The 57,475-nt window shown below is 68.5% G+C and carries 54 protein-coding genes and 1 pseudogene (2 of these 55 only partly in view); 41 read left to right on the forward strand and 14 right to left on the reverse strand.

The genetic code is table 11. From position 1 onward, the window contains the following. The 3 genes in view from LDL49_RS08985 to LDL49_RS08995 are tightly spaced (each overlapping or abutting the next) and all read right to left on the reverse strand, a layout consistent with a single transcriptional unit that may run on beyond the window. A protein-coding gene (locus LDL49_RS08985) for an ABC transporter substrate-binding protein (protein ID WP_225290478.1) crosses the window boundary here: on the reverse strand, positions 1–445 show its 5' portion. Its footprint begins 524 nt before the window's first position; the window shows 445 of its 969 coding nt (coding positions 1–445); the start codon lies at positions 443–445; its stop codon lies beyond the left edge, outside the window. Then, positions 442–2,355 (reverse strand): ABC transporter permease, encoded by a 1,914-nt coding sequence (locus LDL49_RS08990; protein ID WP_225290479.1) that lies wholly within the window; start codon positions 2,353–2,355, stop codon positions 442–444. Before LDL49_RS08990 ends, LDL49_RS08985 begins: the two co-directional genes overlap by 4 nt. Further along, a complete protein-coding gene (locus LDL49_RS08995) occupies positions 2,352–3,413 on the reverse strand; it encodes a quaternary amine ABC transporter ATP-binding protein (RefSeq protein ID WP_225290480.1) in 1,062 nt (353 codons plus the stop codon). Before LDL49_RS08995 ends, LDL49_RS08990 begins: the two co-directional genes overlap by 4 nt. A 347-nt stretch (positions 3,414–3,760) precedes the next feature. On the opposite strand from LDL49_RS08995, the gene LDL49_RS09000 reads away from it, so the two are divergent. The 4 genes from LDL49_RS09000 (at position 3,761) to LDL49_RS09015 (ending at position 7,636) form a co-directional block, all read left to right on the forward strand. Then, entirely contained in the window at positions 3,761–6,274 is a 2,514-nt protein-coding gene (locus LDL49_RS09000) for a sensor histidine kinase (protein WP_225290482.1), read from the forward strand. Beyond that, positions 6,274–6,696 carry a roadblock/LC7 domain-containing protein gene (locus tag LDL49_RS09005; protein WP_225290600.1) on the forward strand — a complete coding sequence of 141 codons (423 nt, stop codon included), beginning with the start codon at positions 6,274–6,276 and terminating at the stop codon, positions 6,694–6,696. The genes LDL49_RS09000 and LDL49_RS09005 overlap by 1 nt, the downstream gene beginning before the upstream one ends. A gap of 66 nt (positions 6,697–6,762) precedes the next feature. Then, positions 6,763–7,077 (forward strand): DUF742 domain-containing protein, encoded by a 315-nt coding sequence (locus LDL49_RS09010; protein WP_263654832.1) that lies wholly within the window; start codon positions 6,763–6,765, stop codon positions 7,075–7,077. Continuing rightward, a complete protein-coding gene (locus LDL49_RS09015) occupies positions 7,058–7,636 on the forward strand; it encodes a GTP-binding protein (RefSeq protein WP_225290484.1) in 579 nt (192 codons plus the stop codon). The genes LDL49_RS09010 and LDL49_RS09015 overlap by 20 nt, the downstream gene beginning before the upstream one ends. Before the next feature lie 90 nt (positions 7,637–7,726). On the opposite strand, the gene LDL49_RS09020 is transcribed toward LDL49_RS09015, so the two are convergent. Further along, positions 7,727–8,719: an SIS domain-containing protein gene (locus LDL49_RS09020; protein ID WP_225290485.1), complete on the reverse strand. Its 993-nt coding sequence runs from the start codon at positions 8,717–8,719 to the stop codon at positions 7,727–7,729. Then, on the reverse strand, positions 8,716–9,879 hold the full coding sequence (locus LDL49_RS09025; RefSeq protein ID WP_225290486.1) for a hypothetical protein: 1,164 nt from the start codon (positions 9,877–9,879) through the stop codon (positions 8,716–8,718). The genes LDL49_RS09020 and LDL49_RS09025 overlap by 4 nt, the downstream gene beginning before the upstream one ends. A 169-nt stretch (positions 9,880–10,048) precedes the next feature. On the opposite strand from LDL49_RS09025, the gene LDL49_RS09030 reads away from it, so the two are divergent. The 4 genes from LDL49_RS09030 to LDL49_RS09045 are packed head-to-tail and all read left to right on the forward strand — an operon-like array spanning position 10,049 to position 13,878. Continuing rightward, positions 10,049–11,167 carry a polyamine ABC transporter substrate-binding protein gene (locus tag LDL49_RS09030; protein ID WP_225290487.1) on the forward strand — a complete coding sequence of 373 codons (1,119 nt, stop codon included), beginning with the start codon at positions 10,049–10,051 and terminating at the stop codon, positions 11,165–11,167. Between the two features lie 24 nt (positions 11,168–11,191). Continuing rightward, positions 11,192–12,058 (forward strand): ABC transporter permease, encoded by an 867-nt coding sequence (locus LDL49_RS09035; protein ID WP_225290488.1) that lies wholly within the window; start codon positions 11,192–11,194, stop codon positions 12,056–12,058. Continuing rightward, complete coding sequence (locus LDL49_RS09040) at positions 12,051–12,830, forward strand: ABC transporter permease (RefSeq protein WP_225290489.1); 780 nt, start codon at positions 12,051–12,053, stop codon at positions 12,828–12,830. The genes LDL49_RS09035 and LDL49_RS09040 overlap by 8 nt, the downstream gene beginning before the upstream one ends. Beyond that, a complete protein-coding gene (locus tag LDL49_RS09045) occupies positions 12,817–13,878 on the forward strand; it encodes an ABC transporter ATP-binding protein (protein WP_225290490.1) in 1,062 nt (353 codons plus the stop codon). The genes LDL49_RS09040 and LDL49_RS09045 overlap by 14 nt, the downstream gene beginning before the upstream one ends. Here the strand turns inward: LDL49_RS09045 and LDL49_RS09050 are convergent. Beyond that, positions 13,872–14,477 (reverse strand): TetR/AcrR family transcriptional regulator, encoded by a 606-nt coding sequence (locus tag LDL49_RS09050; RefSeq protein WP_225290491.1) that lies wholly within the window; start codon positions 14,475–14,477, stop codon positions 13,872–13,874. The genes LDL49_RS09045 and LDL49_RS09050 overlap by 7 nt on opposite strands. A 119-nt stretch (positions 14,478–14,596) precedes the next feature. Between LDL49_RS09050 and LDL49_RS09055 the strand changes: the two genes are divergently transcribed. The 6 genes from LDL49_RS09055 to LDL49_RS09080 all read left to right on the forward strand — a co-directional run bounded on the left by LDL49_RS09055 (position 14,597) and on the right by LDL49_RS09080 (position 22,203). Then, a complete protein-coding gene (locus LDL49_RS09055) occupies positions 14,597–15,952 on the forward strand; it encodes a glycosyltransferase (protein ID WP_225290492.1) in 1,356 nt (451 codons plus the stop codon). Continuing rightward, positions 15,945–17,342: an aminobutyraldehyde dehydrogenase gene (locus LDL49_RS09060; protein WP_225290493.1), complete on the forward strand. Its 1,398-nt coding sequence runs from the start codon at positions 15,945–15,947 to the stop codon at positions 17,340–17,342. Before LDL49_RS09055 ends, LDL49_RS09060 begins: the two co-directional genes overlap by 8 nt. A gap of 173 nt (positions 17,343–17,515) precedes the next feature. Next, a complete protein-coding gene (locus LDL49_RS09065; protein ID WP_225290494.1) occupies positions 17,516–20,797 on the forward strand; it encodes a sensor histidine kinase in 3,282 nt (1,093 codons plus the stop codon). Next, a complete protein-coding gene (locus LDL49_RS09070) occupies positions 20,794–21,216 on the forward strand; it encodes a roadblock/LC7 domain-containing protein (protein ID WP_246650111.1) in 423 nt (140 codons plus the stop codon). Before LDL49_RS09065 ends, LDL49_RS09070 begins: the two co-directional genes overlap by 4 nt. 26 nt (positions 21,217–21,242) lie before the next feature. Next, positions 21,243–21,644, forward strand: a complete 402-nt coding sequence (locus LDL49_RS09075) for a DUF742 domain-containing protein (protein ID WP_225290601.1) — start codon at positions 21,243–21,245, stop codon at positions 21,642–21,644. Beyond that, entirely contained in the window at positions 21,625–22,203 is a 579-nt protein-coding gene (locus LDL49_RS09080) for a GTP-binding protein (protein ID WP_225290495.1), read from the forward strand. Before LDL49_RS09075 ends, LDL49_RS09080 begins: the two co-directional genes overlap by 20 nt. A 141-nt stretch (positions 22,204–22,344) precedes the next feature. On the opposite strand, the gene LDL49_RS09085 is transcribed toward LDL49_RS09080, so the two are convergent. From LDL49_RS09085 to LDL49_RS09105, 5 genes are read right to left on the reverse strand one after another with little or no spacing between them, the layout of a single operon-like run. Then, positions 22,345–23,112 carry an ABC transporter ATP-binding protein gene (locus LDL49_RS09085; RefSeq protein ID WP_225290496.1) on the reverse strand — a complete coding sequence of 256 codons (768 nt, stop codon included), beginning with the start codon at positions 23,110–23,112 and terminating at the stop codon, positions 22,345–22,347. Positions 23,113–23,123: 11 nt separating this feature from the next. Further along, positions 23,124–24,581 (reverse strand): dihydroorotase, encoded by a 1,458-nt coding sequence (locus LDL49_RS09090; RefSeq protein WP_225290497.1) that lies wholly within the window; start codon positions 24,579–24,581, stop codon positions 23,124–23,126. 9 nt (positions 24,582–24,590) lie between these two features. Next, positions 24,591–25,367 (reverse strand): ABC transporter permease, encoded by a 777-nt coding sequence (locus tag LDL49_RS09095; RefSeq protein WP_225290498.1) that lies wholly within the window; start codon positions 25,365–25,367, stop codon positions 24,591–24,593. Continuing rightward, positions 25,364–26,173: an ABC transporter permease gene (locus LDL49_RS09100; protein ID WP_225290499.1), complete on the reverse strand. Its 810-nt coding sequence runs from the start codon at positions 26,171–26,173 to the stop codon at positions 25,364–25,366. The genes LDL49_RS09095 and LDL49_RS09100 overlap by 4 nt, the downstream gene beginning before the upstream one ends. Further along, positions 26,170–27,117, reverse strand: a complete 948-nt coding sequence (locus tag LDL49_RS09105; protein ID WP_225290500.1) for an ABC transporter substrate-binding protein — start codon at positions 27,115–27,117, stop codon at positions 26,170–26,172. Before LDL49_RS09105 ends, LDL49_RS09100 begins: the two co-directional genes overlap by 4 nt. A 562-nt stretch (positions 27,118–27,679) precedes the next feature. Between LDL49_RS09105 and LDL49_RS09110 the strand changes: the two genes are divergently transcribed. The 14 genes from LDL49_RS09110 (at position 27,680) to LDL49_RS09175 (ending at position 39,084) form a co-directional block, all read left to right on the forward strand. Then, the gene (locus LDL49_RS09110) at positions 27,680–30,445 is read left to right on the forward strand and encodes a sensor histidine kinase (RefSeq protein ID WP_225290501.1); all 2,766 of its coding nucleotides are present in this window, start codon (positions 27,680–27,682) and stop codon (positions 30,443–30,445) included. Continuing rightward, positions 30,442–30,864 (forward strand): roadblock/LC7 domain-containing protein, encoded by a 423-nt coding sequence (locus LDL49_RS09115; RefSeq protein ID WP_214641568.1) that lies wholly within the window; start codon positions 30,442–30,444, stop codon positions 30,862–30,864. Before LDL49_RS09110 ends, LDL49_RS09115 begins: the two co-directional genes overlap by 4 nt. A gap of 65 nt (positions 30,865–30,929) precedes the next feature. Then, positions 30,930–31,277 carry a DUF742 domain-containing protein gene (locus tag LDL49_RS09120; protein ID WP_214641717.1) on the forward strand — a complete coding sequence of 116 codons (348 nt, stop codon included), beginning with the start codon at positions 30,930–30,932 and terminating at the stop codon, positions 31,275–31,277. Next, positions 31,258–31,848, forward strand: coding sequence for a GTP-binding protein (locus LDL49_RS09125; RefSeq protein WP_214641567.1), 591 nt, complete (start codon positions 31,258–31,260; stop codon positions 31,846–31,848). Before LDL49_RS09120 ends, LDL49_RS09125 begins: the two co-directional genes overlap by 20 nt. Before the next feature lie 149 nt (positions 31,849–31,997). Continuing rightward, positions 31,998–33,548, forward strand: a complete 1,551-nt coding sequence (gene ffh, locus LDL49_RS09130) for a signal recognition particle protein (protein ID WP_225290502.1) — start codon at positions 31,998–32,000, stop codon at positions 33,546–33,548. A gap of 220 nt (positions 33,549–33,768) precedes the next feature. After that, entirely contained in the window at positions 33,769–34,239 is a 471-nt protein-coding gene (gene rpsP, locus LDL49_RS09135) for a 30S ribosomal protein S16 (RefSeq protein WP_225290503.1), read from the forward strand. Between the two features lies 1 nt (position 34,240). Continuing rightward, on the forward strand, positions 34,241–34,486 hold the full coding sequence (locus tag LDL49_RS09140) for an RNA-binding protein (protein ID WP_020546537.1): 246 nt from the start codon (positions 34,241–34,243) through the stop codon (positions 34,484–34,486). Between the two features lie 114 nt (positions 34,487–34,600). Further along, entirely contained in the window at positions 34,601–35,101 is a 501-nt protein-coding gene (rimM, locus tag LDL49_RS09145; protein ID WP_225290504.1) for a ribosome maturation factor RimM, read from the forward strand. Then, on the forward strand, positions 35,101–35,907 hold the full coding sequence (gene trmD / locus LDL49_RS09150; RefSeq protein WP_225290505.1) for a tRNA (guanosine(37)-N1)-methyltransferase TrmD: 807 nt from the start codon (positions 35,101–35,103) through the stop codon (positions 35,905–35,907). Before rimM ends, trmD begins: the two co-directional genes overlap by 1 nt. Positions 35,908–36,044: 137 nt before the next feature. After that, positions 36,045–36,407, forward strand: a complete 363-nt coding sequence (rplS, locus tag LDL49_RS09155; RefSeq protein WP_214641562.1) for a 50S ribosomal protein L19 — start codon at positions 36,045–36,047, stop codon at positions 36,405–36,407. 141 nt (positions 36,408–36,548) lie between these two features. After that, the gene (gene lepB, locus LDL49_RS09160; protein ID WP_225290506.1) at positions 36,549–37,409 is read left to right on the forward strand and encodes a signal peptidase I; all 861 of its coding nucleotides are present in this window, start codon (positions 36,549–36,551) and stop codon (positions 37,407–37,409) included. After that, positions 37,409–37,999: a signal peptidase I gene (lepB, locus tag LDL49_RS09165; protein WP_225290507.1), complete on the forward strand. Its 591-nt coding sequence runs from the start codon at positions 37,409–37,411 to the stop codon at positions 37,997–37,999. Before lepB (LDL49_RS09160) ends, lepB (LDL49_RS09165) begins: the two co-directional genes overlap by 1 nt. A gap of 53 nt (positions 38,000–38,052) precedes the next feature. Beyond that, on the forward strand, positions 38,053–38,721 hold the full coding sequence (locus LDL49_RS09170) for a ribonuclease HII (RefSeq protein WP_225290508.1): 669 nt from the start codon (positions 38,053–38,055) through the stop codon (positions 38,719–38,721). 39 nt (positions 38,722–38,760) lie between these two features. After that, a complete protein-coding gene (locus LDL49_RS09175; RefSeq protein WP_026215037.1) occupies positions 38,761–39,084 on the forward strand; it encodes a DUF2469 domain-containing protein in 324 nt (107 codons plus the stop codon). Between the two features lie 632 nt (positions 39,085–39,716). On the opposite strand, the gene LDL49_RS09180 is transcribed toward LDL49_RS09175, so the two are convergent. Continuing rightward, positions 39,717–40,370, reverse strand: a complete 654-nt coding sequence (locus tag LDL49_RS09180; RefSeq protein WP_225290602.1) for a maleylpyruvate isomerase N-terminal domain-containing protein — start codon at positions 40,368–40,370, stop codon at positions 39,717–39,719. A 554-nt stretch (positions 40,371–40,924) separates the two neighbouring features. On the opposite strand from LDL49_RS09180, the pseudogene LDL49_RS09185 reads away from it, so the two are divergent. The 9 genes and pseudogenes from LDL49_RS09185 to LDL49_RS09225 all read left to right on the forward strand — a co-directional run. Then, positions 40,925–41,052 (forward strand): annotated as a pseudogene (locus tag LDL49_RS09185) (IS5/IS1182 family transposase); the annotation flags it as partial. A 370-nt stretch (positions 41,053–41,422) separates the two neighbouring features. Beyond that, complete coding sequence (locus LDL49_RS09190; protein ID WP_225290509.1) at positions 41,423–41,776, forward strand: YraN family protein; 354 nt, start codon at positions 41,423–41,425, stop codon at positions 41,774–41,776. Position 41,777: 1 nt separating this feature from the next. Further along, the gene (locus tag LDL49_RS09195) at positions 41,778–43,313 is read left to right on the forward strand and encodes a YifB family Mg chelatase-like AAA ATPase (RefSeq protein WP_225290510.1); all 1,536 of its coding nucleotides are present in this window, start codon (positions 41,778–41,780) and stop codon (positions 43,311–43,313) included. Positions 43,314–43,455: 142 nt separating this feature from the next. After that, positions 43,456–44,982, forward strand: coding sequence for a DNA-processing protein DprA (gene dprA / locus LDL49_RS09200; RefSeq protein ID WP_225290511.1), 1,527 nt, complete (start codon positions 43,456–43,458; stop codon positions 44,980–44,982). 293 nt (positions 44,983–45,275) lie between these two features. Next, positions 45,276–45,569: a hypothetical protein gene (locus tag LDL49_RS09205; RefSeq protein ID WP_225290512.1), complete on the forward strand. Its 294-nt coding sequence runs from the start codon at positions 45,276–45,278 to the stop codon at positions 45,567–45,569. A 77-nt stretch (positions 45,570–45,646) separates the two neighbouring features. Then, complete coding sequence (locus LDL49_RS09210) at positions 45,647–47,209, forward strand: cellulase family glycosylhydrolase (RefSeq protein ID WP_225290513.1); 1,563 nt, start codon at positions 45,647–45,649, stop codon at positions 47,207–47,209. A gap of 532 nt (positions 47,210–47,741) precedes the next feature. Next, positions 47,742–47,927, forward strand: coding sequence for a hypothetical protein (locus tag LDL49_RS09215; protein WP_225290514.1), 186 nt, complete (start codon positions 47,742–47,744; stop codon positions 47,925–47,927). A 766-nt stretch (positions 47,928–48,693) separates the two neighbouring features. Next, positions 48,694–49,560, forward strand: coding sequence for a tyrosine recombinase XerC (locus tag LDL49_RS09220; protein WP_308016098.1), 867 nt, complete (start codon positions 48,694–48,696; stop codon positions 49,558–49,560). 305 nt (positions 49,561–49,865) lie between these two features. Then, complete coding sequence (locus LDL49_RS09225; RefSeq protein WP_225290515.1) at positions 49,866–50,354, forward strand: hypothetical protein; 489 nt, start codon at positions 49,866–49,868, stop codon at positions 50,352–50,354. A gap of 444 nt (positions 50,355–50,798) precedes the next feature. On the opposite strand, the gene LDL49_RS59105 is transcribed toward LDL49_RS09225, so the two are convergent. Next, entirely contained in the window at positions 50,799–52,244 is a 1,446-nt protein-coding gene (locus LDL49_RS59105) for a murein hydrolase activator EnvC family protein (RefSeq protein ID WP_372470347.1), read from the reverse strand. Position 52,245: 1 nt separating this feature from the next. Between LDL49_RS59105 and LDL49_RS09235 the strand changes: the two genes are divergently transcribed. Continuing rightward, positions 52,246–52,719, forward strand: coding sequence for a GNAT family N-acetyltransferase (locus LDL49_RS09235; RefSeq protein ID WP_372470351.1), 474 nt, complete (start codon positions 52,246–52,248; stop codon positions 52,717–52,719). A gap of 314 nt (positions 52,720–53,033) precedes the next feature. Here LDL49_RS09235 and LDL49_RS09240 read toward each other — a convergent pair whose 3' ends face one another. Further along, positions 53,034–54,986 carry an MFS transporter gene (locus LDL49_RS09240; RefSeq protein ID WP_225290519.1) on the reverse strand — a complete coding sequence of 651 codons (1,953 nt, stop codon included), beginning with the start codon at positions 54,984–54,986 and terminating at the stop codon, positions 53,034–53,036. Positions 54,987–55,054: 68 nt separating this feature from the next. On the opposite strand from LDL49_RS09240, the gene LDL49_RS09245 reads away from it, so the two are divergent. The 3 genes from LDL49_RS09245 to tsf all read left to right on the forward strand — a co-directional run. Continuing rightward, the gene (locus LDL49_RS09245; RefSeq protein WP_225290520.1) at positions 55,055–55,663 is read left to right on the forward strand and encodes an ArsR/SmtB family transcription factor; all 609 of its coding nucleotides are present in this window, start codon (positions 55,055–55,057) and stop codon (positions 55,661–55,663) included. A gap of 220 nt (positions 55,664–55,883) precedes the next feature. Continuing rightward, positions 55,884–56,846 (forward strand): 30S ribosomal protein S2, encoded by a 963-nt coding sequence (gene rpsB / locus LDL49_RS09250; RefSeq protein WP_225290521.1) that lies wholly within the window; start codon positions 55,884–55,886, stop codon positions 56,844–56,846. A gap of 318 nt (positions 56,847–57,164) precedes the next feature. After that, positions 57,165–57,475, forward strand: the beginning of a protein-coding gene (gene tsf, locus LDL49_RS09255) for a translation elongation factor Ts (RefSeq protein ID WP_225290522.1). 523 nt of this gene lie beyond the right edge of the window; the window shows 311 of its 834 coding nt (coding positions 1–311); it begins with the start codon at positions 57,165–57,167; its stop codon lies off the right edge, out of view.

The raw sequence follows: 57,475 nt of genomic DNA on the forward strand, positions 1-57,475 counted from the left end.
GGTTCTTCCAGTCGGTGATGTCCGGGTACTTGTCGGCCATCCACTTGGGCACGTACCAGCCGATGACGCCCTTGTTGCCGGTCGAACCGGCCGACAGCGCGACCTTCTTCTCCTCGATGAACTTCTTCGCCAGATCCGGGTGACCCCAGTTCTCGATGATGACGTCCACGTCGCCGGTCTCGAAGCCCTCCCAAGCGAGCTGTTCCTTGATCTCCGGGAGCTGGACGTCGTAGTGGAGCTCGTTCTTCAGCAGATACGCCACGACGTTGGCGCTGGCCTCGTAGCCCACCCACGGGTTGATCGCTATCTTGACGGTTCCGGCGCTCGAGGCGCTGCCCTGGGCCTTCGGCGCGGCGGAGCTGGAAGGCTCTTCGACCTTGGCGCCGCCGCATCCCGCAGCCGCGAGCCCGAGCGCGAGAAGGCCTGCGAGCAGGCGAATCTTCATGTGGTCTTCCTTCTTTGGGGGGAAGGGCGCCTGTCGGCACCCTGCGTGATGCGGTCGAGCATGACCCCGAGCAGGACCGTCGCGATGCCGGCGACGAACCCCATCCCGAAGTCGGTCCGCTGGGAGAAGCCCACGACCACGTCGTAGCCGAGGGCGCCGGCCCCGACCAGGCCGCCCACGACGACCATGGCCAGCGTCATCACGATGCCCTGGTTGGCGGCCAGCAGGATCGCCCTGCGGGCCATCGGCAGCTGCACCTTCCACAGGAGCTGGCCCGAGGTGGACCCGGCGGCCGCGGCCGCCTCCACCACGGTCGCGGGCACCGCCCTGATGCCGTCCTCGACCAGGCGGACGACCGGGGGCACCGCGTAGATGACCGAGGCGAAGATCGCGGTGAACCGGGTCGTCTCGAACAGGGCGAGCGCGGGCAGCAGGTAGACGAAGGCCGGCATGGTCTGCGCGGCGTCGAGTATCGGGCGCTGCACGGCCGAGTACCGGGACGACCGCGCGGCCGCCACGCCCAGCAGCAGGCCGATGACCAGGGTGACGAGCACCGCGACCGCGACGGTGGTGAGCGTCTGCATGGCGTGCTCCCAGATGCCGAGCAGCGCGATCGCCAGCAGGCAGCCGAGTGCCGTGAGCGCCGGTCGTACCCCGCTCACGCACCAGGCCAGGAGCAGCGCGGCGGCGGCGATCAGCCACCACGGCGCCGAGGTGAGCAGGTCTTCCAGCGGGTTGAGCAGGAGACTCGTGGTGACGTCCTTGACGAACGTGGTGACGCCGTACCAGCTGGTCTCGGCCCAGTGCACCGCGTCGTTGACCTGGACGACGAAGTTGACCGTCCAGCCCTCGGGCCACTCGGCGGGCAGCAGCGGCGTCAGCGCCAGCCCGGCGGCGGCCAGCACGGCGGCGGGGATAAGGCGAGCCCCGCCGATTCGGTGGTGCGGGTTTTTTCTGGCGAGCGCGACCAGCATGCGGTCCAGCACCACCGCCATGATGACGATCGCGATCCCGGCCGGGAGCATGATGCCGACCTGGGCGCGCGACAGGCCCCGGATGATGTCGCCGCCCAGGCCCGGCGCCGAGATGAGGTTCGCGATGACGACCATCGACAGCGCCATCATGATGGTCTGGTTGACCGCCAGCGCCATCGTCGACCTGGCCAGCGGCAGGTAGACCTTGAACAGGGTCTGGCGGCCCGTGGCGCCCAGCGACGACGACGCCTCGACGGCGGTGGGGGAGACCTGCTCGATGGCCAGCGCGGTGATGCGGATGGCCGGCGGGATCGAGTAGATCATCGTCGCGATGGCCCCGGCGGGCGCGCCGATGTGGAAGAACAGCACCAGCGGCGCCAGGTAGGCGAACGTCGGCATGATCTGCATGACGTCGAGAACCGGCATGATCGCCCGGCGCACCCGTGGCGAGAGCCCCGCCCAGACGCCCAGCGGGATCCCGATCGCCAGCGACAGCAGCACCGAGGCCGCGACCAGGGCCAGCGTGTCGACGCTCGACTGCCAGAGCCCGAGCACGCCGAACGAGCCGACCCCGGCGAGCGCCAGCAGCGCGATCCGCCACCCGCCCGCGAGCCAGGCCAGCGCGCCCATCACGCCGATGAGCCCGGGCCAGCCGAGCGCGTACAGCCCGACCTGGAAGGCCGTGTAGACCGAGCCGACGAAGATCCGGATGTAGTTCAGGAAGTACAGGAACAGCGGATTGGAGTTGCGGTGGTCGTCGATCCACTCGCGCAGGTCGGTGAGCGCCAGGAACTGCGGCGCCGACTTGTCGTGCGGGAGCGTTCCCGTGCCCCGGAAGACGAGGTAGGCGACCGCGAACAGCACCGCGATCCCCGCCGGCACCGCCCACCTGGGCACCCGCAGCCTGGAGGGGGTCGTGACGGCCGTGGTGCTCATGCGCTCGCCTGTACGGCGGTCGCCGCGTCCTGCCCCGCGAGGAAGGTGAGCATGTCCACCCGGTCAACGACGCCGGCCAGCTCGTCACCGTCGACGACCCGGATGGGCCGGGAGGAGGACGACATGGCGCCGATCGCGTCCTTGATGATGGTGCGCGCGGGCAGGACCGGGCCGTCGAGGGGCTCGCCGGGCTCGGGCGGGCGGCAGATCCAGCGCAGCGTGAGTACGTGGCTCCTGGGGATGTCGCGGACGAAGTCGGCCACGTAGTCGTCGGCCGGCGCGCCCACCAGCTCCTCCGGCGTGCCGAGCTGCACGATCGACCCGGCCCGCATGATCGCGATGCGTTCGCCCAGCTTGAGCGCCTCGGACAGGTCGTGGGTGATGAACACCATCGTCTTGCCGACCTCGCGGTGCAGGCGGATCACCTCGGCCTGCATGTCGCGGCGGATCAGCGGGTCGAGCGCGCTGAACGGCTCGTCGAAGAGCATCACCCGAGGGTCGACGGCGAGCGCGCGGGCCAGGCCGACCCGCTGCTGCATGCCGCCGGAGAGCTGGTCGGGGTAGGCGTCGGCGTGCCCGTCGAGGCCGACGAGGGAGAGGATCTCCCCGGCCCGCGCGTGCCGGGCGGCCTTGGCGATGCCCTGGACCTCCAGGCCGTAGGCGACGTTGTCGATCACTCGCCGGTGGGGGAGCAGGCCGAAGTGCTGGAACACCATGCTGACCCGGTGGCGGCGGATCTCGCGCAAGCGGGCGGGGGTGGCGCGGCCGATGTCCTCGCCGTCGATCCTGACCTCGCCCGCGCTCGGCTCGATGAGCCTGGTGAGGCAGCGGACCAGGGTGGATTTGCCGCTTCCCGAAAGGCCCATGACGACGAACACCTCGCCGGGCCGTACTTCGAAACTGACGTCTCTGACTGCGGCGGTGCAACCGGTCTTCTCTCTCAGCGCGGTGGGTTCGAGATACCTGTCATCGCACTCCAGGACCCTTTCCGCCTTTGGGCCGAAGATCTTCCACAGCCCGCCGACTTCGATGGCCGCACTGTCGGGAGAAACCGCCACACTCGCCTCCTCGCTTTGACGGGGCTCAACCTATGTCTTGGATAACGCAAATCTCAACGCTGTGACCTTTAGGAGACATTCGTGCTTCTCCGGTGTTATAGCCATGGAACGGTGCAAACGCCCACAAGCGGACACTTGTTCTGTTATTGGAATATTTCTCGGCCAATGGTCGGTATAAATGGGGCTCCAGGTTCTCGCCTCATGTGCCACACAACTCAACTTTTGTGGCCTTATGTTCGCTTGGCCGAGCTGGTAGGTATGTGTTCCAATTACCGGCACTTGCTGATTTTCCCCAGGGGCCTCAGGCGCCCTTCATATACGCCGATTCGGGCGAGAGGTTGCGTTCGGTGAGTACTCAGTTGGGTGAACGGCAGGCGGACGAGGCGAACTGGCGTCTGCGCAACTGGCGCGTCCGGGCGCGGCTGGTCGCCCTCATCGCCATCCCGACCGCCGCCGCCGTCCTGCTCGGCGGCTTCCAGGTGTTCGCCTCGATAGGGGCCGCCGGTGACTACACCCGTACCAACCGGCTGGCGCAGCTGTCCCAGCAGGTCGGCGCGCTCACCCACCTGGTCGCCGGCGAGCGCGCCAGGACCTCGTGGTTCATCGCCAGGGGCCGGCCCGTGACGGGGCTGGCCGCCGTGCGCAACCAGATGGACCAGGTGGACGAGTCCACCAATGAGGTACGGGCCAGCGCCGAGCAGCTGGTGGGCGACGTCACCGGCCGTACCGCCGACCAGATCGAGAACATGCTGAGCCGCCTGAAGGACCTGGCCGGCCTGCGCGAGCAGGCGCTCGAAGCCGAGCTGCTGCCCGGTGCCTGCGTCGAGCTCTACACCACGGTGATCAACGAGCTGCTGTCGGTGCACAACGAGCTGATCAAGGGCAGCCAGGACGACGAGCTGTTCCGGCAGACCCGCATGCTCGACTCGCTGGCCCAGGCCAAGGAGAGCGTCTCGCTCCAGCAGGCGTTGGTCACCACCGGCCTGGTCGAGGGGAGCCTCGACCAGGAACAGCTCAAGCGCTTCCTCGGCGAGCTGTCGCGCGAGCGCAACGAGCGCAAGAGCTTCGGCGACGAGGCCACCGCCGAGGAGCGCCGCTTCTTCGACGAGACCGTCAACGGCAGGCCCGCCGACCGCATGCTGTTCCTGCGCGAGCTGGTGCTGATCCGGGCCACGGCCGGCCTGCCGCTGCGCGGGCTCGACCAGGCCGGCCGCGGAGACGACGCCAAGGAGTGGTACGACGCGGGCAACGTCGTCGTCGACTCCTTCCGCAAGGTCGAGCAGCGCCAGGCCGCCGGCATCCTGACCCGCAGCGAGGCGCTGAGCGCGGCCGAGCGGCAGCGCGCCCTCGTCATCGCCTGCGCCGTGCTCGCGCTGCTCGTCGCCGTCCTGCTGATCACCACAGGGGTGGCCAGATCGCTGGTCCGCCCGCTGCGCCGGCTGCGCGGCGAGGCGCTGGAGATCGCCGGCCGGCGGCTGCCGGAGTTCGTCCAGCACCTGCGCGAGTCGCGCGACGGCGCGCTCAACGCCGAGGTGCCGCCGATCGGCATCTTCTCCAAGGACGAGGTGGGCGAGGTCGCGCGGGCCTTCGACGAGGTGCACCGCGAGGCCGTACGGCTGGCCGGCGACGAGGCGCGGCTGCGCTCGAACGTCAACGCGATGTTCGTCAACCTGTCGCGGCGCAGCCAGACCCTGGTCGAGCGGCAGCTGACGCTGATCGAGCGGCTGGAGCGCGGCGAGCGCGACGACACCCGGCTCGGCGACCTGTTCCTGCTCGACCACCTGGCCACCCGCATGCGCCGCAACAGCGAGAACCTGCTGGTCCTGGCCGGCCAGGAGGCGGCGCGCAAGTGGAGCGAGGCCGTCGAGCTGATGGACGTCGTCCGCGCCTCGCTCGGCGAGGTCGAGAGCTACGACCGGGTCAGCGTCCAGGTGCAGTCGGCGGCCGCCATCGCCGGCCAGGCGGTCAGCGACGTCGTGCACCTGCTCGCCGAGCTGGTCGAGAACGCGGTCTCGTTCTCCCCGCGCGACACCAAGGTCATCATCTCCAGCAGCCACATCGACGGCGGCGGGCTGATGGTCTCGGTCACCGACCACGGCATCGGCATGAGCCCGGAGGAGCTGGCCCAGGCCAACTGGCGGCTGGCCAACCCGCCGGTGGTCGACGTCTCGGTCTCCCGGCGGATGGGCCTGTTCGTGGTCGGCCGGCTCGCGCTGCGGCACAGCATCAGGGTGCAGCTGCGCCCCCAGGACACCGGCGGCCTGACCGCCATGGTGCTGATCCCCGAGATGCTGCTCACCTCGGTCCCCGGGCCGGTGGCGCCCCCGGAGCCGCCGTTCATCCAGGTGCCGATGCAGGCCACACCGGCGATGCCCGGTCTCGGCCACCCGTCGTACGACCCCGCGTTCGACCAGCCGCTCGATTCGGCGTCGTGGTTCAGCTCACAGCACACGCACTCGGTGGAGGTGCCGATGCCCGACCTGGCCTCCCCACGGTCGCGGGCGGAGAACGAGTTCCCGTCGAGCTACCCCTCCGTCGAGTCTTTCGAGTCCTTCGAGTCGAGCTGGTTCACCAAGGCGACGCCGATGTCGACGTCGGGCCAGCGCGACCCCGCCTGGACCTCGCCGGCCGACAGCGGATGGCAGGCGGCGGGAGCGATCGGCGAACCCGCCCAGAGCGGGACGACCACCTCCGGATTGCCCAAGCGGACGCCGAAGGCCAACCTCGTGCCCGGCTCCGCCGCGCCCCCGCCGACGGCCGTGCAGGCGCCTCCGGTCTCGCCCGACCGGTTGCGCAGCAGGCTCGCCAGCTACCAGCAGGGCGTGCGCAAGGGCCGCGAAGAGTTAGAGGAGGAATCATGATGAAGAACCTGAGCCAGGCGGCCAGAGACCTGAACTGGCTGGTCAGCGGGTTCGTGGAGCAGGTGCCCGGCGTCGCCCACACCGTGGTGGTCTCCGCCGACGGGCTGCCGGTGGCCATCTCGCGGGGATTCCCCCAGGACCGCGCCGACCAGCTCGCGGCCATCGCGGCGGGGCTGATCAGCCTCACCCAGGGCGCCGCGCGCGTCTTCGAAGGCGGCGGAGTCACCCAGACCCTCATCGAAATGGACCGCGGACTGCTCCTGGCGATGGCCATCAGCGACGGTTCGTGCCTGGCGGTGCTGGCTGCACCCGATTGCGACATGGGCCTGGTGGCCTACCAGATGACGATTCTGGTCGAGCGCGCGGGGCAAGTGCTCACGCCCGCCGTCCGCGCGGAACTCTCGGCCGCGCGTACCTGGTGATGGGAGTGGACGTTGGCAGCGTGGCATGACCGCGAACCGGAGCCCGAGCGCAGCTCGTTGGTCCGGATGTACGCCGTCACGGGCGGCCGGACCGCCCCACGCGGTGCCCTGGCCATGGAGGCGCTCGTCTCCTCGTCGACGTCGATGCGGCTCGGTATGGCGTACACCCGGGAATACCGGGCGATCAGCGAGCTGTGCCGGCAGATCCGCTCGGTGGCCGAGGTGTCGGCCCTGCTGCGGATCCCGCTCGGCGTGGCGCGGGTGCTGATCGCCGATATGGAGGCGGAAGGGCTGGTGCGCGTCTACCAGCCGCAGCTCGAGGCGGGCATCCCTGACAAGGGCCTGCTCGAAAGGGTGCTCAGTGGACTTCGCAGGCTCTAGCGGGCTCACCTCGACGAAGATCGTCGTCGCGGGTGGGTTCGGCGTGGGCAAGACCACCTTCGTCGGCGCGGTGTCGGAGATCATGCCGCTGACGACGGAGGCGGTGATGACGGACGCCTCGGCGGGCATCGACGACCTCGCGCACACGCCGGGCAAGACGACCACCACCGTGGCCATGGACTTCGGGCGCGTGTCGCTCGACCGTGATCTGATCCTCTACCTGTTCGGGACGCCCGGGCAGCACCGGTTCTGGTTCATGTGGGACGACCTCGTGCGGGGGGCGATCGGGGCCGTGGTCCTGGTGGACTCCCGGCGGCTGGCCGACAGCTTCCCCGCGATCGACTACTTCGAGGACGCCGGGTTGCCGTTCGTCGTCGGGCTCAACGGGTGGGACGGGCGGTTCGCGCACGTGGAGAGCGAGGTCAGGGAGGCGCTCACGCTCTCGCCGCACATCCCGATCGTGCGCACCGACGCGCGGGTGCGCGAGGCGGTCAAGGACTCGCTCATCACGCTGGTCGAGCACGCGCTGGCCGCCCGCGCCGCGCATGGTGCGCGCTGACGGCCTTTGGTGCGCGCTGACGGCCTCTGGTACGCGCTGATGGCCTCCTCCGAAGACGGCCCGGCCTCGCCCGCGCTTCTGGGCGCGCCCTCAGGACACGGCCGACCACCAGTGGGCGGCGACCAGCTCCGCCACCAGCGTCTCCGTGAGCAGCGCCACGTCGGCGTCGCCGTCGTGCGTGTAGCGGATGGCGGCCGTGGCGTCCCTGAGATCCCCGTCGAGGAGATCGCCGCCGACGAGATCCCCGCCGACCGTCACGACCGTCGAGCCGCGCTGCCGCACCCAGTCCATGGCCTGGTCCTCGTAGCCGGAGCCGCGGAAGAGCAGCGCGCGGTAGTCGAGGGTCTTGGTGAGGTAGACGTCCACGTGGGCCCAGTCGCCCGTCTCACAGGCGTCGGCCGGCCGGCGCGGACCCTCGCGGAACATCAGCGCCGACTGCTCCGCCGACGACAGGCGCTCCACGGGCGCGATGGTGTAGACGCCGTCCGGGCCGTCCAGCAGCTCCAGCGTCAGGGGCAGCCACTCCTCCCTGCGGTCGAGGAGGTCGGCCGACGCCTCGGCGCCGCGTCGTACGAGGCCGGCCAGGTCGCGCCCGTCGCCCGTGAGGTGGGCTTCCAGCGCGAGCAGCAGGGCGAGCGTGTGCTGGAACGTACGGCAGGACACCCCGCCCCGCTCCTCGCCCGCGTGCATGGGGACGACCAGGTCGGCCGCCTGCGCGAGAGCCGAGCCGGGATGGTTGGTGAGCGCCGCGACGAACGACGGGCCGCCCGCGTAGCGGGCCACCGCGTCGAGCGTCTCGCGGCTGGTACCCGTCGCCGAGATGGGCACCACGAGCGTCTCCGGCCCCGCGGGGTACGACGCGGCGGCGGAGGCGTAGTCGGCGTAGGCGTCGATGCCCGCCGCGCGCAGGCGGAGCGCGGCCACCCCGGCGGCGTAGCGGGAGCTGCCCATGCCGAGGAACAGCACCCGCCGGACATCGGCCGGCAGCCCCTCGAACAGGCCGCCCGCCGCCAGCGCGTCCGCGAGGGTGGCGAGGGCCGCGGGCTTGGCCTCCAGGTCGGCCAGATAGAGCTCGGAATTCACGGGGTCTCCTCGGAAGTATCTGCCTGGCCCGGCTCAGGGTTCAGGGGGTAGCGGGCGCGCAGGACGCCCATCGGGGCGTAGCGCCAGCGGGGCAGGTGGCGGGCGGCGTAGACCAGCTCCCGGCACTCCTGCTCGATCTCGAACGGGCGGAGCAGCGAGTCGTCCAGGAGGTCCGGCCGCCCGCGCTCGGCCAGCCGGTTCCGGTAGGCGGCCAGCAGGATCTCGCGGGCCTCGCCGGCCCAGTCGAGTGCCTGGCGCGGTGGGGTGCCACGGCGCTTGATCGCCACCTGGGCGACGTGCTCCAGGCTGGTGGCGAGCTGGGCGAGGTCCCTGGCGGCCGGTTGGTACGGCGCGGCCTCCGTGACGGTGGGGTTGCCGTCGAAGTCGATCACGGCGTAACCGTCGCGCCACCGCAGGATCTGGCCGACGTGCAGATCTCCGTGAATGCGGATCAGCGGCGTGGTGATCGGCCTGGTCAGCGGGGCCAGCTCGGCTCTGAGGGCGCCGGCCCGGCCGGCCAGCCACGCGCCGTCTTCGCCGTCCGTCAGGGCGAGGGCCTCGGCGAGCGCCTGCTCGGCTCTTTCCGCGGGACCGAAACTCGGTGTAACGGCTGGGGGAGTGGGCGCGATGGAGGGAGGTGGGAAAGTGGAGAGCGCCAGGTGGAGGTCGGCGGCCAGGCGGCCGAGGGCTTCAGCGAAGGCGGTGCGGCCCGACGCGGCCTCGTCGGCGCACCACTCCCAACCGTCCCTGGCCTCCGGCAGGTAGCCCGTGACCAGCGCGAGCAGCGTCTCGCCCGCCCCGTCCACCCGGGTCAGAGCGGTGTACGGCGGAGCCGTGTCCCGGAATCCGGCCCCGGCCAGATGGGCGAGCAGGTCGGGAGCGGGATGCGGCAGCGCCGCCGGCGGCGTCAGCCACTTGACGACCACCCGATCGGCCACGACCACCGAGTAGTTCGTCTGGTCGACGTGCGCGCCGAAATCCCGTTCGACCGGCACCCCGGTGTCGAGATCCCCAGCCTCGTACGAGAGGCTGGGCAGCGCGGAGAAGCGGCGGACCGCGAACGGCGGCGGCACGTCACCCCCGCCCCCCAGCGCCGTCACGAGCGCGGCGGAGACGCCGCGATCCCGTGATGTGAGGGGCTTCTCACCGAGAGAGAGCAACCGCCTCCAAATTGAATTCATGTTCAACAGGAATACCAAACATCCAGGTAACAGTGTCCGCAAAAGTCTTGCTCATGTTGATTTCTGCTGCAACACTCCTCGTCTGGTCTGCCGTGCCCGGTTGGTCGCGCGACCCCTCATCCACCGGAACCTTGAAGGAGTAGCGGCCGTGTTCCGAACCCGGTTCACCCGTCGTCTTCCGGCCGCCATAGCGGTGGCCGGCCTCGCGCTCGCCGCCGCGGCGTGCGGCGGTGAGTCGACCAACGCAGGTGCGGCGCCGGCGGCGACAGCCGACCAGCTCAACCCGAACGCCGACCTGTCGAAGCAGTCGGTCAACGTGACGGTGTGGGACGGGTACACGCCCAAGGAGCTGCCGCAGAAGGTCAAGGACAAGCTCAAGTTCCCGCTGAAGATCGGGATCCACGACACCAACGAGACCGCCATGACCAAGTTGACCGCCGGTGGCGACACCGGCATCGACGTGGCGTTCGTGTCCGGACAGTACGCCCAGGCGCTCAACGAGCAGGGCCTGCTGGAGCCGATCCACCCCGAGCTGATCCCGAACCTGTCGAACCTCTACCCCGAGGCCACCCAGCTGTCCTACGACAAGGGCAACAAGTACTCGGTGCCCTACACCTGGGGTACGACCGGCATCTGCTACCGCAGCGACCTGGTGAAGACGCCGCCGACGAGCTGGAAGGACCTCCTGCAGCCGCCGTCCTGGGCCGACAAGAAGGTCACCATGATGACCACCGAGCGCTGGCTGGCCCTGCCCGCGCTCAAGGCGCTCGGCTACTCGGTCAACACCGACAAGGACGCCGAGATCGCCAAGGCCAAGGAGCTCCTGGTCGCGGCCAAGCCGCACTTGCTCGGCTACGACGACACGACCTTCGGCGACAAGCTGAAGTCCGGCGAAGCGGTGATGGTCGAGGCGTGGGACGGCTGGTGCCCGACCACGGACGAGAAGCAGAACATCAAGTTCGCGGTGCCGAAGGAGGGCAGCGACCTCTGGGTGGACACCATGGTGATCATGAAGTCCTCCAAGAACAAGGAGGCGGCGCACGCCCTGATCAACTACATCCTCGACCCCGAGATCCACAGCTGGGCCGCCGTGAACATCAACTACAAGGTGCCCAACAAGGCCGCCATGGACAAGGTGGACATCGCCAAGGGCTCGCTGCTCGACATCAAGCCGGCCGAGCTGCTCAACGGCGAATCGCTCATCGACCTGGGCCAGGCGTCGGTGAAGTACACGCGCCTGGCGACCGAGATCAAGGCGCAGTCGTAGCCGCGGGATGAAGTCAGAACACGCATGAAGTCAGAAGCTCAAGCCCGGCCGGTGTCCCCTTCGAGGGGACGCCGGCTGGGTGCGTTCGTTTTCCTGTCACCCGGCCTGACGTACCTGGTCGTGCTCCTGCTGGTGCCGCTGGTGCTGGTGCTGAGCTACACGCTCTTCCAGCGCGGCCGGTTCGGCGGGGTCGTCTACGAGGTCACCGGCGAGAACTTCAGCCGCCTGATCGATCCCCTCTACCTCAGCGTGGTGGGCACGTCCCTGAAGATCGCGGGGCTCACGACGCTGCTCGCGCTGCTGCTCGGCTACCCGACGGCTTATTTGATCGCGCAGCTGCCGCGCAAGTGGAAGACGGTCGCGCTGGTCGCCGTCGTGCTGCCGTTCTGGACGAATTTCATCATCCGCGTCTACGCCTGGATCATTCTGCTCAACGGTCCCGGCCTGCTGAACTCGGGGTTGAAGGCGCTCGGGCTGGGGCCGTACGAGCTGCTCTACAACCAGGGCGCCATCATCCTCGGGCTGCTCTACTCCTACCTGCCGCTGATGGTGCTGCCGCTCTACGCGGCGATCGAGCGGCTCGACCCGCAACTTCGCGAGGCGTCGGCGAACCTGGGCGCCTCGGCGTTCAGCACCTTCCGCAAGGTGACGCTGCCGCTGACGGTGCCGGGCGTGCTGACCGGGTGCCTGTTCGTGTTCGTGCCCAGCTTCGGCAACTTCGTCATCCCCGAGATGCTCGGCGGCGGCAAGTCGGTCATGGTGGGCAACCTGATCCGCACCGAGTTCCTGCAGGCGCGCGACTGGCCCTTCGGCTCCGCGCTGACGCTGGCCCTCGTGGCGGTCCTGGTGGTGCTGCTGATCGCGCAGTCGTGGGTGGCCCGTCGTGCGTAGGTCGAAGTGGTTGCACGTTCCGTTCTGGGCGACGTACGTCTTCCTGTATGCGCCGATCGTCGTGCTCGTCGTGATGTCGTTCAACTCCGGCAGGTCGGCCTACACCTATGAGGGCTTCAGCCTCAAGTGGTACGGCGAGCTGGCCCAGGACGAGCGCATCAGGGACGGCGTGGTCAACACGCTCATCGTGGCCGCGGGCTCGACCGTCGTCGCGACCGTGCTCGGCACGCTGCTGGCCGTCGGCCTGGCCAGGTACACCCGCTCGAAGACGCTCGACGCGCTCGCCCTGATGCCCGCCGTGCTGCCCGACCTGGTGCTGGCCATCGGGCTGCTGGTCTTCTACGGGATGATCCAGCTCACGCTGGGGCTCTACTCGGTGATCCTCGCGCACGGCGTCTTCTCGATGGCGTTCGTCGCCGCGGTGGTGCGTACCAGGCTGTCGAACGCCGACACCTCGCTGGAGGAGGCCTCGCGCGACCTCGGGGCCGGCCCGGTCGTCACGTTCATGAAGGTGACGCTGCCGCAGCTCACGCCGGGCATCATCGCGGGCGCGCTGCTGGCCTTCACGCTGTCGCTGGACGAGTTCGTGATCGCCTTCTTCACGATCGGCAACAACGAGCAGACGCTGCCGATCGTCATCTATTCGATGATCCGTTTCGGGGTGACCCCGAAGATCAACGCGCTGGCCGCGATCCTGCTCCTGGTGAGCTTCACCGCGGTGATCGTGGGCCAGCGCATGACCAAGATCGGGGAATCACGTGCTGAAGATTGACGGGATCACCCGGCGGTTCGGTGAGGTCACCGCGCTCGACGGGGTCTCCTTGGAGATCCGCCAGGGTGAGTTCTTCGCCCTGCTGGGCCCCTCCGGCTGCGGCAAGACCACGCTGCTGCGCATCCTGGCCGGGTTCGAGACGCCCGACGGCGGCACGGTGACGCTGGACGGCGAGGACCTGCTCGGCAAGCAGCCGAACCGGCGGCCGATCAGCCTGATGTTCCAGTCGTACGCGCTGTTCCCGCACATGACCGTGGCCAAGAACGTGGCCTACGGCCTGGAGCGCGAGAAGCTGCCGCGCCAGGAGATCAAGCAGCGCGTCGCCGAGGTGCTGGAGACCGTCGGCCTGTCGGAGCTCGGCGGCCGCAAGCCCGCCCAGCTCTCCGGCGGCCAGCGCCAGCGCGTCGCGCTCGCCCGCTCCATCGTCAAGCGCCCGCGCCTGCTCCTGCTCGACGAGCCGCTCTCCGCGCTGGACAAGAAGGTCCGCGCCGACATGCAGCTGGAGCTCAAGCGGCTGCAGCACGAGGTCGGCATCACCTTCGTGGTCGTCACCCACGACCAGGAGGAGGCCATGTCGCTGGCCGACCGCATCGCGGTCTTCGAGCGCGGCGGCGTGCGCCAGGTGGACCAGCCCGTCGAGCTCTACGAGCGGCCCCGCACCCCCTTCGTCGCCGACTTCGTCGGCGCCAACAACCTGTTCGAGGGTACGGCCGGCGAGGCAGAGGCTCTCAGGACCGACGACTTCGGCCTGCTGCCCGGCACCCCGCTGGAGGAGCTGGCAGCCGGCGCCAAGGCGCTCCTGGGCGTCCGCCCCGAGAAGATCGAGCTACGCGAGGAGACGGCCGAGCACGGCCTCCAGGGCACCGTGCTCGACGTCAGCTTCTACGGCGGCGTCTCCCACATCTCGGTCGACCTGCCCGGCCGCGCCAAGCCGGTCCTGGTGGCCGTGCAGGGCGCCAGCGCCGTGCGCCAGGGCGCCAAGGTCAAGCTGCACTGGCGGCACGATGACGCCGTCATCATCCCGGCGGGCCAGGGAACGGCTCAATGAGCCAGGCCGTGGCCCGTCGCCGTGCGCGCGTAGGAGAGGATCAGCTCGGCCGCCTCCTGTGGACCTATCACCGGGTGCCGGGCGGTGATCCGGTAGCCGTAGGCGTCCTCCAGGGCCACCAGGTTGCGCGAGATCGTCAGCGAGTCGGAGCTCAGCGTGAAGACGCCCAGCGCGGCCCCCGTGTCCAGGATCGACTGGTACATCGACACCTGCCGGTCGTAGAGCGAGGTGAGCAGCACGCCGTAGACCCGGCTGCGCCCCGCCGCCCCGCCCAGCTCGTTGAGCAGCCGGACGTCGGGGTCGAGCGGACCGGTCGGCAGCCCCGACCTGATCGTCATGACCAGCTTCTCCGCCGGGTCGGTGAGCGCCGCGAGCTGGCGCATCCGCTGCTCGTAGAACCGCTCCATCCCGGCGTGCTGCGCCTCGACCAGCAGCTCGCTGAGGTCGGGATAGTGATACAGCACGGCGCCCGAGGTAAGCCCCGCCTCCTCGGCCACGTGCGAGAGCTGGACGCGGTCGATGCCGTGACGGATGATGGCCCGCCGGGCCGCCTCGATCAGGTCGATGCGCCGGTCGCTACGGCTCTTTCGCTGGGTCACACTCACCGCCTTGTTCGTCTGCCGTTCAGGAAGCCGTGACCATAGTGCCTTGAAGTTGACCGGCCCGCTAGATGAGTATTTGAATTCCCCTTCAAATTGATGCCACCTCGGAGCGCGTGATGTCCCTCACCATCCTGTTCATGCCGGAAAGCGCCTACGGGCCCACGAACAACAGCATCGGCATCGGCGACATTCTCCGTCGCCGCGGTCACCGCGTCGTCTTCGCCGCCGAGGCCTCGTGGAAGGGCAAGCTCGAAGCGCTCGGCTTCGAGGAGGACCTCGTCGACCTGGCGCCTCCGGCCGAGGGCGACGAGGAGCAGGACGCGGGGCAGTTCTGGAAGGACTTCATCCGCGAGACCGCCCCGGAATACCGCAAGAGCACGCTGGAGCAGCTCGAAACGGTGACCAAGCCCATCTGGGACTCCCTCATCGACGGCGTCAAGTACTGCGAGCCGCAGCTCAAGGCGATCATCGAGCGGGTCCAGCCGGACGTCATCGTCGAGGACAACGTCATCACTTTCCCCGCGCTGCTCACGGCCGGCAAGAAGTTCGTCCGCATCGTGTCCTGCAACCCGCTGGAGGTGCGCGGCGACGACGTCGCCCCGGTGTTCTCGGGTCTGCCCGCCGACCACCGCGGGGAGTGGGACGCCTTCCGCGCCGAGTACGACCGAACGCATCGCGAGATCTGGAGCGCCTTCAACGCGTGGTGCGTCGAGCAGGGCACCGAGCCGCTGCCCGACCTCGACTTCATCCATGAGGGCGACCTGAACCTCTACGTGTTCCCGGAGATCCTCGACTACACCGACGCCCGCCCGCTCGGCCCCACCTGGCACCGCCTCGACTCCTCGGTGCGCGAGACCGATGGGGACTTCGAGCTGCCCTTCCAGCGCACCGAGCGCAGGAGCTCGCGACGAGAGAGCGACGGAGGAGCCAACGAGGAGCGAAGCGGGCGCGACCATAAGCACGCCGGCGCGCTGGTCTACTTCTCGCTCGGCTCGCTCGGCTCCTCCGACGTGGAGCTGATGCAGCGGGTGGTCGACGTGCTGGCCACCACCCCGCACCAGTTCATCGTCTCCAAGGGCCCGCTGCACGAGGAGATCAAGCTGGCCGACAACATGTGGGGCGCCGAGTTCCTGCCGCAGACGAAGATCATCCCGCTCTGCGACCTGGTCATCACCCACGGCGGCAACAACACCACCACCGAGGCGCTGCACTTCGGCAAGCCGATGATCCTGCTGCCGCTGTTCTGGGACCAGTACGACAACGCCCAGCGCGTGGACGAGCTCGGCTACGGCGTGCGGCTGTCGACCTACGCCTTCACCGACGAGGAGCTGACGGGCGCCCTCGACCGCCTGCTCGGCGACGAGCAGCTGCGCGCCCGGCTGGCCGCCGAGGGTGAGCGGATCCGCGGCCTCGACGGGCTGCGCAAGGCCGCGGACCTCATCGAGGAGCTGGGGCAGCGGTCCGATGCGTGAGCTGATCAACCCCGCGACGGGGCTCGTCTTCGACAAGATCGCCGACACTCCCGTCGAAGACGTGACGCGGGCCGTGGGGACGGCGCGCGCCGCCTTCGAGGAGTGGTCGCAGGCCACCCCGGCCGAACGGGCCCGGGTGCTGCTGCGGCTGGCCGACCTGGTCGAGGCCGACGCCGAGGAGCTGACCCGGCTGGAGGTCGAGGAGACGGGCAAGCCCGCTGCGGTCTTCAGGGACGGCGAGCTGCCGTTCGCGGCCGACAACCTGCGCTTCTTCGCCGGGGCCGCGCGCTCGCTCGACGGGTCGGGCGCCGGGGTGTTCAGCCGCGGCTACACCTCGGTCATGCTGCGCCGCCCGGTCGGCGTAGTGGGCTCGATCGCGCCGTGGAACTTCCCGTTCGTGATGGCCGTGTGGAAGCTCGGCCCGGCCGTCGCCGCGGGCAACGCGGTGGTCATCAAGCCCGCCCCGCAGACGCCCCGCACCACGCTGCGCCTGGCCGAGCTGTTCGCCCAGGCGGGCGCGCCGGCCGGTCTGGTGCGAGTGGTCACCGGCGACGCCGAGGTGGGGGAGGCGCTGGTCACCGATCCGGGCGTGGACATGGTCAGCGTCACCGGCTCGACGGAGACCGGCCGAGCCGTCATGAGCGGCGCTGCCAAGACGCTCAAGCGGGTGCACCTGGAACTCGGCGGCAAGGCGCCTGCGCTGGTCTTCGAGGACGCCGACCTTGAGGAGACGGCCCGCGGCGTGGCCATGGGCGCCACGTACAACACCGGCCAGGACTGCACCGCCGCCACCCGCGTCTACGTGGCCCGGCCGGTGTACGACGACGCGGTGGAGGCCATCAGGCAGACACTCGCCGGCATCACCGTGGGCGACCCGTGGGACCCCGCCACCGACGTCGGCCCGCTGATCTCGGCGGCCCACCGCGACCGGGTGCACGGCTTCGTCTCCGGCTCCGGCGGGCGCGTCGTGCACGGGGGCGCGCCGGTCGACGGACCCGGCTTCTATTACCTTCCGACACTTGTTAACGAAGTGTCACAGAACAGCGATATCGTCCAGGGAGAGCTATTCGGTCCCGTCCTCGTGGTCCTGCCGTTCGACACCGAGGACGAGGCGGTCATGCTGGCCAACGACACGCGCTACGGTCTGGCCTCGTCCGTGTGGTCACGCGACGTCGCCAGGGCGATGCGGGTCTCGCACCGCCTCGACGTGGGTGTGACCTGGATCAACGACCACCTGCCGATAGCCAGCGAGGCCCCGCATGGCGGGGTCAAGGGCAGTGGGTTCGGCAAGGACATGAGCCAGGAGGCGGTGCAGGAGTATTCGGTGACCCGTCACCTGATGGTCAAGCACGCGGCGCCGGTGGAGCGAGACTCCTTCCGGCCCGCCTGAAAACGCGCGCGGCGAAATGCGACCTTGTGGGCACGTTTGGTCGCATTTGATGGGATATGTACGGTTGGCCGTCTGGTACGGGTTGTGTTCCAATTACCCAGCCCGCAGAAATCCCATGCGCCCCAAGCGTGTCAGATTTTCGAGCACGTAACGGCGAGAGGTTGCGAGAGTCAGTGAGGACGGATAACCCCAGGCACACCAGGTCCGGGGAGTACACAGGCGGACGGTTCCGGCTGGCGAACTGGCGCGTGCGCTCCAGGCTGGTGGCGCTGATCCTCATCCCCACGATCGTGGGTGTGCTCCTCGCCGGCGTCCAGCTCGCGAACGCCATCGGCACCAGCGCCGAGTACCGCCGGCTGACCCAGGTCGCCGAGCTGGTCCAGCGCGCCTCCGCGCTGTCGCACGAGGTCGCCAAGGAACGCACGCTCACCGCGTGGTACATGGCCGACCGCCGGCGTCCCATCCGCCTGAGCCAGCTCAAGACCCAGCGCGAGGCGACCGACGCGGCCAAGCAGCGCGTGCTCGCCGCCACCACCTCCATCGACGCCACCCACACCACCCGCGTCATCGAGGAGGTCGACGAGATCCGCCGGTGGCTGACCGGCCTCGACGGCCTGCGCAGGTCGATCGCGGGCGAGGCGAGCGTGCCGCCCCGAGCCGCCATCCGTACCTATTCCTCCCTGATCGAGGTCCTCGAGCGACTCCAGGCCGACCTGGGCGACGGCATCAGCGACGACGCCCTCCAGGGCGACGTGGCCGCGCTGACCGCTCTGGACGAGACCAGGGAGCAGGTGCTGCGCCAGCAGGGCATCCTCGTCGTGGCGCTGATCGAGCGTCGGCTGGACTATGACGACCTGTCCGACTTCCTCGGCTCCTGGAACAGCCAGCAGCAGGAGCTGGCCGCCTTCGAGCAGGAAGCCGCCCCTCAGGACCTCCAGGCGTACAAGAAGGGCGTGCGCGGCCCGCAGATCGACCGCGCGGACGCGATGCGCCAGCGGGCACTGGCCCAGCTGCGCGAGTACAAGACCATCAGGGACCTGGACATCACGACTCGCCGTGACCTCCAGCTCTGGTACGAGAGCACCTCGCTGTCCGCCAACGCCATGCGCAAGGTCGAGGACGGCCTGACCACCAGGATCGTGGCCACCACCCGCGACCTGAGCGACACCGAGCAGCGCAACGCCATCATCTCCGGCGCGACCATCCTGGTCCTGCTGCTCCTCGTCCTGGTGATCACCACCCGGGTGGCCGGTTCGCTGGTCCGCCCGCTGCGCCGGCTGCGCGCCGAGGCGCTCCAGGTGGCCACCACCCGGCTGCCCGAGACGGTCCGCCTGCTGCGCGAGTCCGGGGACAGCGCCGAGGTGCCCGACGTGCCCTCCGTCGGCGTCAACACCCGCGACGAGATCGGGGAAGTGGCCCGGGCCTTCGACGAGGTCCACCGCGAGGCGATCAGGCTGGCCGGCGACGAGGCCAAGCTGCGCGCCAACGTCAACTCGATGTTCGTCAACCTCTCCCGGCGCAGCCAGACGCTCGTCGAGCGGCAGCTGCAGCTCATCGAGGGCCTGGAGCAGGGCGAGGAGGACGAGAACCGGCTGGCGAACCTGTTCCGGCTGGACCACCTCGCCACCCGCATGCGCCGCAACAGCGAGAACCTCCTGGTCCTCGCCGGCCAGGAGGCCGCCCGCAAGTGGAGCGAGCCGGTGCCGCTGGTCGACATCGCCCGCGCCTCGCTGTCCGAGGTCGAGAACTACGAACGGGTCCAGATCCAGATCCCGTCCGGCATCGAGGTCGCCGGCCCCGCCGTCACCGACGCCGTCCACCTGCTCGCCGAGCTGATCGAGAACGCCATCTCCTTCTCCCCGCGCGAGAGCAAGGTCCAGGTCACCAGCTCGCCCATCGAGGGCGGCATCCAGGTGACGATCACCGACCTGGGCATCGGTATGTCGGCCGACGAGCTGGCCGAGGCCAACTGGCGGCTGGCCAACCCGCCGGTGGTGGACGTGGCCGTCTCGCGCCGCATGGGCCTGTTCGTGGTCGGCCGCCTGGCACTGCGCCACGGCATCAGGGTCCAGCTCGGGATGCGGGAGGCGGGCGGCCTGGCCGCGCTCGTCATGCTGCCCGACATGCTCCTCGGCGCCGCCGGTTCGGTGCCCCAGCAGCGCGGCCAGTACGAAGCCTTCACCACCTTCGACCCCAGCCAGCTGGAGCCGTCCTCGACGAACGGCTCGGGCGTCTACGCCGCGCCGCAGGCCACGGTCGACACTCCCGACATCCGTGACGACGCGCCGGTCGACACGCAGTGGCCGGGCACGCTGCCCGTGCCGGGCGGCGGCGGCAACTGGCCGCCGTTCGGCGAGGAGCAGCCGCCGAGGCAGCAGCCCGACGAGCAGCGCTGGCCGTCGTTCGCGGAGGAGCCGCCCGCGGCCGCCGCCCCGGGCGAGCAGCGCTGGCCGTCGTTCGCCGACGAGGCGCCGCGTCAGGACGAGCAGCGCTGGCCCTCCTTCGCCACCGAGCCGCCGCCCCCGGCGCAGGACGAGCAGCGCTGGCCGTCCTTCGCCACGGAGCCGCCCCCGCCCTCGCCCGCGGAGGAGACGCGCTGGCCGTCCTTCGGCTCGGCCGAGGACCTGCCGCCCAGGTCGCCGTTCGTCGAGCTGCCCAAGCCGTCCTACGACGCCGAGCCGCGGCCGGCGTACGGGTTCGAGGAGCAGCGCTGGCCGTCGTTCGCCGACTCGCCCATCCCGCCCGTCGAGCCGTTCACGCACAACGGCCGCGGCGCGTTCAACCCGTTCGGTCCCGGCGAGTACTCCTCCAAGGACCTGACCGGCCCGCTCCCGGCGGTGCGCAACAACTCGCCGCTGGAGCAGAGCGACGACTTCCTGCCGATCTTCTCCTCAGTCGGCTCCGACTGGTTCCGCAGGCCGGAGCCGGAGCCCGAGCCGTTCAAGCCGGAGCAGGAGTACCACTCCGAGATCTCCGCGCAGGAGGAGACGCAGATCGGGGGTATCCCGGCCGTGCCGCCGGCCGGCCCGCTCCCGCAGCAGCCCGCCGGGCAGCCCTACGCCCAGCCTTACGCTCAGCTCCCCGCGCACGCCGCCGCCGCGCCGCCACCGGTCGCCGCGTCCTCCGGGACGTCGGACAAGCCGGCGCTGCCGCAACGCGTGCCGGGCCAGTCCGGCGCGGGCTCGACGTGGTCCTCGCCCGCCGACACCGGCTGGCAGGCCGCGCAGGCCGCCGCCGAGCCGGCCATGGGCGGCACGACGGCCTCCGGCCTGCCACGGCGCGTGCCGAAGGCCAACCTGGTCCCCGGTACGGCCAGCCTGGCCGAGCCGCAGGCGACGTCGCCGGCGCCACAGATCTCTCCCGATCGATTGCGGAGCCGGCTGTCCAGCTTCCAGCAGGGGGTACGGCAAGGCCGCGCGTTCACCCGCGGAGAAGACAATGAGGAGGAGCAATGAGAGAACTGAGCCAGGGAGCGCGTGGCATCAGCTGGCTGATCACCGATTTCGTCAATAATGTGCCTGGAGTCGCGCACACCGTGGTGGTGTCGTCCGACGGCTTGCCGCTGGCTTTCTCCGAGGGTTTTCCCAAGGACCGGGCCGACCAGCTGGCCGCGGTCGCCTCGGGTGTGATCAGCCTGACGCAGGGCGCGGCTCGTGTGTTCGAAGGCGGTATGGTCACCCAGACCGTCATCGAGATGCAGCGCGGACTCCTGATGATCATGTCCATCAGCGACGGCTCCTGCCTCGCTGTGCTCGCCGCGCCCGATTGTGACATGGGCCTGGTCGCGTACCAGATGACGCTGCTCGTGGAGCGGGCGGGCCAGGTGCTCACCCCGGCCGTACGCGCCGAGCTGCAGGCGTCCCGCCCGCGCTAGTCGGACGGTGACAGGAGAAGATCATGATGTCAGGTCAGGGTTGGGCTGGTGATAGCACTCCGCCGCATCCGTCGGCTCCGCGTCCGCAGAAGCCGAGCTCCCTTGTCCGGCCCTATGCCGTGACAGGGGGCCGCACGGCCCCACGGATGAAGTTCGCCATGGAGGCCTTGGTGTCCTCCGTGACCTCGGAATATAAAGACATTTCACTATTGAGTCCGGAGTATCAGGCGATCATTCAGCTAACCCGGAACGTCAGGTCGGTTGCCGAGATCTCCGCCCTTTTAAGGCAGCCTCTTGGGGTGGTCCGGGTGCTGATCGCCGACATGGCGTCGGAGGGCCTGATCCGCGTGCACCAGCCTGCGCTGGACGCGGGAAAGCCGGACCTCAACTTGCTCGAAAGGGTGCTCAGTGGACTTCGCAGGCTCTAGCCCCGGCCTCACCTCGACGAAGATCGTCGTGGCCGGTGGCTTCGGCGTGGGCAAGACGACGTTCGTGGGTGCGGTCTCGGAGATTCTGCCGCTCACCACGGAGGCGGTGATGACGGACGCGTCGGCGGGTGTCGACGACGTCTCTCTCACGCCCAACAAGACGACCACGACCGTGGCGATGGACTTCGGCCGGGTCTCGCTCGACCGTGACCTGATCCTTTACCTGTTCGGTACGCCCGGACAGCACCGGTTCTGGTTCATGTGGGACGACCTGGTGCGTGGTGCGATCGGCGCGGTGGTGCTGGTGGACACGCGGCGGCTGGCCGACAGCTTCCCGGCCATCGACTACTTCGAAGAGGCCAAGCTCCCCTTCGTCATCGGCATCAACGGCTGGGACGGGAACTTCCAGCACCAGCAGGAGGAGATCCGGGAGGCGCTGTCGCTCAACCCGCACATCCCGATCGTCCGCCTGGACGCCCGAGTCAGAGACTCGGTGAAGGGCACGCTGATCACGCTGGTCGAACACGCCCTGACCCGCCACTCCCACACTCCGGCCTGACTTCCTCTGCACCAGTGCCGCCGGGCGAGACGCCCGGCGGCACTGGTGGTTCGGCCTGTCCTTCAGTTATGGGGACGTTCAGTTATGGGGACGTGCGGTCAGGAGGACGTGCTCTGACGGACGCGTCGTACGGAGACGCCCTCAGACGGAGGCCACGCCGCGCACCAGACGCCCCACCTCGGCGCGCAGATGGACGAAGTCCGGGTGCTCGCGGGAGCTGATCTGGTCGCGGGGACTGGGCAGCTCCACCTTCAGGTCGCCCACGACGTGCGCGGGCGCCTTGGACAGCACGACGACCCGGTCGCCCACGTACACGCTCTCGTCGATGTCGTGCGTGATGAGCACGATCGTCATCTGGTGGTGCCCGCGTACCTTCAGCACGAGGTCCTCTAGGTCCTCACGCGTCTGCGCGTCGACCGAGCCGAACGGCTCGTCCATGAGCATCAGCGCCGGCCGGTAGGCCAGCGCGCGGGCGATCGACACCCGCTGCTGCATGCCGCCCGACAGCTGGAACGGGTACTTGCGACCGGCCTCCGCCAGCCCCACCGACTCCAGAGCCTCGTGCGCCGCCTCGCGGCGCTGCTGCTTGGTCATGTCCTTGCGGCGCAGCGGCAGCGCGACGTTGTCCGCCACCGACATCCACGGGAACAGCGACCGGCTGTAGTCCTGGAAGACGACGGCCAGGTTGGCGGGCGTCTGGCGGACCAGCTCGCCCTGGACCTTGATGGTTCCGCCCGTGGGCTTGATCAGGCCCGCGATGGAGCGCAGGAGCGTCGACTTGCCGCACCCGGAGGGCCCGACGATGCACAGCAGCTCGCCCTCGGCGACGCTCAGGTTCAGGCCGTCGATGGCGTGATGCCGGGTCGGGCCTTCGCCGTAGACGTGCGTGAGGTTGTCTATCTCAAGCAAGGGGTTTCCTTTCAGCCCAGCGGCCGGGAGATGTACTGGCCCACTGGACGGCCCACGATCTTGCCCGCGTCGAGGACGTGGTTGCCCCTGACGAACGTGTCGGTGACCTTCGCGCTCAGCTCGAAGCCCTCGAACGGGGTGTACTCCTGCGTCGACTCCGAGTCGGCGGCGCGGACGGTCCACGTGCTCCCGGTGTCGACCAGGCAGAAGTCGGCGTCGAAGCCGGGCGCGATGGTGCCCTTGCTCCGCAGGCCGTACCTGCGCGCGGGGTTCCAGGAGGTGAGGGCGGCGATGCGCCCGTAGGACAGGCCGCGGCGGCGGCCCTCGGTGATCAGGCCGGGCAGCAGGTATTCGGCGCCGCCGAACCCGGCCTTGGCCAGGAACACGTCGTCGGCCGGAGCGCCGAACTTGAGCTCCTCCCGGCAGCAGGCATGGTCGCTGACCACCCAGTCGACGGTGCCGTCGAGCACGTACTCCCACAGCGCCTCGACGTCCTCGCGCGGCCTGATGGGCGGGTTGACCTTCGCGCCGATCCCGTTGGCCGTCTCGATGTCGGCGAGAAGATGCCCGATCGTGACCTCGCGGCGGAAGTCGATGTGCGGGAAGGTCTTGGCCATCCGCACCGCCGCGTCGAGCGCCTTGCGCGAGGACAGGTGGAGCAGGTTGATGTTGGCCAGGCCGGTCTCGTGGGCGAGGTAGGAGGCGATGAAGACCGCCAGCCCCTCGGAGTGCGGCGGCCGGGAGGCGCTGTAGGCGGCCAGGCCGCTGAGGTCGCCGGCCTCTTCCACCAGCTTGGTGTAGGCGGTCATGATCTCGGCGGTCTCACAATGGAGCGACAATGAGATCTCGTCGGCCAGGTGCGGGAAGCGTTCGCGGGCCTCCTGCACGCCGCGCATCACGAACTCGAAGTGCCCGTAGTCGTAGCGCTCGCCCTCGGGCAGCATCAGGAACTTGCTCTGGTCGGCCGAGCGCCCGTGCAGCCCGTGCCCGCCGTAGAACATGAAGATCTTGAACGATGAGACCCCGAACTTCTCCACCAGGTCGGGCAGCTCGCCGATGTGCGTGCTCGACATGGGCGCCAGGTGGAAGCCGTAGTCGATGTAGGCCTGTCCCTCCGCCTGGCTGCGCACCTCGGGGAAGAACTCCGCGTAGGAACCGCCCCTGTTGAGGTAGTACTGGCCGGTCCGCATGTAGGAGAGCGCCGTGGTGACGCCGCCCTGGGCGCTGGCCATGCTCTCCGAGGCGGTGTCCTCGGGCAGCGGGTTGTAGATGCCCCAGTGCTGGTGGGCGTCCACGACGCCCGGGAAGGCCAGCTTCCCGTCGCCGTCGAGCACCTCCTCGACGCCCTCGGCGGACAGGCCGGCCCCGACCTGCTCGATGCGCCCGCCGGTCACGGCGATGTCCGCGACGACCGGCTCGTCCCGGTCGTGCGTAACAATACGCACGTTCTTCAGCAACAGGTCAGTCACATCCGCCTCCTACGCGGTACGGCGGGCGCCACGGTGCCACGTGAGCATCCGGCGCTCGACCATGAGGAACAGGGTGTTGAGTACGTAACCGAGCACTCCGAGCACGACCACTCCTCCCCAGAGGGCGGGCATGTCGGAGCGGTCGCTCGCGCTGGCCAGCAGGTAGCCGATGCCGTCGGTGGCACCTTTGAGCTCGGAGACGATCATGAGGATCAGCGCCAGTGAGACGCTGAGCCTCAGACCTGCGAAGATCTTCGGTGAGGCGGCGGGCAGGATGATCCGGACCAGGCGCAGGCTCGCCGGGACGCCGAAGACGGTCGCGGTCTCAATCTGGAGACGATCCACGTTACGCGCGCCATCGATTGAATTCAGCAGGATCGGCCAGATGATGCCGAAGACGATGGTCGCTACCTGTACCTGCGTGCCCATGGTGAAAAGCACCAGGAACACGGGGAACATCACAGGTGGTGGCACGGCCCGGGCGAACTCCACCAGCGGGTCGATGTAGTCGGACAGCCAGGCGGTCCTGCCGATCGCGACACCGAGTGCTATCCCGAGGGCCACGGCCACGCCCCACGAGCCGACCAGCCTGATGATGCTGGGGGCGAAGTTGTCCACCGCCTCGTCGGTGAGGATGAGGGGGCCGGAGAACCACATCTCGTACATGCGCGCCACGATGACCGTGGGGCGGGGCATGAAGGGGTCGTCCACCGCCCTGGTGATCAGCTCCCACGCGACGAGGGCCACCGGCACCAGCCAGAGCCGTTTGACCAGGGTTTTGATCATGCGTCCCGCCACTTGAACAGCCGCCGCTCGGCACGCAGCAGCAGGGTGTTGACGATCAGTCCGATGGCGCCCGACCACACCAGCACGGCGATCACGTCGACCATCGCCGAATCGTCCAGGGCGGTGCTCGCCTGGATGAGGAAGGCGCCGATCCCGCCGGCGCCGCCGACGACGTACTCCACGCTGATGGCCAGGATGAGCGTGATCGAGGCGGCCAGCCGGATGCCGGTGAAGATGAACGGCGCGGCGCTCGGCAGCGACACCCGCCAGACGACGGCCGCGGAGCCGAAGCTGAACGAGCGCAGCGTCTCCGCGGCCAGCGGGTCGACGTCACGCACGCCGTAGAGCGTGTTGATCAGGATCGGCCAGGACGCGGCGTAGACGATGAGCGCGACCTTGGCGTTGATGTCGGGCTGGAACAGGAACAGCGCGAGCGGGATCAGCGCCACCGAGGGGATGGGACGCAGGAACTCGACTATCGCCCGGGTCATCTCCTCCACGACGGGAACGGTCCCAAGAAGCAGCCCAACGGGGACCGCCAGCAGGATGGCCAGCGGCAGGCCGATGACGGCGGCGAGCAACGTGGAGCCCAGGTCGGCGAGATACTCGGGATCGAACGCCAGGCCGATCACCCTGGCCAGGCAGGTCGAAGCCGGAGGCAGCCACTCGACCAGGCCGGTCCTGCTGGCGAGCTCCCAGACAAGCAGAAAAACCGCCACGCCGATGGCGTGGCGGATGAGCTTTCCGACCCTGGCGCGGGCGAGCGTGGAACGCCCGCCCCGCGTCAGTGTTGTGGCAGCGGTCATCCCTGCGAAGTAACGATCATCGAGGAGACGTCGATCTTGTTCTTGATGAAGCCGTACTCGGCCATCAGGTCAGCCACCCGCTGAATGCGCTGGGCGTTCAGTGAGGTCGGGTAGTTGCCGAGGTTGATCGTGGCAGCGGTCGCGGCCGGGATCTGGGTGAAGGTCGGCAGGATCTTCGTCACGGCGCTGCGGTCGGTGGCGGCGACGTTCTGCGCCTTCGCCATCGCCCGCTGGAACGCGGCCAGCGTCTTGGGGTTCTTGCCGATCCACTTCTCCGTGGCCGCCCAGCCCGTGATCGGCAGGCTGTCCGTGGGGCCGGACATCGTGTCGAGGAGCATCGTCGCGCCGTCTTGGTTCTTGGCCTGGCTGACGTACGGGTCGGTCATCCAGACGGCGTCCACGGCGCCGCTCTTCAGCGACTTGAGCCAGTCGGTGCTCGGCACGACGACGTACTTGACGTCCTTGGTGGGGTCGAGCCCGGCGATCTTCAGGTGGGGGTTCATGGTGAGAACACCCAGGCCGACGAGCGCGTTGACGCCGATCTTCTTGCCCTTGAGGTCGCCGACGCTCTTGATGGGCGAGTTCTTCGCCACCATGATGCCGAAGGCCCCTGCGGCTCCCTGGTAGGAGTCCGCGATGTACTTGAACTTCTCCAGCCCCTGGGACTGGATGGACAAGATGGTGGCGTAGCTGCCCAGCACCACGTCCATGCTGCCGTTGGCGAGCTTGGGCAGTACGGCCTGCGGAGCCTGGATGGCCTCCGTCTTGACATTGAGGCCCTGCTCCTTGAAGAAGCCGCGCTCGATCGCGATGAACAGCGGGGCGGCGTCCGCCCCAGGGTACTCGCCGATCAGGAGGTCTGTCTTCTCAAGACCGTTGGCATTCGAGGCGCCTCCGGTCTTGCTATCTGAGCTGGAACACCCCGTAATGACAAGGGTGGCCACAAGTCCAATCAGGGCGGTGCGCCCTAGTGCACCGAACCTCATGTCGCGTCTCCTTCGAACGGGGGGTGATCGACGACGGTCGCACCCTAGCGCAGCTAACTCTTGCGCATGGTCCCCCGATTCTGGAAATTACCAATATATATGCGGAAATGATGATCACAATGTACGTTTGGGATGAATGTCCGAATCAAGGAGGTGGCAGCCCGGCATCCACCAGGAGGATGTGGCATTTGTCCGGGTTTGGCCTGTTATGCGAAGAGATGGGTTGACTGCGACCTTTGCGGTATTGGCCGATCTCCTGTTGTTGTGCTCAAATAAGCTCTCGCCCCATGGGTGCGTCGGCGTCACACGGCAAACACAATGCATGACGTGATCCTCTTGCACCAGACCATCAGAGGAGAGGTTGCGGAGGCCAGTGAGGAACGCATTCCCCCCAGCAGGTGGGGATCCCGGCTTAACTGCTGAAGCGCCCGCTCCTGCGGCGCTTCACGCCAAGTCAAAGCCCAAAGCACGGGCCGGGCGTGCGAAGAAGACGGGCGGCCTCGCGCTGCGCAACTGGCGCGTGCGCTCGAAGCTGCTCGTTCTGGTCGTCATTCCCACCTTGGCGGCCCTGGTCCTCGGCGGCTTCCGCGTAGCCACCTCGATCAGCAGCGCCACCGAGTACGAGAAGGTCAACGAGGTCGCCGTTTTGGCGAGCCAGCTGACCGCGCTCGCCCACGAGGTCGAGCTCGAACGTGACCTCACCGCCAGCTTCGTCGCCCTCGGGCGCAGGAGCAGCGGCAAGGCCGACGTCGACGCCCAATACAGCACGGTCAACAAGCTTCGCGACAGCGTACGTGGCCCGGTCGACGCGCTCGCCGCTTCTGACAGCCCCCAGCGCGCGCAGGCCATCCGCATCAAGAACCGTCTGATCGAGCTCGACCAGTCACGCAAGACCGCGGTGGACTCGCAACTGAACGTCGGCTCCGTCATCGAGCTGTACGACCGGAGCATCTCCGACTTCATCGGGCTCAACGACAACATCGACCTGGGTGCCGCTGACAAGGAGCTCGCCGACAGCGTCTCCGGCTTCGCCGCTCTGTCCAGGGCCAAGCAGTTCCTCTCCACTCAGCGCGCGCTCCTGGTGGCCGCGCTGGCCGCCAGGCGATTCAGCAAGGACGAGCTCGACTCCTTCATCGCCGCTCGCGCCCAGCGCAACAGCGAGCTGGCGACGTTCAGGGCCCAGGTGCCGCTGAACATCCGCCAGGCGTACGACGACGTCGTCAGTGGCTCGGCCGTCGACAAGTCCGAGCTGATCCAGGCCCGCGCCCTGTTCCTGCAGGACTCGGGGGCCCAGCTGGTCGACCCGGAGGTCGGCCTCCAGCGCGACGGCGAGGACTGGCTCAAGGCCGTGGGCAAGGCCATCGACGGCATGCGCAAGGTCGAACAGCAGGTCTCCGACTCGATCCTGCTGCGCAGCCGCACCCTGCAGGGCCAGGAGCAGCAGGGCGCGATGATCATTGCGATCGCGATCGCCATCCTGTTGATCCTGGTGCTGGTGATCACCTCGTTCATGGCGCGCTCGCTCAGCGGCCCGCTGCGCCGGCTGCGCAGGGAGGCGCTATTCATCGCCAGCCGCCGCCTGCCGGAGACGGTCCAGCAGCTGCGCGAGTCCGAGGCGAGCGGCCCGATGGAGGTCGAGCCGATCGGCGTCATGTCCGAGGACGAGATCGGGGAAGTCGCGCGGGCCTTCGACGAGGTACACCGCGAAGCCGTCCGGCTGGCCGGTGAGGAGTCCCGGCTCCGAAGCAACGTCAACGCGATGTTCGTCAACCTGTCCCGCAGAAGCCAGACGCTGGTCGAGCGGCAGATCACCCTCATCGACGGGCTGGAGCAGGGCGAGCAGGACGAGAGCCGGCTGGCGAACCTGTTCAAGCTCGACCACCTGGCCACCCGCATGCGCCGTAACAGCGAGAACCTGCTGGTTCTCGCCGGCCAGGACCCGCCACGCCGCTGGAGTCAGCCGGTCAAGCTGGTCGACGTGGCCCGCGCCTCCCTGTCGGAGGTCGAGAACTACGAGCGGGTCGTCCTCCAGGTGCCCGACGGCGTTTCCGTCGCCGGCCAGGCCGTCAACGACGTCATCCACCTGCTCGCCGAGCTGGTGGAGAACGCCCTGTCGTTCTCGCCCCGCGAGACCCGCGTCACGGTCTCCGGCAGCCGGATCGACGGCGGTGGCGTCATGCTGTCGATCACCGACTCCGGCATCGGCATGACCCAGGACGAGCTGGCCCAGGCCAACGAGCGCCTCACCGACGCGCCCATCGTGGACGTCTCGGTGTCGCGCCGCATGGGCCTGTTCGTGGTCGCCAGGCTGGCGCACCGGCACGGCATCCGCGTACAGCTGCGCCCGCACGGCTCCGGCGGTCTGACCGCCATGGTCCTGGTGCCCGAGAGCCTGCTCGGCAGCCAGTCCCCGGCCTACGCCGGGACGCAGGGCGGCATGCCCGTGCGCGAGGAGACCTACGCGGCTCCCGCTCCCGCGGCCGCGCCCCCCGCGCCTCCGCAGTGGCAGGGCGGCGGCTACCAGATGGGCCCGGGACACCCGTCCTACCCGTCCAACCCGGAGCCCGCCGGTGCGGGCGCGGGCGCTTGGCCGTCCATGCCTCAGTGGCCGTCCGACGTCAACGGCTGGCCCTCCGACCCGCGCGCCAGCAGCGGCGGTTACGACACCGCCGACGTCTGGGTGCCGTCGCGAGGCCAGAGTGGTGGCGGCGGTGGCAGCTGGGGCAGCGACAACGGCCTGCCCAAGCGGCCCACCAACGACCAGCCGCCGTTCCAGCCGCCACAGGACTGGAGCTTCGGCAACCGGCCGGTGGAGCAGAGCCTGCCGCCCAGGCCGAGGTACGACTTCCCGGAGACGGAGTCGGCGGCGACCGGCCCCATCCCGGTGGTCAACCCGCCCTCGTCGGGTGACGAGTACCTGCCGATCTTCGCCTCGGTGGAGTCGGCCTGGTTCGAGCACGGTGGTGAAGGCGGCGCGAACTGGGGTTCCTCCAAGGCGGATGCCGGTTGGAACGCCGCGGCGGCCGTGGTCGAGCCGGTACGTGACGGCGCGACGGCCGCCGGGCTGCCCAAGCGGGTGCCCAAGGCCAACCTCGTGCCGGGTTCCGCCGACACCGCCTCGGCGCCGAAGGGCGTCGCCCCGATGCCCTCTGTCTCGCCCGATCGTGTCCGCAGCCGTCTGTCCAGCTTCCAGCAGGGCTTCCGCGCGGCACGTGACGACATCAGTGAGGGCAGGGCGTACCCCGCCGGCTCGAGGCCCGTTGATAGCAGGGAGGAGGGCGTATGAACGACCTGAGCCACGCGGCACGCGGAGTCGACTGGTTGATAACCGACTTCGTCAGTACCGTTCCAGGTGTCGCCCACGCGGTCGTTGTCTCGTCCGACGGTCTGCCGCTGGCGGCATCGTCGGGCTTCCCCGTGGACCGGGCTGATCAACTGGCCGCGATCGCGTCCGGCCTGGTGAGCCTGACGCAGGGAGCGGCCAGGGTCTTCGAGGGCGGCGCGGTCAACCAGACCATCGTCGAGATGCAACGCGGGCTGATGCTGATCATGTCGATCAGCGACGGCTCCTGCCTGGCCGTGCTGGCGGCGCCCGACTGCGACATGGGCCTGGTCGCATACCAAATGACGCTCATGGTCGATCGTGCCGGTCAGGTACTTACTCCGGCGGTGCGCGCAGAGCTGCGCGCCAGCCAGACCAGGTGATGTAGGTGACGGACCCAAGGTGGAACAGCGGTGGCTGGGATCCCCATCCGCAACCCCAGCCGCAGCTGAGCTCAGATCCCGCGTCGCCGGTCCGTCCTTACGCCGTGACAGGAGGACGGACCGCGCCCCGGGTCAAGCTGGCGATGGAGGCCCTGGTCTCGTCCGCGACGGCCGAGCACCGGGAGTTCTCCCACATCACGCCGGAGTATCAGGCGATCAGCCAGCTCTGCCGGCAGGTCCGGTCGGTGGCCGAGGTATCGGCCCTGTTGCGGATCCCGCTCGGCGTGGTGCGCGTGCTGATCGCCGACATGGCGGCCGAAGGTCTGGTACGCGTACACCAGCCAGCGCTGGAGTCCGGACGGCCAGACGTAAACCTGCTCGAAAGGGTGCTCAGTGGACTTCGCAGGCTCTAGCCCCGGCCTCACCTCGACGAAGATCGTGGTGGCCGGAGGGTTCGGGGTGGGCAAGACGACGTTCGTCGGCGCGGTGTCGGAGATCATGCCGCTGACGACCGAGGCCGTCATGACGGACGCTTCGGCGGGCATCGACGACCTCGGCATGACGCCGCTGAAGTCCACCACGACCGTGGCGATGGACTTCGGCCGGGTCTCGCTCGACCGTGACCTGATCCTTTACCTGTTCGGCACGCCCGGACAGCACCGGTTCTGGTTCATGTGGGACGACCTGGTGCGTGGTGCGATCGGCGCGGTGGTGCTGGTGGACACGCGGCGGCTGGCCGACAGCTTCCCCGCGATCGACTACTTCGAAGAGGCGCAACTGCCGTTCGTCGTGGGCGTGAACGGGTGGGACGGGTCGTACCCGCACAGTGACGCGGAGGTGCGCGACGCTCTCACGCTGGCGCCGCACATCCCGCTGGTGCGGCTGGACGCCCGGTCGAAGGACTCGGTCAAGAGCGCGCTCATCAACCTGGTCGAACACGCGCTGACGGTCCGGATGGCGGTGCCGGGCTGGAGCGGTAGCTGACCTCGCCTGCCGCCTGGCGGGCCGCCGTCCGGGATGTCGCCGTCTGGGGCATGCTGACAGACCGGATGGCCGAGCCAGGCTGGAAGGGCTGCCGGAGCGGATAGGCTGAACCATTAGACCAACATTCGCTTCGAGGACTGGCCTACCACGTGTTCGAGACGCTTTCCGACCGGCTGACATCGGTCTTCTCCTCCCTCCGCTCCAAGGGTCGGCTGTCTGAGGCCGACATCGACGCCACCACCCGCGAGATCCGCATCGCGCTGCTCGAGGCCGATGTCGCGCTGCCGGTGGTCAAGGCGTTCGTCGCCCAGGTCAAGGAGCGCGCCCGCGGCATCGAGGTCTCCCAGGCGCTCAACCCGGCGCAGCAGGTCGTCAAGATCGTCAATGACGAGCTGATCGAGATCCTCGGCGGCGAGACGCGCCGGCTCCGCTACGCCAAGACCCCGCCGACCGTCATCATGCTCGCGGGCCTGCAGGGCGCCGGTAAGACCACGCTGGCGGGCAAGCTCGCCAAGTGGCTGCGCGAGCAGGGCCACGCGCCCATGCTCGTCGCCGCCGACCTCCAGCGCCCCAACGCCGTGCAGCAGCTCCAGGTCGTGGGCGAGCGCGCGCAGGTGGCCGTATACGCGCCCGAGCCCGGCAGCGGCGTCGGCGACCCGATCGGGGTCGCCCGCCGCTCGATCGACGAGGCCAAGCGCGCGCAGCACGACGTCGTCATCATCGACACCGCCGGCCGCCTGGGCATCGACCAGGAGATGATGCGGCAGGCCGCCGACATCCGCGACGCGGTCTCGCCCGACGAGGTCCTGTTCGTGGTCGACGCCATGATCGGCCAGGACGCCGTGACCACGGCCCAGGCGTTCATGGAGGGCGTCGGCTTCGACGGGGTGGTGCTCACCAAGCTCGACGGCGACGCCCGCGGCGGTGCCGCGCTGTCGGTCAGGCACATCACCGGCCGGCCGATCATGTTCGCGTCGACCGGTGAGAAGCTCGAGGACTTCGACGCCTTCCACCCCGACCGGATGGCCTCCCGCATCCTCGACATGGGTGACATCCTCACCCTGATCGAGCAGGCCCAGAAGACCTTCGACGAGGAGCAGGCCGCCAAGATGGCGGGCAAGCTCACCTCGGGCGAGAACTTCACGCTCGAGGACTTCCTCGAGCAGATGATGATGGTCCAGAAGATGGGCCCGATCAAGAACCTGCTCGGCATGATGCCCGGCATGGGGCAGATGCGCGACCAGCTCAACTCCATCGACGACCGCGACCTCGACCGCATCGCGGCCATCATCCGCTCGATGACGCCGGGCGAGCGCCAGGATCCGAAGATCATCAACGGCTCCCGCCGCGCCCGTATCGCGGCCGGCTCGGGTGTGACGGTGAGCGCCGTCAACAACCTGGTGACGCGGTTCTTCGACGCCCAGAAGATGATGAAGAAGATGGCGGGGGGCATGGGCATCCCCGGCATGCCGGGCGGCCGGGGCAAGGCGGCCAAGGCTCAGAAGAAGACCAAGAAGGGGCGGCGCGTGAGCGGCGACCCGCGTAAGGCCGCTCTGGGCAAGGGCGACTCGGCTCCCGCCGAGCCGCAGCAGCCGGCCAAGGGTGGTCTGCTGGGCAACCTGGGCGGGAAGCTGCCTCCGGGTATGGAGCTGCCGCCGGGCTTCGACCCCAGCAAGTTCAATCTCCCGGGCCAGAAGTAGCAACTTTTCCGGATATTCCGGGTTTAAGAGTGCGGCGACCCGCGCCTGCGGGTCGTGCGCAGTCCTGTGCGTCTGGCACAATGACATGTTGGAACACCGTGGCCAGGTGGGTGCCCTCTCACCTCCCGCCAGTCATGCCTGTCCCTGGAGCGGACTCCCATCGTGCCCCACTCGATGTGATGCCGTTCACCCACGCTCGAATGCAGGAGAGACCACACCAGTGGCAGTCAAGATCAAGCTCAAGCGGCTCGGCATGATCCGTAGCCCTCAGTACCGCATCGTCGTCGCCGACAGCCGCACCAAGCGTGACGGCCGGGCGATCGAAGAGATCGGCCTGTACCACCCGAAGGAAGACCCTTCGCGCATCGAGGTCAACGCCGAGCGCGCGGCCTACTGGCTCGGTGTCGGCGCGCAGCCGACCGAGCCGGTGCTCAAGCTGCTCAAGCTGACCGGTGACTGGCAGAAGTTCAAGGGCGAGGCCGCCCCTGCGCCGATGAAGGTCGCCGAGGCGGCGCCCGACCGTCACGCCCTCTACGAGGCCGCGGCCAAGGAGACGCTGTCCGGTGGCGACACCGGCACGTCCGCCACCACGCCGAAGAAGGCTCGCAAGAAGGACGAGACGGCCGAGGCCGCCCCCGTCGAGGCCGCTGCCGCCGCTCCCGCCGAGACCAAGACCGAGGGCGAGGCCTGAAGTGCTCGAGGAGGCTCTCGAGCACCTCGTTAAGGGCATCGTCGAACATCCCGACGATGTCCGGGTCCGCGCACGCCGCATTCGCAGCGGGCGCGTCCTGGAGGTCCGGGTGCACCCCGAGGACCTGGGCAAGGTCATCGGTCGCGGTGGGCGCACCGCCAAGGCGCTGCGCACTGTCGTGAATGCCCTGGCCGACGGGAAGTACGTCCGGGTCGATCTGCTCGACCTGGACGAAGCCGTCCGTTAGCGTCAGGTTCCTGCGCCCTCATCGGTTCTTGCCGATGGGGGCGTTGGCGTTAGAAGCGTTTGCGTTGGAAGCGGTTGCGTTGGAAGTGTTGGCGTCAGAAAAGGTGGAGTTCAGGTGCAGCTGGTCGTCGGTCGGATAGGCCGCCCGCACGGAGTACGCGGCGACGTGACCGTGGAGGTGCGCACCGACGATCCCGAGCTCCGCTTCCCCGTCGGCGCGACCATCGCCACCGACCCGGCCGACAGGGGGCCGCTGGTCATCGAGAGCCGCCGCTGGCACAAGGGCGCGCTGCTGATCACCTTCGCCGGCGTGACCCAGCGCGACACGGCCGAGGAGCTCCGCGGCACGATGCTGGTCATCGACTCCGACGAGGTGGTGCCCTCCGACGACCCCGACGAGTTCCACGATCACCAGCTCATCGGGCTCACGGTCGTGACCGTCTCGGACGAGGCCGTCGGCGAGGTCACCGACGTGCTCCATCACGGCCAGGACCTCCTGGTCGTACGGCGGAGCGGCCAGGACGACGCGCTCATCCCGTTCGTCAGGGCCCTGGTGCCCGAGGTCGATCTCGAAGGCGGCCGGCTCGTCGTCGACCCGCCCGAAGGGTTGCTGTGATGCGGCTCGACATCATCTCGATCTTTCCCGAATACTTCGCGCCGCTCGACGTCTCCCTCATCGGCAAGGCCCGCGAGCGCGGCACCCTCGACGCCCGGGTGCACCAGCTCCGCGACTGGGCGCACGACGTGCACAAGACCGTCGACGACACCCCTTATGGCGGCGGACCCGGCATGGTCATGAAGCCCGAGGTGTGGGGCGAGGCCATCGACGCGGTGATCGAGGGCGGCTCGCCGACCGGGGTCACCGGGGGTGGATCGCCGCGCCTGATCGTCCCCACGCCGAGCGGCCGGCCGTTCACCCAGGAACTCGCTCAGGAGCTCGCGGCCGAGCCCTGGCTGCTGTTCGCGTGCGGGCGCTACGAGGGCATCGACTCGCGCGTCATGGCCGAGTACGGCACCCGCCTGCGCGTCGACGAGATCAGCATCGGCGACTACGTGCTGGCCGGCGGCGAGGTCGCGACGCTGGTGATGGTGGAGGCCATCGGCAGGCTGCTGCCGGGCGTGCTCGGCAACGCCCACTCGGCCGTCGACGACTCCTTCGCGCCGGGAGCCATGCGCAACCTCGTCGAAGGCCCCGTCTTCACCAAGCCGCCGGTCTGGCGGGGGCACGAGGTGCCGCCCGTACTCCTGTCCGGCCATCACGGGAAGGTCGCGCGGTGGCGGCGTGACGAGGCGCTGCGCCGTACCGTCGCCAACCGGCCCGAACTGGCGGCGGCGCTCGACCCCGAGACGCTCGACAAGCACGACCGGCGGCTGCTGGAGGAGCTCTCGTTTCGCTTCCAGCCGGAAGATATGGCAAACTGAATCGCTACCGACCATCATGTGGTTGGTCTGCCATGCCCGGGGGACAGTCCCGGGTTCATCGAATCAGCAGGCGCGTCCGCCGCGAGCTCAGGCCGGGTGGACCTCCGCGTGCTCGCGAGGACTTGAGGACAGCTCTCATGCACACGAAGATCCAGGAGCTCGAGAAGGCGACCCTGCGCGGCGACGTGCCGGATTTCCGCCCCGGTGACACGCTCGAGGTTCACGTCCGCGTCGTCGAAGGAAACCGCTCCCGCGTCCAGGTCTTCAAGGGCTTCGTGCTGCGCAGGCAGGGCAGCGGCGCCCGCGAGACCTTCACGGTCCGCAAGGTCAGCTACAGCGTCGGCGTCGAGCGGACCTTCCCCGTGCACAGCCCGATCATCGAGAAGATCGTGCTCGTGACCCGCGGTGACGTGCGTCGCGCCAAGCTTTACTACATGCGCGACCTGCGCGGCAAGGCCGCCCGGATCCGCGAGAAGCGCGAGGCCGTGCCCGCCAAGTGACACAGACCTTTCCGAATGGCCCGCGTCCTGCGCGGGCCATTCGGCTTTGCAGGGGCATTTCCTTTATGTGGAGCGACTCGGGCGCGGGTGTAACGTCGGTCGAGACTTGTCGAGCCGACGCATCATCTAGGCTCGTCAGCGATGACTAGCGAGAGCCAGGAGCACGGCGCGTCGCGCCGCCCTGTCAAGGACGAGGTGGACGTGGTCGCCGAAGATACTGAGAAGCCAGCAAAGGGCGGCAAGAAGGACAAAAAGGGATCGTTCTGGAAAGAACTTCCCGTCCTGGTCGTCGTGGCGCTGGTGTTGGCCTTGATCATCAAGACGTTCGTGATCCAGGCCTTCTACATCCCGTCGGAGTCGATGGAGAACACTCTCCTGAAGAACGACCGGGTCCTGGTGAACAAGATGGTCTACCACACGCGTGACATCGAGCGCGGCGACGTGGTGGTGTTCTCGGGCGTCGACTCCTGGGACGGCGAGTTCGAGATGGAGGAGCCCTCCAACCCGGTCGCGGCGTTCTTCCGCTGGGTCGGCACCGCGTTCGGCGTGGTGCCCGGCGAGAAGGACTACATCAAGCGGGTCATCGGCGTCGGCGGCGACCATGTCAAGTGCTGCGACCCCAAGGGGCGCATCACGGTCAACGGCGTGGCGATCGACGAGGGCGGCTATCTCTATCCGGGCAATGTGCCCTCCGACAAGTTCTTCGACATCAAGGTGCCTGAGGGGCGGCTGTGGGTGATGGGCGACCACCGCTCGGTGTCGCTCGACTCGCGCTCGCACCAGGGTGACCCGGGCGGCGGCTCGATTCCCGTAGGCCAGGTGGTCGGGCGGGCGTTCGTCATCGTGTGGCCGTTCAACAGGGCGACCACGCTGCCCATCCCCGACACGTTCGCGCAGCCGGCGTTGCAGGCGCTGGGCGGCTCCGTCCCGCTGGTCGCCGGGTTCGCGGGAGCCCTACCCTTGGTGCTGATCCGTCGGCGCCGGCGAAGCAGGAGGCCCTGATGTCCTTCACCAAGAAGGCGGCGGCAGGGGAGAAGAAGAAAAAGGGCGGCTTCCGCGAGACGATCCTGCTGCTGATCCTCGGCGTCGGCATCGCGCTGCTGTTGCAGGCGTACGTCATCGGATCCTTCTACATCCCGTCGGAGTCGATGGAGAACACCCTGCTGATCAACGACCGGGTGTTCGTCAACAAGCTCTCGGGCAAGCCCGAACGCGGCGACATCATCGTGTTCAAGGGCTGGAACGGCGAGGACACCATCAAGCGGGTCATCGGCATCGGCGGTGACAAGGTGGCCTGCTGCGACGCCAAGAAGCGGGTGATGGTCAACGGCACGGCGCTGGACGAGGAGTCCTACCTCTATCCGGGCGACTTCCCATCGGGCGACACGTTCAAGTACACCGTGCCGCCGGGCAAGCTGTGGCTGATGGGCGACCACCGCAGCGCCTCCGCCGACTCGCGCAGCCACGTCGAGGAGCCCGGGGGCGGGTTCATCTCAGAGGACGCGGTGGTCGGCAAGGCCGTCATGCGCTACTGGCCGCTGTCGCGAGGCATGATCTTCATGCACCCTGACACCTTCGCCAAGGTCAAATAGAGGCGGCTTCCGGTCGCGGTTTGCGGCGATTGGGGCGTACGCTGCCTCTTGTCATGACAGTTGCGTTCCGCCCTCGGCCCAGCGTTGTCCGGCGTGATTCCGGACTCTATGCCTATGAGCGGGCACTGGCCCGCCGTGGCCTGACCCCGATCGCCGGGGTCGACGAAGCAGGCCGGGGGGCCTGCGCCGGTCCGCTGGTGGTCGCCGCGGCCATCCTCCGCAGGCCGATCGAAGGGCTCAACGACTCGAAACTGCTGGTCCCGGCCGTACGAGAACGGCTCTATGACCTGATCATGGACTCGGCGTACGTCGGGATCGTCGTCATTCCCCCGGCGGAGATCGACGCGCGGGGGCTGCACAAGAGCAACGTGGCCGGAATGCGCCGGGCCGTCGCGCGGTTGACCTGTGACCCGGGGTACATCCTCACGGACGGCTTCCCCGTCCCGGGCCTGCCGGCGCCTTCGCTGGCGGTGTGGAAGGGGGACCAGGTGGCCGCCTGCGTGGCGGCGGCCTCGATCGTGGCCAAGGTGACCAGGGACCGCATGATGATCGAACTGGACGCCGAATTCCCGGGCTACGGCTTCGCTGAGCACAAGGGGTACGTCACTCCAGGGCATCGGCTGGCGCTGGAGACGAACGGGCCGTGCTCCCACCACCGTTACTCCTTCGTCACGGTGGCCAGGGAGATGGGGGAAAATGAAATGGGGGCCGGGGTTGCCTGACCAGGCGAACCGGAAGACCGGTACGACAGGAGGACCGCGATGAGCGCAGAGGATCTCGAAAAGTACGAAACCGAGATGGAGCTGCAGCTTTACCGCGAATACCGCGATGTCGTCGGGCTGTTTACGTATGTCGTGGAGACGGAGCGGCGCTTCTACCTGACCAACTCGGTAGACCTCGACGTCCGGACCGCGGAGAACGGGGACGTGTTCTTCGATGTGAAGATGCAGGATGCTTGGGTTTGGGATATGTACCGGCCGGCGCGGTTTGTGAAGAATGTACGGGTGGTCACGTTCAAGGACGTCAACGTCGAAGAACTGGCCAAGGCCGACCTGGAGATGCCGAAGGAGGGGTTCTCGGGGTAGGCGCTTTTTGAGGGCATTCGGGGTGGCTCGGCTTGTTGGGGCGGTGCCTGCCTTGCGTGCCTACCTGGGTGCGGCGTCCGGTGGACGGGCGGTGCTGTCGGGGGCGGCTGTCCGGTGGGAGGGCGGTGCCTGCTGGGGGCGGCGCTCGCGGCCATGCTCCTGCCGGCCCTCCGGCCCTGCCAGCCCCTGGGGACAGTCCAGGCCGGCCCTGAGGGGCTGCCCATGGGCCAGCATGGCCATCTACCTGCTCGACGACCTGCCTGCTCGGCCGCCCGCCCGCTGGGCCGCTCACTCACTCGGGGGCCGGTTACCCCGGTTCCTGCACGCTTGCCCGTGACCAATCGTCTGGCTGTTATGGCTCATTCCCCGGGCCGACCCACAGCCACGCCCCGGGGCCTGCCCGCAGCCAGTCGCCGAGCCCCGCAGCCGCACGGCCCCCTGCCCGGGTCCCTTTCACATAGCCACTCGCGAGCTTCCCAATGCGGCCACCCGCCACGGCGCCAGCCCTCCATAGGCCAAGCACAGCCGCCTACCGGGCCATCCCCGTCGCCCTCTCCAGGCCCGTATCCCGATGGCCCGTATCCCCCTCAGGGCCCGTAGACCCCCACGGCCCGTAGACCCACAGTGAATCGCTAGCCGAGGACAAGCGGGAGCTTCGCGGCGAAATCGCCCAGCGCGGCCTTCTCCGCATCGGTCGGTGCACGACGTCCAGTGCCGATCAGCAGCGCGTCCTTGTCAGAGAACGAGGCGGGAAACACGGCCCCGCCGATCTTCTCCAGCGACGCGCGTGCCGCCACGAGGGTCTCGGCGGGCGGCTCGGCGGCCGACGGAAGATGCGCGATCAGGTCGAGGTGGTGCAAGGTCCATTCGAGCACGTACGCGGACAGATAGTCGCCGACGGTCAGCACCTCGTCGCGGGTGCTGACACGAACAGCGGGCTCAGCGAGTTCGGCGGCGCGGCCAGCGGCGGAACCGACGTCGTCGAGGTGGAACTTGAGCCACCGCGGCTCGCCGTATGCGGCGGCCAGCCGAGGGACCAGCGCATCAAGCGGGTCCTCGCCGGTCGGAGGTTCGACGAGGTTCCAGTAGGTGACCGCGTCCACGGTCGGTTCGGTTTCGGCCGGCGTCACCAGCGTGATCAGTACGTCCTGGGCGTCGATGACCAGATGGCACACCAGGTCTCGAACGAGCCAGCCGACACAACCGGACGGCCGCTCAAAGTCCTCATCCGAGATTTCAGCGACCGCCGTGAGCAACGCCGTCCAGGAGCGTGAGAAGAGATCCACTGCGGCACGGTAATGCCGAACCGGAACGGCGTACAAGCTATTCGAACGCCCGGTTCACGTACCCAGACGGTTGGTCGCTTGTCTCGGCGGCCTCTCGCATTAACAAGCGCAGCTCACCCGCCACGGTCGCACTCGCCACGGTCACCCGCACCTGATTACGCACACCTGCCACGGGCCGGTCACCCGCACCTTTCACGGTCATACGCATCCGGTTATGGGCCGTCCGCCACAGATCACCCGTATCCGCACCCTCCCACGGTCACGTGCACCTGCCACAGAGCGTCCGCCACGGAGCCTCCGCCAACTTGAAGTAGCAGGTCAAAGCGCTGGTGTGACCGGCCTCCGGGATGCTCACGCTGGTAGGGGGCGCATGCTTGAGGAGTAGATCGTCTGTTGGGCCAGTCCGCGCGATGAGGTACGCAGTTCGGTTGGGTGTGTCCGTTTCCTTGCGGCAGACCCGGTAGACGTACTGCCTGCCCGTGCCTGCGGCGCCCTCAGTTCACCGAGCCAGCATGAAAGCATGGCCCTGAACTTGCCGTCCCAGCCGTGGCCTGAAGACCGTCAACCGAGCCCTGGCCACGGCACGGGCACCGGTCGAACGCGGCGTCGCCTACTTGAAGTCCTGGCGGATCTTCCGCAGATCCGATGCAGTGCCAACCGCATGACGTCAATCGCCAAATAAGTTGGCGGAGGCTCACGCCACCCGCACCTCCCAAGGCGGTCACCCGCACTCGCTCCAGGCGACCTGCACCTGCCACAGGTACTCGGGGCGGGGGAGTCGCTCAGGCCGATTCACCCAGGTCGGATGGATCACCAGGCTGTTTCACTCAGGTTGGATGGATCACCAGGTCGGCTCACTCAGGACGGGTGGATCACCCGGCGAGCCACCCGGAGCGGCCGCGCACCTCACTCAGCGCACGGCGTTGGACGCGCCCGAGCCCCTCTCGACTTATCCACAACCCCCGCACCCAACACGACCTCTGTCCACAGAACCTCGCTCGGCCCGAATCACCCACCCCCGATACGCGAAAGTCAGGGCCCGGAGGTGCCACATGGCCGCGAGGAACGACCTCGGCAAACACGGCGAGCAACTCGCCGTCAACTACCTGGAAGCCGAGGGAATGACCATCATCGAACGCAACTGGCGCTGCCGCCACGGCGAGATCGACGTCATCGCCGAGGACGGCCCCAACCTGGTCGTGGTAGAGGTCAAGACCAGATCCAGCCGATCACACGGCACAGCCCTGGAGTCGGTACGACCGGCCAAACTGGCCAAGCTCCGCATGCTGGCCGCCAAATGGCTCACCACCCAGCCCCGCGCCTTCGAGACGGTCAGAATCGACGTGATCGCCCTGGAGCGTTTCGCCGGCGACTACTCCCTGCAGCACGTACGGGGGGCGATCTGAGATGGCAGTCGCGAGGACCCGCAGCGTGGCCCTGGTCGGCGTCAAAGGCCGCAGCGTGGAAGTGGAAGCCGACGTGGGCAACGGCTTGGCGGGGATCCACCTCATCGGCCTGCCGGACATGGCGCTCAGCGAGGCCAGAGAACGGGTCAGATCGGCGATGGTCAACAGCCATTTCCCCTGGCCCGATGCTCGCATAACAGTAAGCCTCTTCCCTGCGAGCCTCCCCAAGCGTGGCAGCCAGTTCGATCTCGCTATAGCCGTGGCAATCCTGGGCGCCGCGGGAGTGGTCCCCGCCGACCGGGTCGCGGAGCCGTTCTTCCTCGGCGAACTCGGCCTCGACGGACGCCTGAGACCCGTGCGTGGCGTTCTCCCGTCGGTGCTGGGCGCGGCCGAGCACGGAGACGTCACGGTGGTCGTCCCCGCCGCCAACTCGGCGGAAGCGGCGCTGGTGCCCGACGTCAAGGTGGCTCCGTTCACCGACCTGCGCCAGTTGGTGGAGTGGCTACGAAGGGGAGACGACCTGCCCGAGTGGCACATCCAGGACGCTCCAGAGCCGCCGCGGCCGACCATCCAGCCCGCCGTCGACCTGTCCGACGTGGCCGGCCAGCCGGTCGCCCGCCGAGCACTCGAGATATGCGCGGCAGGAGGCCACAACCTCTGGATGCTCGGCCCACCCGGCACAGGCAAGACCTTGCTCGCCGAACGCCTGCCCACACTCCTCCCCGACCTCGAGCTGGACCACGCGCTCGAGGTGACGGCCATCCACTCGGTGGCAGGCATACTGCCGGCCAGCAGCCCGATGCTGAGCAGACCGCCGTTCGTCAGCCCCCACCACACCGCCACGGCAGCGGCCATCATCGGCGGCGGCAGCACGGTCATACGCCCCGGCGCGGTCTCCCTCGCCCACCGGGGAGTCTTGTTCATGGATGAAGCCCCCGAATTCCCCCGCCACATCCTCGACTCCCTCCGCCAGCCCCTGGAGGCCGGGCGCGTGACGGTATGCAGAGCAGCAGGCTCCGTCACCTTCCCGGCCCGCTTCATGCTCGTCCTCGCCGCCAACCCCTGCCCCTGCGCCCAGCCCCAGGACCAAGGGGAAAGCTGCCAGTGCTCACCCACGATGAGACGCCGCTACCTGGCCAGATTGTCCGGCCCGCTTCTCGACCGCGTGGACATGAAGGTCACAGTCGCCCGTACGTCCAGACGCGAGCTCATGGCCGACCGCCAGTTCGTCGAACCGAGCAAGACCGTGGCCGAACGCGTCCTGGCAGCCCGCCAACGAGCAGCCAAACGCCTGGCCGGCACCGCTTGGCGCACGAACGCCGAAATCCCGTCCGCCGCCCTCCACGCCGACTACCGCCCGTCAGACGCCGCCATGAAGTGCATGACGACCGCCCTCGACTCGGGCACCCTCAGCGCCCGCGGCCTCGATCGCGTCCTACGAGTCGCGTGGACTCTTACGGACTTGGCAGGCAAACCCCGCCCCGAGGACACGGAAACGTCGACGGCCCTCGCCTTGTGGCTGGGAGTGAACACATGACCTCTTGCCCCGCCGCACAGCCACCACCGGGGCCCCGCGCGCCCGAAGTCCACATTCCCACCCCTCAGGAGCGTCGATGACGAGAGCAGAAGTGGAGGCGAGAGCCGCCCTCATGCGTGTAGCCGACGCTGGAGACCCGACGATGGGTCGCCTCGTCGCCTGCTGCGGCGCCGAGGCAGCGATCGACGCTGTACGCACGGAGACCCTCCCGCCCGATTTCATCGCCCAGGAAACCCAAGAGCACCGCATCCCCGACCCCACCCAACACCGACTGGCGAACCCCAACCGGCAGCACGTCCCGGACCCCACCCAGCACCAATTGGCAGACCCCACCCGGCAACACCTTTCGGACTCCACTCAGCAGCACAGCGCGGACCCAACGTGGCAGCACATCGCAGCCGACCTCACTCAACGTCAGCTAAATGACCCAAGCCGGGAACACGGAGACAATTCCCCCCAGAGGCAGACCACAGCCTCCGGGGGACAATGCGGAACGACGACCCTCACCCGGCAAGGGATCTTCGACTCCACTCAGCAGCACGTCCCAGGCCCCGGCCAGCCACTCGGCACAGCTCTCACAGAGCGCCGCATAACAGAGCTCACCCAGCGACTACGCGCCTGGCGCGCCCGTCTGGAGTCGGCCGATCCCGCAGCCGACCTCGCCAACGGCGAACGAAGCGGCGCCAGATTCATCATCCCCGGTAGCCCAGAATGGCCTACTCAGCTGGACCAACTCGGGTCGCGCCGCCCTCTTGGCCTGTGGCTCCACGGCTCGGCCGACCTGCGCTTCTCCTGCCTGCGATCGATCGCCGTCGTCGGCGCACGGGCTGCCACGGCGTACGGTGTGCACGTCGCGGCGCAGTTCGCCGTGGGATTCAGCGATTCCGGCTGGACAGTGGTCTCCGGTGGTGCGTTCGGGATCGACGGCGCGGCCCACCGCGGCAGTCTGGCCGCCGACTCTCCGACGGTCGTCGTCCTGGCCTGCGGCGTCGACGTCAGCTACCCGACCGGACATCACGAACTGTTCGCCGCCGCCCGCGACCAGGGCGTTGTGGTCAGCGAGTGCCCTCCCGGCGTACACCCCACCCGTGCGCGCTTCCTCATCAGAAACCGCTTGATCGCCGCCTTGTCACGAGGCACCGTCGTGGTGGAAGCGGCACTCCGCAGCGGCGCGCTCAACACAGCCGGTCACGCTTTGTCACTCCAACGCCACTTGGCGGCCGTGCCTGGCCCGATCACCTCCACCATGTCGGCCGGCTGCCACCGCCTCCTTCGCGAACGCAAGGCCGTCTGCGTCACCTCACCCAAGGAAGTGATCGAACTGGTCGGTGCGATAGGCGACGACCTAGCCCCCCAGGCTCGTGGCCCGGTCGTCCCACGAGACACGCTGAGCGAGACGACCAGCCGGGTCCTCGACGCCATCCCCACACGCGGCGCCGCAGGCCCCGCCTCCATCGCCGTAGCCGCCGGAGTCTCCCTGGACACGGCTCTGAGCGCACTGGGCGGCCTGGCCGCCGCAGGCTACATAGAACGAGTGGCCAAGGGCTGGCGCACCCGCAAAACGCCATCAAGGACGTACATGAAAGCCGACGAAACAGCACCCCCAAGGCAGTACCCCTCAGACCTAACCGATGACGACGATCTCCCACCTTCACCCGACGATCCGTGAACTCCCCGCGAGCAGTCCGCACCCATGTGCTGACGAGCCGCCCATGACCGTAAGCGATACTGCCCGGCGAAGGGGCGAAGGGGCGAAGGGGCGAAGGGGCGAAGGGGCGAAGGGGCGAAGGGGCGAAGGGGCGAAGGGGCGAAGGGGCGAAGGGGCGAAGGGGCGAAGGGGCGAAGGGGCGGCGCGGTGTCACTGCCGGTGATCAGCGCGGTGAGCTCCGGCGCCCAGCCGTCGAACTCCTGCGCGATCCGCGCGCCATCAAGCTGTTCGAACGCGAGCAGCTGGCCCGTGACATGCACGACATCGTCGCCCATCCGTTGCCACGTACACGGGCTCGGCCCGCGGGCGCCGCGTGCTGTACGGCTGGACCGGGGCTGCTCGTGGTCGCGATCGTCGCCATCCGTGGTCTGCTCGTGGTCGCGATCGTCGCGTCCGTGGTCCTCGGCTCGCCGAGCGCCGCGCTGCTGGCCGTGTACGCCGTGATCGGCACGATCTGGGTGGCCGCGGGCATACGCCGGTTGTTCCCCGCTCCCGAGCGCCAGTCTGCCAGTGAAACTTTCAAGCATTCTGCCTGGTCACAGCCATAGAACCCACGATGCGTTGACGAGCGTGAAGACGGCAGCCGAGCATGACGCCGCGTTCTCCCTCTCCGAAAGGCACCCCCATGCACTTGTCCAAGGCGATGACAGCAGCCCTGGCCACACTGGTGGCCGGAGCGGCAGTCGCTGTCGCGGTGACCACCGTCGCCCCGGCAGGCGCAGCCGCCGGCACGGGCACCGGTTATCTGCACACCAGCGGAAACAAGATCGTTGACAGCACGGGCGCGACCGTGCGCCTGACCGGCCTCAACTGGTTCGGCATGGAGACCGACAACCGGACCTTCCACGGCCTGTGGTCGAGCACTCCCTGGAAGGGCCACATCGACAAGATGGCCTCGCTGGGCTACAACACGATCCGCGTGCCGTACTCCAACGACGCGCTCAAGCCCGGCGCCACGGCCACCGGCATCAACGACTACGTCAACCCCGACCTGATCGGCCTGTCGCCGCTGCAGATCCTGGACAAGATCATCGCGTACGCGGGCGGCAAGGGCATGCGGATCATCCTCGACCGCCACCGCCCGACCGCCGCGGGCCAGTCCGCGCTCTGGTATGTCCCCGCCACGCCGGAGAGCACCTGGATCAACGACTGGAAGGCGCTGGCCCAGCACTACGCGAACAACCCCACCGTCATCGGCGCCGACCTGCACAACGAGCCGCACGCCGAGGGCACCAACCCCAACGCGACCGGCTCCTGCTGGGGCTGCGGCGACCAGGCCCGCGACTGGCGGCTGGCCGCCGAGCGGGCCGGCAACGCGGTCCTGTCGGTCAACCCCAACTGGCTGATCTTCGTGGAGGGCGTGAGCTGCCCGAGCGGCGGCCTGTCCAACGTGTGGGACGGCGATCCCAGCAACGACGAGGACTGCGGCTGGTGGGGCGGGAACCTGTCGAAGGCGGGCCAATATCCGGTACGGCTCAACGTGGCCAACCGCCTGATCTACTCGCCCCACGACTACGCGACCTCGGTTTACCACCAGACCTGGTTCGACGTCCCCGACTACCCCGCCAACCTGCCGGCCATCTGGGACAAGTACTGGGGCTACCTGTACAAGCAGAACATCGCGCCGATCATGATCGGCGAGTTCGGCACCACTCTGGCCGCGAACGTGGACAAGATCTGGCTGCAGGAGCTCCTTAAGTACACGGGTAGCGGGGTGAACGGGATGTCGTTCACCTACTGGTCGTGGAACCCGAACTCCGGTGACACCGGGGGCATCCTCAACGACGACTGGACCACCGTCAACCAGGCCAAGCAGGCCATCCTCCAGCCATACCTGATCCCGCCGACCGGCGGCACCGGGCAGCCCTCCGATACGCCCACCCCCAACCCTCCTGGGCAGTGCACGGCGACGTACAAGCAGACGAACTCCTGGCAGGGCGGCTTCCAGGGTGAGCTGACGGTGAAGAACACCGGCACCGGCACGATCAGCGACTGGACCGCCACCTGGACGCTCCCGTCTGGGGTGACGCTGGTCAACGGCTGGAACGCGGTCGTGACCCAGTCGGGCACCACGTGGACCGCCAAGGGCCCCGACTACGCCAAGAACCTCGCCCCGGGCGCCTCGGTCGCTGTCGGCTTCACCGCCAACGGCCCGGCCGCCCAGCCCACCAACGCCACCTGCTCCTGACCCTTCCCACCGTCCCGAACTCCCGCTCTTCCCCACTGTCACGGCACCCCGACTCTTCCCACCGTCAAGGGCTGCCGTTCCCTACGACCGTCGCGAGCTCCTGACCCTCCCGCCATTGACCCTCCCGCCGTCGTGGGCGCGCGCTCCCGCCCGCGGCCCCCCGAACGAGCGCCCGCCCCGCGATCCACGATCGAGCACCGCGGGGCGGGCGCTCGCCTTCCCTCCCCAAAGGACAGCACCCCATCGGCCCTCTCCCAAGAACGGCGAACTCCAACGCCCCCAAGGGACGGCAACCCCATCGGCCCCCAAGGACAGTGGCCCCCAACGCGCCTCCCCCCGGGACGGCAACCCCATCGGCCCCCCAAGGACAGTGGCCCCCAACGCGCCTCCCCCCCCGGGAAGCCCTCGGCACTCCCTCTCCCCAAAGGGACGGCAACCCCTACAGCGGGAAGGAGAATTGACCACGGGTCGCACGTAGTGGACAGCGGATTCCGACAAAAGGGAGTAAATCTGCACTGCTACGGAGCCCCCGATGGCAAGCGCGGCTTCTCCCGCATTGGTCGGGCGCGACACTCAATTGCCCGGCGCCATCGCGGAGCCTCCCTCCGTCATTCAGGTGCCGGGCGAGGTGGGCATCGGCAGGACCAGGCTCGTCAGAGCGGACATCGACCCCCTGCGTAAAAGCGGGCGAATCGTGGTGCTCGGCCACCGCCACTAGATGCGCGAGCCGCTCCCGTACGGCCCGGTGCTCGACGCGCTTCGGGACGTCGCCCCGGCGCTCCCGCCCTAGGATCGGCTCCGCCCGCTCACCGGCGTCCTGCGCGGCCACCTGCCCGAGTTGGCCGGCCACCTCCCTCTCGACGCCTTGCCGCCGACGTTCGACGGCCCGGTGAATCCTTACTACGGCCGCTCTGCCCCCATGATGACCTGGCTGCGGAACCTACCTCCAGCCGCCGCATGAATCCCACAGCGATGGTCGAGCTCCTTTGCCAAGATCTCTGGCCGGGGCTGGCGGACGGCCGGCGTAGATGCCACTGACAGCCGCTGGGGGAGCATGGGGTTGCTCATCCCTCCACGGAGGAGGCGCTGCCGCGAGCAAGGGATCATCGAGAGTGGGCCCAGCGGGCGCGGGCACCGCGATCTGTGCCGCTTCCGGCCAGGAGGGCGGGTGGCGTCCCACCAAGAGGGGGATCCACGAGTTCGTTGCCTGGCTTGGCTTCTGCCAGGGATGATCGGGTTCGAGTGGCCGAGAAACCACGCCACTCTGCGAGCCGTCATCGATCCACGACCAACGAGACACCACCCATCGACCGGCTTGTGGTCGTGGATCAATGTGTAAAGGTGAAAGAAACGAGGCGACGGTAGGCCGATATACGGGTAGAAGCCCGGCCGTGGACTGTCGACCGCCTTGTGCGCGGCCCCGGCGGTCGGCGTCTGTGAGAAGGGAGGCGCTTGTGGCCGACGGGCGGCTGGGGGCGGATGAGGTGACAGCCGAATTCGGCAGGTACTTGCGGTTCGAAAGAGACCTGTCCCCGCATACCGTGCGTGCTTATCTCTCTGACGTCACGGCTCTGCTCGAGCACCTGGACGGTCGGCTTGACGGCCTCGATATCAGTACGTTGCGCGAATGGCTGGCCGAGCAGCATGCCAACGGTAAGGCGAGGGCGACGCTGGCGCGCAGGACCGCCTGCGTACGTACCTTCACGGCCTACTGCCATCGCAGAGGCTGGTTGCCGGACGACCCCGGCCTGCTGTTGGGCAGTGCCAAAGCTCCGCGCCCGTTGCCTGCCGTACTCGATCAGGAGCAGGCTCAGGCCGCCCTTGAAGTGCCGTCGGACGGAGAGCCCAAGGAACTACGGGATCAGGCCATCCTGGAGCTGCTTTACGCCACGGGTGTGCGGGTGAGTGAGCTGTGCGCGCTGGACGTCGACGATGTCGATCGGGATCGGCACGTCATCAGAGTGCTGGGCAAGGGCCGCAAGGAGCGGTCGGTGCCGTTCGGATTGCCCGCCCTCCGTGCCCTGGACAGATGGTGCGTGCACGGACGCCCCCGGTGGATCCGCGCGGGCTCGGGGACGGCGGTGTTTCTGGGGGTACGAGGCGGGCGGATCGACGCGGGCACGGTGCGCCGGGTGGTGCACGCTCGCTTGCGTGAGGTCGAGGGAGCACCGGACATGGGCCCGCACGGGCTGCGACACACCGCGGCGACGCACCTGCTCGAAGGCGGTGCCGACCTGCGCAGCGTCCAGGAACTTCTCGGACACGCATCGCTGCACACCACCCAGATCTACACGCACGTCTCGATCGAGCGCCTCCGCACGGCATACCGCCAGGCACACCCCAGGGCGTGACCGGACATCGGTTCGGGATCCAGCGATGGTGCCAATGGCCACGCCCCCCATTTCTCGCCACAGGTGAGTCCCACCGACTCCAGCCCGAGCCCGTGCCGTGGGAAGATCGGTGCCTGGGGCGTGGTGACGCCGGTGCGCATCTGCGTCAGCAGGTTGTGGCTGATGAGCACAGCCGCCGAAGAGTGCCTGGTAGAGGCGGTTCAGATCGCAGGCGTCGGACACCACTTCGTACGCTGTCCAGGCCAAGGACGGAGGCTCCCAGCGCCAGCACGCCGCCGGCCAGGAGGAACTGCCTGCTTCCAATTTTGCTGCTCAACCTGTTCGTGTTCGCTGTGGCCATGGAGAGCGACGCCGGACGTCGCAAGATCGGGCCGTTTCGGGTGTTCCGTCCCGTGGTGGCCGTCGCGACCGCGGTCCCGTTCTTTTTCGACGGCATGGTCTGGTCGGGCAACGGACTGTTGCTGGAGACTTTCGGGGCTGTTCTCGGTGTGCCGCTCGGGCTCGTCCCGATGAGGGTCATGACGTTCGAGTACGACCGTGCGGCCAGCAAGCCGTATTCGCGCGCGGGTTGGACTTACGTGCTCGCCTGGCTGGCGATCACCGCTGGCAAGGTGTTCTTTTCGTACGGTTCCACCGACTTATGGAGCGTGGCATTGGGACGCTGGATGGCTGATGAACATATTCCGGTCGAGTCATTCAAGGCCGCCGTGATCTTTATGAACGTAGCCACCATGCTGCGAGTCGCGGCTCTATATGTGGGTGCGCGCCGGGTGACCTCGCGTAGCGGCTCGTGACGACACCCCCAGATGGCGACATGCTGTACGGGTGATCAGCGGCCTGAGACAACGAGGTCGACCCGGCCCCGCAGATCCACACGATCGGGCGGGAACTCGCCGCCGATGCGACTGGAGAGTCATCCTGGGGCGTGCCGGAACGTGGCCGAACCGCAACCAATCCCGGGACAATAGACCGTAGGGCTCGACTCGTCCGGCGTTGCTGAGTCAGTGGGCCATCACGAGGCGGTAGCCCACAGCCAGGGTGCCATCTCATCCACGAGATGGGTTGTTCACGACTTCAGTTGGGGTCCTGCGTGGCAAGGCCTGCGTGATGTCTCGCATAGTGGGGTCGCTTCTCGGCCGCTCGGCCCTGTTCATCCCTGGTGGAAGCCATACAGCGAGATCGTGGATCCACCACACAACGGGACGCTGTCCACAGCCCAGGCAGGCGGCCGCCCTGGGCTATGGGTTGGTGGTCCTGGCTCTGCGTCGGCGCTTTCGTGGGGGTCGATTGCGCTGCTGTTTGCGGTGCTGACCTCGTGTGGCGCGGGGTTGCTGCGTGCGGGTGCTTCGATGGCGGCGGATCAGGGCGAACAGCAGTAATGCGCTGAACAGTGCGCCCACGCTGATGGCTGAGATGGCGGGTGTCGAGGCGGAGCGTGCCGCGAAGCGTAAGGCCGGGTTGGCGGCGGGACGCCAGGGGATTTCGGGCGAAATGGTGGGGTCGGGAGCAGGGGTGCTACTTGACTGAGGCGGCGATGTCAGCAATCGGGTAGTTGCTGTTGTTGCCGCAGAGGGGGGCATTCCGGCGGGTGCCATCTGGAGGCGTTCGGGGCTTGAGAGTGGTGGCTGCGTCGAGAGGGCGGCGGTGTCCAGGGCGTCGAGGTTCCAGTAAGGGAGGAGGCGGATGTGGGCTTGGCCGAGGAGGAGCAAGGGGTTGAGGTAGTGGGAGCCGCGCTTGAGGCCCCAGTGAAGACACGATTCTCGGCAGTGGCCAGCCGGGCGTTCGATGACTCCGAGGCGGGTGCCGGGCGCTACGCGTTGGTCTCGGCGTACTGATGCGTTGACCGGCAGATACGTCGTGCGTAGGCCGTCAGTGTGCTCGATGGTGACCACACCCCGGCCCGCGAGGGGGGCGGCGAAGCGGACGATTCCTGAGCCGGCGGCTACGACAGGGGTGGTGGGCGCGGCGGCGAGGTCGACGCCCCGGTGGCCCGACAGCCATGGCGCGGGTGGGGGTGCGAAGTGGCGGAGGACTCTGGGGTGTCCGTCCAGCGGCCATCGCCAGGTGGGGCGGTCGGCGGCGGCAGGGCTTGCGAGTGTCATGGGCATCAGGGGGATGGCGAGGGCAAGGAGGGCGGCCAGAAGAATCGCGGGCCTTGAAGGTCCTCCTTGCCGAAGGGACTTTGTTGGCGGGGGATGAGTCGATCTGTCGCTGTCGCTGTCGCTGTCGCTGTCGCTGTCGAAGGGGCGGGGGCGAGTTGCGTTGCTTTGATGGGCAAAGGGGTGAAAGGCGTAGTCAAAGGGGCGTGAGTAATTCGTTGGGTTTTGATCGTCGAAGGGGCGCGATGAATGGGGGCTGGAATGGCTTTTGGGAGTGAGGGGGTTGGAGCGATGCGGTGCTGGAGGGATGGTTTTGGAGCGATGTGATGCTGGAGTGGTGAAGTTGGGGCGATGCGGTGCTGGAAGGGTAGTGCTGGAGAGATGGTGTGCTGGAGCGAGGTGGTTGCCGCGGGTAAGAGGTGGCGAACAGCGAGGGGTGGGGTGGATGGGCATGCGGTGAGTTTGCGGGAGAGCCGGGGGCGGTTGGAGGGGCGAACGTAATTCTGTGGAAAAGGGGGCGCCGGGTCGGTAAGCCTGTGGATAACTGCTTGGCATCGTGGCGCGGGCGGGTTTGGGAGGCGGCATGATGGAGTTGCGCGGGTCTCGGGTGATCTTGAGGGACGTCGTACAGGATGATGAGGCGCGGCTGCGGGAGATCGCGGGGACGCCGGAGGTGGCCAAGTGGTGGGGGCCGGTCGATGAGTTCGACGACATGTTGGCCATCGCGGTCGCCGACGAGGTGATCGGGGCGATCCAGTACGAGGAGGTCGAGGATCCGATGTATCGCAGCGCGGGGATCGACATCTTCCTCGGGCCGCGGTGGCATGGACGCGGATTCGGTCAGGAAGCCGTTCGTACGCTGGCGCGATGGTTGATCGAGGAGCGGGGGCATCACCGGCTGACCATCGATCCTGCGGCGCACAACACGGGGGCCATCAACGCCTACGAGCGGGTGGGGTTCAAGCGGGTGGGCATTATGCGGGCCTATGAGCGGGATCCGGTGACTGGAGAGTTTCACGATGGGTTGCTTATGGACCTACTGGCGGACGAGCTGATTTAGCCAAGCGAGGGGCCGTGTCTGGCCGGGTGCAGGCGTGTGTTCGGAGGCCTGTGCTCGAAGGGTTGGTGGCTGAGGTCGGGGGCGTAGCTGCCTGAGCCGGATGTCACGGAAGGCGACGCTGGATGCTCCATGCTGTGGTGTTCGGAGAGCTTGGCCATCAGGTTGATGTTCGGTCATCGTGGTGCGTCGGGTGGACGGTGAACGTCGGTCGCCATGGTGCGTCAGGTAGACAGGGAACGCCGGTTGTCATGGTGCGTCGGTTCGATGGGGACGTCAGGGGATGGCGCTGGGAGAGGTGTTGTCGTCTGGAAGGGTCAGGACTTCGAGGGCTCTGGTGAGGGCTGGGTCGAGGCCGGGTCAGTGGGGTTCGCGAAGCGGCGGCGGCCAGGGCGCAGGGGAGAGGTCCAGATCCAGATCGTACTGAGTGCGATGCCGACCGCTGAGACGAGAATGACGGGGCGCAGGCCCGCGAACTCGGCCAGTGCGCCACCCGCGAGGCCGCCCAGCGCCATGACGCCCTGTACAGCGAATGTCATGGTGGCGTTGACGCGGCCACGGAGTTCGGGGGCGGCTTCGCGCAGGATGATCGCGCCCATGCAGGTGGCGAACGCGACTACGACGCCGCCCGTGACGAGGCCGGTGAGCGCGAGCAGCGCCAGCTTCCACCAGAGGGGTCCGCTGAGCAGGCCCACTGCCAGGATTTCGATCGGGAAGAAGAGTACGGAGACGAGTAGCACGCGGTTCTCGCCGTAGCGTTTGGCGGCACGGGTGGTGATCCAGGCGCCGATGAGCCCGCCGACGCCGCCGAGGGCGATGAGGGCGCCGATGAGGCCCCTGGGGATGCCGAGGGTGTTCACCATGTACAGCATGTAGACGGCCGTATAGGCCATGGCGAAGAAGTTGATGGTGACGCCCGCGCCGAGGAGGGCGCGGAGTACGGGATGCGTGGTGCTGGCGCGGAGCCCTTCGGTCACGTCTCGCCACATGCCTCGGGAGGGGAGCGGCTCGTTCTTCTCCGGGGTACGGATCGAGCGCAGCAGCAGTGCCGAGGCCAGGAACGACAGCGCCTCCGTGAGCACCGCCAGCGGGGCCGTCAGCAGTTGTACGAGGAGTCCGGCCAGGCCGGGGCCACCGACAGAGGCCACGGAGTAGGAGGCGTGGAAGCCGGCCATGGCCTCCGTTCGCTGCTCGGGGGAGACGATCGCGGCCACGTGCGGGAAGTTCGCGGCCCTGAAGAGCACGCCTGCTGACCCGATGACCAGAGCGACGACGATGAGCCAGAACGCGTTGAGTACGCCCAGGAGCCAGGCCACAGGGACCGTCAACGCGGCGGCGCAGGAGACGAGTTCGCAGGCGATCATGAGGGGTCGGTGGCGTGAGAGGCGGTCGGCGATCGCGCCCGACTGGAGGCCGAAGAGCAGGGCGGGCAGTGAGGCCGCAGCGGTGAGCAGGCCCATTTCCATGGGGGAGGCGGCGAGGAGGGTGACCGCGGTCAGCGGCACGGCCAGCTTGGACACCTCGGAGCCGGTTATGGAGATGGTGCGGGCGGTCCAGAGCAGTCGATAGTCGCGCTGTTTGAGGAGAGGGGTGAGGGCTGGCGCTGGCGGGGCCTCCGGAAGTGATTCTGCGTCCCCGAGTGAGGTCGCGTTTCCAGGAGGGGTTGTGTCCCCGGGTGGGGTCGTTTCCGCGGGTGGGGTCGCATCTCCGGGTGAAGTCGTGTCGCCCGTGGGGATCTGATCGCGCGGCGCGAAGGCAGGGCGGGAGGCGGACGTAGAGCGGGGTGTGGAGGCAGGGCTGGGTGTGGAGGTAGAGCGGGGTGTGGCGGCAGGGCTGGGTGTGGAGGTAGAGCGGGGTGTGGCGGCAGGGCTGGGTGTGGAGGTAGAGCGGGATGTGGCGGCAGGGCTGGGTGCGGCGGAGGTAGAGCGCGGTGTGGAGGGAGAGCGGAGGGCGGGCGTAGAGCGGGGCGTGGCGGCAGGGCTGGGTGCGGAGGTAGAGCGCGATGCGGAGGTATTGGCCGCCTCGTGGCATGCGTTGGGAGTGGATTCCGGGGCTGTCTGGCCGGATGCGGCAAGGATGCGCTGGTCCACGCCGCCATGTGGGTGGGCAGGAGGGTGGCCCACGGGGCTGGGCGAGCGAGTGGCCGCCGAAGTGGAGAGAGATCGCGTGGGTGCGGCGCTGGGTGGGATGTAGGGGGTTTGCGGGGACCTGCCGGAGGCGTGCGTGACGGGGGCAGGCGAAGGCGTCGATTCGTGAAGGGAATGCTTCATAACTATGAAAGTAACCCTTCAGAGTCATGAAGGCAATACTTCACATCGCTTCCGGGTACCTTGGTGCCATGACGCGGGAGAGCCTCAGTGACCCCAAGGCGATGCGGGCCCTGGCGCACCCGGCCAGGCTGGCGATCCTGAATCGGCTGGGTGTCGACGGCAGCGCCACCGCCACCGAGGTCGCCGAGGTCGCCGGCATCACTCCGAGTGCCGCCAGTTACCACCTGCGCATGCTGGCCAAGTACGGGTTCGTGGAGGATGCGCCGCCGCGCGGCGATGGGCGGGAGCGGGTCTGGAAGCCGACGAGTACGCCCCTGTCGGTCGGCGTGCAGCCCGGTGATCAGCCGGAGGTGCGTGAGGCCAAGAACCTGCTGATCCAGGCCTTTCGCAAGGAAGCGGATGAGGAGGCCCGGCGGGCGCTGGAGAACTTCGATCAGGAGCCCGAGGAGTGGCGCGAGGTGACCCGCTTCAGCCGCATGATGCTGCGGCTCGACGCCGAGGAGATGGCGCGGCTCAATGTCGAGGTCGAGAAGCTGTTCGAGCCGTACCTGGCGCGCCATCGCGATGAGCGGGCGGCGCCTCCTGGGGCCAGGATCGCCGAGGCCCAGGTCAATCTTTTCCCGCATGTGAGGAGGGCGGCGCCGGGGCTGCCCACGGAGGACCACGACGCGGGCTGACCCGAGACGGTCAGGCCGGGGCGGCGTGGGAGGTAGACTTTTGGGTGGCCTGTGTATCACAGGCCGACTTCGCATGCCCCATCGCGGACCGCGCCATCGGTCCGAGCCACGGCTCGGCTGGCACGGGTTCGGGGCATCAGGGCGACAGCCACTGGGCTGCCGCGGCACAACCGAGAACTGCGCCCGCCCGCACGGGCGCCCAGACCTGGAGGACCATCACATGGCCCCCGTCGTCACCATGCGACAGCTGCTCGAGAGCGGCGTTCACTTCGGGCACCAGACGCGCCGCTGGAACCCGAAGATGAAGCGCTTCATCTTCACCGAGCGCAACGGCATCTACATCATCGACCTGCAGAAGTCGCTGTCGTTCATCGACCGTGCCTACGACTTCGTCAAGGAGACCGTCGCCCACGGCGGCACGATCCTGTTCATCGGCACCAAGAAGCAGGCGCAGGAGGCCATCTCCGAGCAGGCGGCTCGCGTCGGCATGCCGTACGTGAACCAGCGCTGGCTGGGTGGCATGCTCACCAACTTCTCCACCGTGCACAAGAGGCTTCAGCGCCTGAAGGAGCTCGAGGAGCTCGACTTCGACAACGTCGCCGCCTCGGGGCTCACCAAGAAGGAGCTCCTCATGCGCCGGCGTGAGAAGGACAAGCTCGAGCGCACGCTCGGCGGCATCCGTGACATGGGCCGCGTGCCCAGCGCGGTGTGGATCGTCGACACCAAGAAGGAGCACATCGCGATCAGCGAGGCCAAGAAGCTTGGCATCCCTGTCGTCGCGATCCTCGACACCAACTGCGACCCCGACGAGGTCGACTACCCGATCCCCGGCAACGACGACGCCATCCGCGCCGTCGGCCTGCTGACCAGGGTCGTCGCCGACGGTGTCGCGGCCGGTCTGATGGCTCGCTCGGGTGCCGCCCGTGGTGACGAGAAGCCCGCTGCCGCCGAGCCGCTGGCCGAGTGGGAGCGCGAGCTCATCGAGCAGGGCGCCGCCGAGCAGGCCGCCCCTGAGCCGGCTGCCGAGGCCGCTGCCCCCGAGGCCGCTGCCCCCGAGGCTGAGGCTGAGGTCGCCGCCGAGGTCGAGGCTCCGGCCGAGGTCGCCGCTGAGGCTGAGGTTCCGGCCGAGGCTGAGGCCGCTCCGGCCGCCGCCGAGGGCGAGACCGAGCAGCAGCAGGCCTGACCGCTCCCACCTCGGGTAAGACCGAGGTGGCGAGCAATCGCGTACCGAATCCGGCTCAGTGGAGTGACCCGCGAGGGCCGAGCGGAATCGCAGAGGCTGAGCCCGGCGGCGGGGTCAAGACCCCGCCGCCGGGCTCAGGCCGGGAAAGCCAGGCAAGGGCCGGACGAGCCGGGCACGCAAGGCCGCGAAGGCAGGGCTGCTCACCAGGTAAGACCCCGGGCTCCTGTACGGCAGCCGCCGGCCGTACGAACCATAGGGTGAGTGCCAGGTCATCGGCGCCCACCCGATCCACGACGAAATCCCACAAGGAAAAAAGCAATGGCTTCCGTGAACATGGCCGACGTCAAGCGGCTTCGCGAGATCACCGCGGCCGGAATGATGTCTTGCAAGAAGGCGCTCGAAGAGGCTGACGGCGACATCGACCGCGCCATCGAGCTGCTGCGCCTCAAGGGCGCCAAGGACGTGGGCAAGCGCGAGGCGCGCACCGCCTCCAACGGCCTGGTCGCGCTCAAGCAGGACGGCGACTCCGCCGCGGCGCTGCTGGAGCTCAACTGCGAGACCGACTTCGTGGCCAAGGGCGAGCGCTTCCAGGAGCTGGCCGGTCAGGTCGTCGCGCACATCCTGGCCAC

The organism is Nonomuraea aurantiaca, from assembly GCF_020215705.1.
GTDB classification, from domain to species: Bacteria; Actinomycetota; Actinomycetes; order Streptosporangiales; family Streptosporangiaceae; genus Nonomuraea; species Nonomuraea aurantiaca.

Excerpts from the sequence above, each read along its gene's own strand:
- LDL49_RS08990 (WP_225290479.1), bottom strand. The coding sequence starts at position 2,355 with ATGAGCACCACGGCCGTCACGACCCCCTCCAGGCTGCGGGTGCCCAGG.
- LDL49_RS09005 (WP_225290600.1), top strand. The coding sequence starts at position 6,274 with ATGAAGAACCTGAGCCAGGCGGCCAGAGACCTGAACTGGCTGGTCAGC.
- LDL49_RS09010 (WP_263654832.1), top strand. The coding sequence starts at position 6,763 with ATGTACGCCGTCACGGGCGGCCGGACCGCCCCACGCGGTGCCCTGGCC.
- LDL49_RS09035 (WP_225290488.1), top strand. The coding sequence starts at position 11,192 with ATGAAGTCAGAAGCTCAAGCCCGGCCGGTGTCCCCTTCGAGGGGACGC.
- LDL49_RS09055 (WP_225290492.1), top strand. The coding sequence starts at position 14,597 with ATGTCCCTCACCATCCTGTTCATGCCGGAAAGCGCCTACGGGCCCACG.
- LDL49_RS09060 (WP_225290493.1), top strand. The coding sequence starts at position 15,945 with ATGCGTGAGCTGATCAACCCCGCGACGGGGCTCGTCTTCGACAAGATC.
- LDL49_RS09070 (WP_246650111.1), top strand. The coding sequence starts at position 20,794 with ATGAGAGAACTGAGCCAGGGAGCGCGTGGCATCAGCTGGCTGATCACC.
- LDL49_RS09075 (WP_225290601.1), top strand. The coding sequence starts at position 21,243 with ATGTCAGGTCAGGGTTGGGCTGGTGATAGCACTCCGCCGCATCCGTCG.
- LDL49_RS09095 (WP_225290498.1), bottom strand. The coding sequence starts at position 25,367 with ATGATCAAAACCCTGGTCAAACGGCTCTGGCTGGTGCCGGTGGCCCTC.
- LDL49_RS09100 (WP_225290499.1), bottom strand. The coding sequence starts at position 26,173 with ATGACCGCTGCCACAACACTGACGCGGGGCGGGCGTTCCACGCTCGCC.
- LDL49_RS09115 (WP_214641568.1), top strand. The coding sequence starts at position 30,442 with ATGAACGACCTGAGCCACGCGGCACGCGGAGTCGACTGGTTGATAACC.
- trmD (WP_225290505.1), top strand. The coding sequence starts at position 35,101 with ATGCGGCTCGACATCATCTCGATCTTTCCCGAATACTTCGCGCCGCTC.
- rplS (WP_214641562.1), top strand. The coding sequence starts at position 36,045 with ATGCACACGAAGATCCAGGAGCTCGAGAAGGCGACCCTGCGCGGCGAC.
- lepB (WP_225290506.1), top strand. The coding sequence starts at position 36,549 with ATGACTAGCGAGAGCCAGGAGCACGGCGCGTCGCGCCGCCCTGTCAAG.
- lepB (WP_225290507.1), top strand. The coding sequence starts at position 37,409 with ATGTCCTTCACCAAGAAGGCGGCGGCAGGGGAGAAGAAGAAAAAGGGC.
- LDL49_RS09170 (WP_225290508.1), top strand. The coding sequence starts at position 38,053 with ATGACAGTTGCGTTCCGCCCTCGGCCCAGCGTTGTCCGGCGTGATTCC.
- LDL49_RS09175 (WP_026215037.1), top strand. The coding sequence starts at position 38,761 with ATGAGCGCAGAGGATCTCGAAAAGTACGAAACCGAGATGGAGCTGCAG.
- LDL49_RS09190 (WP_225290509.1), top strand. The coding sequence starts at position 41,423 with ATGGCCGCGAGGAACGACCTCGGCAAACACGGCGAGCAACTCGCCGTC.
- LDL49_RS09195 (WP_225290510.1), top strand. The coding sequence starts at position 41,778 with ATGGCAGTCGCGAGGACCCGCAGCGTGGCCCTGGTCGGCGTCAAAGGC.
- dprA (WP_225290511.1), top strand. The coding sequence starts at position 43,456 with ATGGGTCGCCTCGTCGCCTGCTGCGGCGCCGAGGCAGCGATCGACGCT.
- LDL49_RS09205 (WP_225290512.1), top strand. The coding sequence starts at position 45,276 with ATGCACGACATCGTCGCCCATCCGTTGCCACGTACACGGGCTCGGCCC.
- LDL49_RS09210 (WP_225290513.1), top strand. The coding sequence starts at position 45,647 with ATGCACTTGTCCAAGGCGATGACAGCAGCCCTGGCCACACTGGTGGCC.
- LDL49_RS09215 (WP_225290514.1), top strand. The coding sequence starts at position 47,742 with ATGGCAAGCGCGGCTTCTCCCGCATTGGTCGGGCGCGACACTCAATTG.
- LDL49_RS59105 (WP_372470347.1), bottom strand. The coding sequence starts at position 52,244 with ATGCCGCCTCCCAAACCCGCCCGCGCCACGATGCCAAGCAGTTATCCA.
- LDL49_RS09235 (WP_372470351.1), top strand. The coding sequence starts at position 52,246 with ATGGAGTTGCGCGGGTCTCGGGTGATCTTGAGGGACGTCGTACAGGAT.
- LDL49_RS09240 (WP_225290519.1), bottom strand. The coding sequence starts at position 54,986 with ATGAAGCATTCCCTTCACGAATCGACGCCTTCGCCTGCCCCCGTCACG.
- LDL49_RS09245 (WP_225290520.1), top strand. The coding sequence starts at position 55,055 with ATGACGCGGGAGAGCCTCAGTGACCCCAAGGCGATGCGGGCCCTGGCG.
- rpsB (WP_225290521.1), top strand. The coding sequence starts at position 55,884 with ATGGCCCCCGTCGTCACCATGCGACAGCTGCTCGAGAGCGGCGTTCAC.